Below are 57671 nucleotides of genomic sequence, written 5' to 3'. Positions count from 1 at the left end.
TGCCATCAAGTGGCTCATGGGCTTCGTTCGCCGTCACGACTTTAAGTGCTTTGGCGTCTACCGCATTATTCTGGGCATCGTGGTGCTCGCGTACTTCTTTGTTCTGGAGCCTATGCTCGGCCTGTAACTTGGTTGACGCTGCGCGGCGGCCAGAGCGCGGCGCACGGAGTCGTGGTGTGATTTGCGTCGGTGTCCGCGCGGCTCGGTATACTGGTACGGCTCAAACTATGGCGCCGCCCGCAGGCGCGCCGTCCGTCAGATGAGGAGTCGCCCATGACCCAGCCCTTGCCCTGGGAAAAGAACGCCGCGGTACCCGTGCCGCCCGCGCCGGAACCCGTGCCGCTCGATGCATACATCGCCCCCGCTGCGCCGGAGCCCGAGCTCGTTCCGCTCGACATCTACGACGCTCCCGCGCCGGCACCCAAGCCCGTCAAGCCGCTCGTCGACATTGACAGCCTTAATCCTGCCCAGCGCGAGGCCGTCCTGACCACCGAGGGCCCGTTGCTGGTCCTCGCCGGCGCAGGCTCGGGCAAGACCCGCGTCCTGACCTTCCGCATCGCGCATATGCTCGGCGACCTGGGTGTTAAGCCTTGGCAGGTTCTTGCCATCACGTTTACCAACAAAGCCGCGGCCGAGATGCGCGAGCGTCTGACGGCGCTCATTCCCAGTGGTACCCGCGGCATGTGGGTGTGCACCTTCCACGCCATGTGCGTGCGCATGCTGCGCGAGGACGCCGACCTGCTGGGTTACACCGGTCAGTTCACCATCTACGATGACGATGACTCAAAGCGCATGGTGCGTGACATTATGCAGGCGCTCGGCATCGAGCAAAAGCAGTTCCCCATCAACATGATTCGCAGCAAGATCAGTTCGGCCAAAAACGCCATGATCGGCCCCGAGGACATGCTCAAATCCGCCGATAGCCCCAACGACAAAAAGGCCGCGCAGGTCTACCTGGAGCTGGAGCGCCGCCTGCGCGCCGCCAACGCGATGGACTTCGACGATTTGCTCGTGCGCACACTCGAACTGCTGCGCACCCGCCCCGAGGTGCTCGACAAGTACCAGGAGCGCTTCCGCTACATTAGCGTCGACGAGTATCAGGACACCAACCACGTCCAGTACGAAATCGCCAACCTTCTGGCCGCCAAGTACCAAAACCTCATGGTTGTGGGCGACGATGACCAGTCCATTTACAGCTGGCGTGGCGCCGACATCACCAACATCTTGGACTTTGAGCAGGACTTTAAAAACTGCAAGACCGTTAAGCTCGAGCAGAACTACCGCTCTACGGGCCATATCCTAAACGCCGCCAACGCCGTGGTGCGCCACAACTCGCAGCGCAAGGACAAGCGCCTGTTTACGGCCGAGGGCGATGGCGAGAAGATTCAGGCCTTCCAGGCGAGCGACGAGCGCGACGAGGGCCGCTGGATTGCCGGTGAGATCGAGAAACTGCATGCCAAAGGCACGAGCTACGACGACATCGCCGTGTTTTATCGCACCAACGCCCAGTCGCGTATTCTCGAAGATATGTTTCTGCGCGCGGGCGTGCCCTACAAGATCGTGGGCGGCACTCGATTCTTCGACCGTGCCGAGATTCGCGACGTCATGGCCTACCTCAAGATGATCGTGAACCCGGCCGACGAGATGAGCGTCAAGCGCGTCATCAACACACCGCGCCGCGGCATTGGCTCCACCTCAATCCAAAAGATCGAGCAGCTGGCACGCGACAACCGTTGCTCGTTCTTCCAGGCTTGCGAGATCGCGTGCGCCGAAACCGGCATGTTTAGCGCCAGGGTGCGCAACGGCCTGTCGAGCTTTGTCTCACTGGTGCGCGAGGGCCGCCGCATGGACGGCGAGCTCAAGGACGTTGTCGAGATGATCGTCGATAAGACGGGCCTTCTGCAGGCGTTTCGCGTCGAGGGCACCATGGAATCTGAGAGCCGCGCCGAGAACATCCAGGAATTTCTGGGCGTTGCGGCGGAATTTGAGGAGACGCACGAGGATATCGAGGGTACGCTCGAGAGCCTAGAAGAGCTGCGCGCAGCCGGTGTTGCCGACGTGCCTGCCGGCGCCGAGCCCGAGCCCGTCGTGGTGAGCGTGTCTGCGCCCGAACCGGGGCCATCTGTCCCGGCATCCTCGTTTGAGGCGCTCGTCGGCGCCCGTGACGCCGCGGGCTCCAATCCGCTCGATGGCTTGGCCGCTCCGGCGCTGTCTCCGCAGGATGCCCTGGCAGCCGCCATCGCAGGCAACGCGTATGCCGCGCCGACGGAGCTGTCGGCGGGTGCCGTGCATGCCGGCGAGATCGAGCGTACCTACGGTCCGCTCACCTGTAAGGCGCTGCCGGCACTCATGGAGTGGCTGGCCTTGCGCTCCGACTTGGATTCCCTGGCCGGCGAGACGCATGCCATTACCATGATGACCATCCACTCCGCCAAGGGCCTGGAGTTTCCGGCGGTGTTCGTGGCCGGCATGGAGGAGGGTATCTTTCCGCACGTGCACGACTTTGGCGGCAGCGATGATCCGGGCAAGCTCGAGGAGGAGCGTCGCCTGGCCTACGTCGCCATCACGCGTGCCCGCAAGCGCCTGTTCTTGACCTATGCGGCCACGCGTCGCACCTACGGTTCGACCTCCGCCAACCCGCGTTCGCGCTTTCTCAACGAGATTCCGTTTGAGGATATCGAGTTTAGCGGTATCGGTTCTGCCGGTTTTGAGGGCACGGGCTGGGAGAAGCGCGGCGACCGTCGCGGCACCTTTGGCTCGGGCATGGGTTCGGATATGTATGGCGGCAAGGTGTTTGGTTCGCATACGCGCTCGACCGGCGGTTCCGGTTCGCGCGGCGGATCGAGCTTCGACGATTTCTTTGGCGGCAGCAGCTACGGGACCGAGCGCCATCGTGGGGTCTCGCCCGACGCCGGTCGCGTTGCCTCGACCTTTGGCTCGGGCGCACCGCGAGCCAAAAAGCCGTCGTCCAAGGTGTCCCCGACAGTGGAGCGCAAGGTCGATCGCGCCAGCGCGTCGCAGGACTTTGCCGCGGGCGATACCGTGAGTCATAAGACCTTTGGCACGGGTACCGTGATCTCGGTCGCTGGAGACATGATCGAGGTCCAATTCGAAAAGACCGGCCAGACCAAAAAGCTAATGAAAGGCTTCGCTCCGATTGTTAAGCTGAATGCCTAACTGCGAGGTTGGCCGGGCGCGCCGGGGGCTTTGGTCGCCTGCTCGGACAGTCCTGCTCGCACGGAGAGCACATTAAGTGCTCTCCGGCTCGTGCGGAACTCGCGATCGACCAAAGCCCTCGACGCGCCCTCTTCCTTGTGACGTTTTAGCCTGCAGCTTTCGAACCTCGCTCTGCTTGTTCGCTTTTTGATCTGGAGAGCCGGGTGGGCTGATAGATAGATACGAGTAGGGGCTCTTCCGTACATGGTCGGGAGAGCCCCTTATTACGTTTCGGATTGTTTCTTATGACTTTGGGGATTGAGCGTTTTATACGATTCAGTATAATTTTAGATAGATACTAAAATGTAACTGAAATGAAAATGGTGAGTGGACATGCTGCTAAATTGTCTCCCTAAAAGACTCTTCTCTTTAGAGCTCGCCATCGACCCGGAGCCAGTTGAGATACAGATTCCTCGCATGTATCTCGAGCGCTATTCGCTTCGCTTAGCACGGCTCGGCATGTCTGAGCAAGGCCGTTTTATTGTTGCGGAACCAAAAGAACCGCCCAGTGTCATTTCGGCGCGAAATCTCGCCAATGCAGTGCGCAAGATAGATGCTCGCCCGGTGGCAATTTGCTGGAACGCTATGGATTTAGGCTTTATGCGCGCGCTTTCTTCGGAGGGGATCGCATATATCCGAGATGAGCGAAATGCGTTTCTGCCGTTTATCGGAGCCGTTATTTCCGGTGAGGTGCTGGGTGCTTCTCCCGCTGCTCCGCTTTCGCCCCAATCTCAACGAATCGTCCTAAATCTCATCGCGGGACGATGGGTTGACTGCTCCGCCGGCGACCTAGCGCGTCTGTGTGGCAAAAGCGCGGCAAGCGTCAGCGGCTATCTTTCGGAAATCGCCGCTATAGCTCCTGGGTTGATTATGCGGGACGGCAAAAAGCGTATATTGTGCGATGCCGGGTTGTCGACCGAGACGCTGCTGGATGGGTTTGAGGACTATCTTCGCACACCAGTTTTAGAGCGAATCCGGCTCAAGAAGGTTATCGAGAGAACAGAGCTACGTGCCGTTGACGCGCTGCTTTCCGGTATGTCTGCCCTTAGCTATATGTCTGACCTTGCTCATAAAGAATCTGCTCCAACCATTGCTCTCGAAAAGAATCAGCTAGAGGACCTAAAAGAGCACATGGGTGACAGATGGCTGGAGGCCCAGTGGTACGAACCGGCTGCTATCGAGATTGAGGTCTGGTCGTATCCCGTGGACGAGCCGTCCGATGTTAGTTTTGACACGACAGGTTTGCAATGTGTCGACCCGTTCTCCTTATACGTTGCCTGCGCAAAAGAGGATTACAAAGATGACCGTCTGCTCGATGCGGTCGAACAGCTCAGGAGGACGATATGCCAAAAGTGAGGGGGATAGAGCGATTTGCCGACGCCATGAGCAGCTGCAAAGGTGGTTACGTCCTTATTGGTGGAGGGGCCTGCAGCGTTCTATTTGACAGCGAAGGTGATTCATTCAGGGCTACCGAAGACTTGGATGTCGTCGTAATTGCTGATGGGGAAGGCGTTGAATTTGCCACTGCATTGTGGGCATTTATCAAAGCAGCTGGATACGAGATTGGAAAGGTCGGCGATGGAAAGTGCACTTACTATCGGTTCTGCTTGCCCAAAGGATCGAAGCGGGCCCTAGACTATCCCGGTCAAATTGAGCTATTTGCCCGACATCCTGATTTTGTGCTCGAAGATGAAACGAGCGAAGTGGCACCTCTTTCCTTTGACGGGGCCGTATCAAGTCTCTCGGCAATTATCCTCGACGATGGCTACTACGAATATATTCGCGACAACGCAACGAACGTAGAAGGCATTACGTTGCTCGATGCACTCCATATCATTCCCCTCAAGATGCGTGCGCACATTGATATCAACAGAAGTTATGAAGAGGGACGTCGTTGCAACAACATTGATCGGCGGAAGCACCGTTCGGATGTTGCTCGACTTGCTGACTTATTGTCGCCTTCGGCGCGTTTGGAGCTAACGGGGCAAATGAGGGTTGATGCGGAGGATTTTCTTACGGACTTTGCTTCGTATGTAAATCGGCAGACCAACCGTAAGGAAAGGGCGCGGCTTCAGGACACGTTATCGTTTCTCGAAAAGGTCTACCTATAGGCACCTTGAGTCGTTATGTATAGCGGGGGCTCCTCCGTTGATGAACGGAAGAGCCCCTTGTTGCTTTTTGATTGTCGTTACTAGCCAGAGGCTCGCCGGGATGGGGCGCGGGGTTTGGTCGATCGCGAGTTCCGCACGAGCCGGAGAGCACTTAATGTGCTCTCCGTGCGAGCAGGACTGTCCGAGCAGGCGACCAAAGCCCGCGCCCCATCCCGGCGAGCGCTCGGGGACCGGTAACTTACAGGTGCGAGACGATCAGTTCCATCTGGCCTTCGAGGTCGATGGAGCTGACGGTGCTGGGTGCCAGCAGGTGGCTTCCCTTGTGGACGGGGTCGCCGCAGACGGTGCCTTTGCCGTTGATGACCGACAGGCACATGAAGGGCCAGCGCTGCTCCAAGGTCTTGCTGCCGTCGACGCGTACGCGATCGACGGTGTAACAGGAGTTAGACTCGAGCTCGGTCACGCCGTCCACCTCGGGCGCGGTTATCGTGCCGTCGGTCGGAGCCTGAGCGTCAAAATCGATGCAATCGAGGCTCTGCTCAATGTGCAGCGGACGCAGCTTGCCATCGGTGCCGGGACGGTCGTAGTCGTACAGGCGATACGTCACGTCGCTTGACTGCTGCGTCTCCAAAATGAGCGTGCCGGTCTTGATGGCGTGCACGGTACCGGAATCAATCTGGAAAAAGTCGCCCTTGTGGATCGGCAGCACGTTGAGCATGTCGTCCCAACGGCCCCCCTCGATCATCTGTGCGGCCTCGGCGCGGTCATGCGCGCGCTGGCCGACGATGATCGTGGCGCCGGGCTCGCAGTCCAGCACATACCAGCACTCGGTTTTGCCCAGGCTGCCGTTCTCGTGCTTGGCGGCGTACTCGTCGTTGGGATGAATCTGGATCGAAAGGTCGTCCTTGGCGTCCAGAATCTTAACGAGCAGCGGGAACTCCTTGCCCTCGCACCTGCCAAAGAGCTCGCGGTGCTCGGCCCACAGCCACGACAGCGTGTGGCCGGCATACGGGCCCTCCGCAATCTGGCAGTCGCCGTTGGGGTGGGCCGAGATGGCCCAACACTCACCGATGGGTCCATCGGGAATGTCGTAGCCAAATACGGTTTCGAGCTGGCGGCCGCCCCAGATCTTCTCGTGGAAGATCGGCGTCAGTTTAATCAAATCGGACATATTCATACCCCATTGTGTTGCGCGGGCGTTGCACAAACAGCTCAAAACGAGCGCCCGCATGACTACAAAAACCTATGCCAACGTTACGTTGTGCAACTCAAAGCGGTCGCCAACGTTGCGCGAGACCGAATACTCAAAGGCCGCGCCGCTGTCCAAAAAGCCAATCTGGTTGAGCTCGAGCAGGGGAGAGCCAGGTTTGGTGTCCAGGCGCTCGGCTTCTTCCTCGGTTGCTGCCACGGCGCGAATGGTACGGTGGAAGCTCGAGATCTTCAACCCACATTGCTCGCGGACAAAGCGGTAGACCGATCCGTACAGGTCCTTCTTTTTAAGGCCCGGAATCAGCTCGAGGGGCATGTAGGTGTACTCGATAACGATGGGCTTCTCATCGGCCTGACGCACGCGCACGATGTGATAGGCAAAGTCATCCTCGGCAATTCCCAGCTGGGCTGCGATGTCCGCTGGTGGATTAACAATCGAGAAGTCGTAGACTACCGAGGTCACCTTCTCCCCGCGGTGCTCATACGAAAAGCCCTGGGCACGGTCGTTTTTGCCCTGGAAAAACGCTTGGCCGGGAAGCCCCGCCGTGTCCTTAACGTAGGTACCCGATCCACGACGGCTGGTAACAAGACCTTCCTCGGTGATTTGCTCGATAGCTCGTTTGACAGTGATTTTGGAAACGCTATAGAGTTCGCAGAACTCAACGACGGTGGGAAGCTTGTCGCCTGGTTTAAGAGCGCCATCCTCAATACTTCGACGAATATCTGCAGCTATCGCCTCGTATTTGGGAATCATGGAACCTCCTTTCCAACTTGATCGAGTATAAAAGAAAGTATACTCAACACCTAAGTATCCCTATTGAGTCATTGAAAAGTTCGATAGATATATTACTAAAAGTCGCTTTGCGCTAAAAATAAAAGCGCTCTAAATAAATATACATTCGAATAATGTCGTGTTGAGAAATCTAATCGGTCCGAGGACGGGGCCGAACCGATTTAGCACCCAGCGAACCGAATCCTGTATTCTGCATTTCCTCAGATAAAACCTACCAAAACAAACCTGTCCCTTTTTGGTAGGTTTTTGCCTTGGGAGCGGTACCATACAGACAATGTTTAAACGAGAAAGGCGGGCCCCTATGGAACCTAAGCAGTACTACATCGGCATCGACGTCGGCGGCACTTCGGTTAAGGAGGGCCTGTTCGATGGGGATGGCAACCTGCTTGCGAAGGTCAGCGTGCCCACGCCTCCCATCGTTGACGCTGCGGGCTTTGCCGCGGTGACCGAGGCTATCGACCAGGTGGTCGCCAAGGCACAGATTCCGCGCGCCTTTGTGGCGGGCATTGGCCTTGCTGTTCCGTGCCCCATTCCGGCAGCGGGCGATGCCAAGGTCAAGGCCAACATTGCCATTAACCTGCCCGAGTTGAAGATCGCCATTCAGGAGCACTGCCCCGATGCGGTCGTTAAGTACGAGAACGATGCCAACGCCGCTGCCATGGGCGAGGCTTGGCTCGGTTCTGCCAAGGACGTGCAGAATGTGGTGATGGTCACCATCGGTACCGGCGTGGGCGGCGGCGTTATCGTCAACGGCGATGTGGTGTCGGGTGTTGTGGGCGCCGGCGGCGAGATTGGCCATATGTGCCTGAATCCGGCTGAGGAGCGCACTTGCGGCTGCGGCGGCCATGGCCACCTGGAGCAGTATTCCAGCGCCACCGGCGTGGTGAACAACTACCTTGCCGAGTGCAAGAAGGCGGGCGTCGAGCCCATCGAGCTCACCGGCCCCTCCGATTCCAAGGACGTGTTCCAAGCCTGCCGCGAGGGTGATAAGCTCGCGCTGGCCGCGGCCGATACCATGGCCGACTATCTCGGCCGCGCCCTGGCGCTTATTGCCAACGTGGTCGATCCCGAGATGTTCCTGATCGGCGGCGGCGCCTCCGCCTCGGCCGATGTCTACCTCGATAAGGTTCGCGAGTACTTCCAGCGCTACGCGCTTTCCGCCTCGCGCGAGACGCCCATTAAGGTTGCCTCGCTCGGAAACGACGCCGGCATCATCGGTTCTGCCTACGTAGCCCTGCGCGCTGCCGGTAAATAGCTGGTGCAAGGGGGCCAGGTTACTTTGCACCAACATGGTGCAAAAGGGACAGCCTTGGCCCCCATACCTGCCACAAAATATGCCGTGGCCCTTCTGTCCCCAAAGGCCAGCTGCCAGCGTGCTACCATAGCTACGTCTAAGTACACATACCAAGTGGAGGATACCCATGGCAAACGTTCTTGTCTTTGGTCACCAGAACCCCGATAACGACGCCATCATGAGCGCCGTCGTTCTGTCTCAGCTGCTCAACCAGGTTGAGTATGCCGGCAACACCTATGAGGTCTGCGCTCTTGGTCAGCTTCCGGCAGAGTCCGCCAAGCTGCTCGCAGACGCCGGCATTGCCGAGCCCCGCATGATTGAGTCCGTCGAGGCCGGCCAGCTTGTCGTTCTCACCGACCATAACGAGTCCGCCCAGTCCGTCGCCGGCCTTAAGGACGCCACGGTCTTTGGCGTCGTTGACCATCACCGCATCGGCGACTTTGAGACCGCCGGCCCGCTGCACTACATCTGCCTGCCCTGGGGTTCCAGCTGCACCATCGTCACTAAGCTCGCCGGCGTGCTCGGCGTTGAGCTTTCCGACGTTCAGGCCAAGCTGCTGCTCTCGGCCATGATGACCGACACGCTCATGCTCAAGAGCCCCACCACCACCGATGTCGACCGCGCCGTCGCCGCCAAGCTCGGCGAGCAGGTGGGTGTCGACCCGGTCAAGTTTGGCATGGAGGTCTTCCTCACCCGTCCGTCCGGCTCCTTCACCGCAGCCGAGATGGTCGGCAACGACATCAAGATGTTCGAGCCCGCCGGCAAGAAGCTGCTCATCGGCCAGTACGAGACCGTCGACAAGAGCCGTGCGCTCGGCATGATCGACGAGATCCGCGAGGCCATGCGCGCCTACGCCGCCGAGAAGGGTGCCGACGGCATCGTCCTGTGCATCACCGACATCATGGAGGAGGGCTCGCAGGTCCTGCTCGAGGGCGAGACCGAGGCCGCTCAGAAGGGCCTGGGCATTGCCGACGAGCACGACGGCGTCTGGATGCCGGGCGTCCTCTCCCGTAAGAAGCAGGTCGCTGCCCCCATCATGGCCGCCTGCTAGGTTTTGTAGCCTGCTACGACCGGACCGCGGACGCCCCGCGCTCCGGTCGTTTTTTGTTCGCGGGACCGCGTCCCCTATTGGACAGGGGCGCCCGTACCGTTGGGCAAATAATGTTCAACCTGTGGTTCCGCTTTTCGGCCACGCCTGCGTGCTTGTCGTGCAGGGTAGGCTAGATGCAAGCGTAATACGTTGGAGCGCGGTGCCGCCACTTGGGCGGGCCGTGCTTTTTTAAGACGGGAGCTTTCCCGTGAAAGGAGCCGCCCATGGCAGCAACTGAGCAGCTGTTCAACGTTCGTGAGCGCAAGCGCTTTGAACGTCATGACATCTGGGAGCGCATCGCCGAGAACGGCACGATTTCCGCCGCCGTCATGGTCATCGCCGCCATCGCCGCCGTTATCTGCGCCAACACCGATGTCTACGAGGCTATCCATCACTTTTTGGAGACCCCGCTGTATGTGGGTCTGGGCAACCTTACGGCTGGCCTTACCGTCGAGCTTTTCGTCAACGACTTTCTCATGGCGATCTTCTTTTTGTTGGTGGGCATTGAGCTTAAGTACGAGATGACGGTCGGCGAGCTCAAGAATCCGCGTCAGGCCATGCTTCCCATGCTGGCAGCCGTGGGCGGCGTCGTCGTTCCCGCCTGCATCTACCTGATCTTTAACCATGCCGGCGCCCGCAACGGTTGGGCCATCCCCATGGCAACCGATATTGCCTTTGCGCTGGGCGTGCTGTCGCTTTTGGGCAATCGCGTGCCCAACGGCGTGCGCGTGTTCTTCTCGACGCTTGCCATCGCCGACGACCTCATCTCCATCGCCGCCATCGCCATTTTCTACGGCCAGAGCCCCAGTCCGTTTTGGCTGGGTGCCGCTGCAGTTGTGACCTGCGCACTTGTGTGGCTCAACAAAACTCAGCATTATCGCCTTGCCCCGTACTCGGTGCTTGGTCTGCTGCTGTGGTTTTGCATGTTTAAGAGCGGCGTGCACGCCACGCTTGCCGGTGTCATCCTGGCCTTCACCATCCCGGCCAAGTGCGGTGTTAAGCTCGATAGCCTTACCGATTGGCTAGGCGAGTACCTGCCGTTGCTCGACGACCGTTACGACGACGAGGCGCACATCCTGGGCCAGCACGACTTTACCCTTTCGACTACCAAGGTCGAGCGTGTCATGCACCGTGTGACCCCGCCGCTCATCCGCATGGAGCGCCTGATCTCCACACCGGTCAACTTTGTGATCCTGCCGATCTTTGCGTTTGTCAACGCGCAGGTTCGCCTGGTGGGCGTGGACATGAGCGTGCTGCTTACCGACCCGGTGACCCTCGGCGTGTACTTTGGCATGCTGCTGGGTAAGCCGATCGGTATCTTTGGCGTAACGTTTGCCCTGGTCAAGCTTAAGGCTTGCGAGCTGCCTCATAACGTTAACTGGCATATGATCGCCGGCGTGGGCATTTTGGGTGGCATCGGCTTTACCATGTCGATCCTCATCAGCGGCCTCGCCTTCCCGACGGCCCAGTTCGAGGTTCTGGCCGCCAAGGCCGCCATTCTTGCCGGTTCTGTTACCGCGGCCGTGCTGGGCATGATCTACATGAGCATGGTCTGCAAGCACCCTTCGCCCAAGGACGAGTAGGAGCGCGAAAACCGGGGCCGGACATGCCCCGGATGCCCTCGTGTGAAAAAATGCCGTTTGTGAGCACTGTCACAAACGGCATTTCATTTATTTGCCATTTTTATTCCACGGTGCCGTAGACGGCGCCCCAGCCGTGGGCGGCAAGGGCCGAGTTAAGCTGGTCGCAAAGCGATTGGCGGTCGTAGTGGCCGGGCGGCAAAAGATTCACGATTTCCATGAGATCGGGCGCCAGGTCCAAGATCTCCGCCTGAACGATTAGATCCAGGCGGTCAATGGCCTTACGGTCATAAAACAAGCCGTCGACCAGACGCTGCAGGTCTCCGAACTCCTCGGCTTGAAAAGAGCCGTATTCCATACTGCCTCCTTGGATGTGCCATGCGGCTATACGGGTCATACGGTGGATATCGTAATTCATTGCGATGGACTTAATCTATCACGGCTTCATACCGTTGCGGCGGTAGCGGTCTATACTTAGACAAACTGCAACGTCCCGCTTTGCGAAAGGTCGCACCCATGCAGACGATCTACCAGAAGATGGAAACCACCGAACTCGATGCCGCCATCGAGGCTCTCAAAGCCGAGGTTGCCGAGGTCAAGGCCAAGGGCCTGGCGCTCGACATGGCGCGCGGCAAGCCGTCGCCCTCCCAGGTGGACATCTCGCGCCCCATGCTCGATATCCTCAATGCCGACGCCGATCTGCACGACGGTAACGTCGACTGCTCCAACTACGGCTGCTTTGAGGGCATTCCCTCGGCACGCAAGCTGGCGGGGGAGTTCCTGGGTTGCCCCGCCGATCAGACGCTCGTACTGGGTTCGTCGAGCCTTTTGATCGAGCACGATATCGCCGGTATGTTCTGGCGCTGCGGCTCGTGCGGCAGCGAGCCTTGGGAGGCGTATGAGGCCGCGCACGACGGTAAGAAGGTCAAGTTCCTGTGCCCGGTTCCCGGCTACGACCGTCATTTTGGCATCACCGCCGACCTGGGTATCGAGAACGTCCCCGTCGCGATGACCGGCAGCGGCCCCGACATGGACGAGGTAGAGCGCCTGGTTGCCGCCGACGACTCCATCAAGGGCATCTGGTGCGTGCCCAAGTATTCCAACCCCACGGGCATCACCTTTAGCGAGGACACCGTGCGCCGCTTGGTCGAGATGCCCACGGCCGCGCCCGATTTTCGCATCTTTTGGGACAACGCCTACTGCGTGCACGACCTGTACGACGAGACCGACGAGCTCGCCAACATCTTCGATCTTGCCCGCGCGGCGGGTACCGAGGACCGCGTGGTGGCATTTGCCTCGACGTCCAAGATCACCTTCCCGGGCGCGGGCATCGGCTTTATCGGTGCGAGTCCCGCGGTCATCGCGGAGTTCTCCAAGCGCCTGAAGGCCGGTCTTATCAGCGCCGACAAGCTCAACCAGCTACGCCACGTGCGCTTCCTTCCCACCATCGAGGCGGTCAAGGAGCACATGAAAAAGCATGCCGAGTTCTTGCGTCCGCGCTTTGAGGCCGTCGAGCGCAAGCTCACTGAGGGCCTGGGCGATACGGGTTGCGCTACTTGGACGCATCCCCGCGGCGGCTACTTTGTGAGCTTTGATGGCCCCGAGGGCTCGGCCCAAAAGGTCGCCGCGCTTTGCGCCGACCTGGGTGTCAAGCTCACGCCGGCAGGTGCCACCTGGCCTTATGGCAAGGATCCGCGCGACACCAACATCCGCATCGCGCCGAGTTATCCCACGGTCGAGGACCTGGAGGCCGCACTCGACGTGCTGGTGCTGGCCGTCAAGCTCGTCGCTGCCGAGCTTGCTCGTGCCGAGCGCGCCTAACGCGTAGGGCCCCGCAAATCCGCGTCCAGTACTATCCGCACTCTCGATACGCAAAGGAGCGTATACATGGATTTGGGTATTTCCACCAACCCCACGCCGGAGCTCTACACCATCAGGGTGACCGGTGAGATTGATATCTCTAACGCCGACAGCTTGCGTAACGCCATCGACTTGGCGCTCGAGCAGCCCACCGAGGCCGTTGAGCTCGACTTTGCCCAGGTGAGCTATATCGACTCGACAGGTATTGGCGTACTTGTGGGCGCCGCGCACCACGCAGCCGATCACGGCAAGCGGTTTGGCTGCGTCAACGTGCAGCCCCCGGTGATGCGCGTGGTTCAGTTGCTGGGTGTCGACCAGGAGATTTCAATTACGGCGGCATAAGCCCTGCCCCAAAAAGGGCGTGCCGTTTGGTATATGTTTGTGATGCGCTCGGATGTTTTGACGTCCGGGCGCTATACTTGACCGAATGAATAGACGAGTTCCGGCCGAATGGCGCGGTGCGGGCTCGACTCACATCGAGCCTTGGAGGTATGTGTGTTTGGTATTGGAGAGGGTGAGCTCGCGATCATCGTGGTCTTCGGCTTTTTGCTGTTTGGCCCGGATAAGCTCCCGCAGATGGGCCGCACGATCGGCCGTGCCATCCGTCAGTTCCGCGAGACGCAGGAAAAGATGACGGCTGTTGTTCAGTCCGAGATTATCGATCCGGTAAGCGAGGCCGCTTCGGCTCCGGTCAAGCCCAAGAAGGCTGCCGTCGATGACGATTCCGATGCGGACGAGGATGCCGTCGAGACGGCCGCGCCCGCAAAGAAGGAGACCTTTGCCGAGCGCCGTGCCCGCCTTGCCGCCGAGAAGGCCGCGAGTGAGGGTGCTGCCGAGGACGAAGGTGCTGCTGGTGAGGCTGAGGGCGCCGAGTCTGCCGCTGCCGCCGTCGAGCCCGAGCCTGCTGCAGAGCCGGAGCCCGAGCCCGAGCCGGCAGAGCCCACGACGGCTGACCTCTACGCCCGTCGTCCCCGCAAGCGCAAGGCCGTCGTCGACCAGCTCGCTCGCGAGCTCGAGGCCGAGGACGACGCCGCTGCCGCCCATGCCCCGAAGGGAGGCGATGAGTAATGCCTATCGGACCTGCGCGCATGCCGCTCTTCGATCATCTGGGTGAGCTCCGTCGTCGCCTGACCATCGTGGTCGTGTCAGTCTTTGCCGCCGCCATCGTGCTGTATTTCGCCACGCCCGTGGTGCTCGACATCCTGGAAGACCCCATCCGCTCCTTTGTGCCGGACGGTAAGTTCTACATCACCACCACGCTCGGCGGCTTTGGTCTGCGCTTTTCGCTGGCCCTCAAGATGGCCGTTGTCATGTGCACGCCTATGATCATTTGGCAGATTCTGGCGTTTTTCCTGCCGGCGCTTCGCCCCAACGAGCGCAAGTGGGTTGTGCCCACGGTGCTCGCCTCGACGGTGCTGTTCTTCCTGGGCGCAATCTTTTGCTACTTCATCATCATCCCTGCGGGCTTTGAGTGGCTCATCGGCGAAACCTCGGCCGTCGCTACGGCGCTGCCCGATCTGGAGAACTACGTCAACATGGAGCTGCTCTTTATGATCGGCTTTGGTGTGGCGTTTGAGCTGCCGCTCATCATCTTCTACCTTTCTGTCTTCCATATCGTGTCCTATGCGGCCTTTCGCGGTGCCTGGCGTTACGTATACGTTGGCCTGCTTGCGGGCTCGGCTGTGATTACGCCCGACGGCTCGCCCGTTACACTGGGTCTCATGTATGGCGCCCTGCTCTCGCTCTACGAGATTTCGCTCGCCATCGCCCGCGTGGTCATTACCGCGCGCGATGGCAAGGAAGGCTTGTTTGTGAGCCGTCTGGATCTGTTCTCGAACGACGACGAGGACGACGAGGAGTAAATCCGTATGCACGAGGTTGGCATTGTCAACGGCATACTCGATACAGTGATTCGCGCGGCGCGTGGGGCGGGGGCCTCGCGCGCTGTTTTGGTAACGCTGCGCATTGGGGATATGACCGAAGTTGTGCGTGAGGCGCTCGACTTTGCGTGGGAGACGTTTCGCGACGAGGACATGCTCACGCGCGGCTGCGAGCTTGCCGTGGAGGAAGTCCATCCACAAAGCGAGTGCCTGGACTGCGGCGAGGTCTTTGAGCACGACCGCTTCCATTGCCGCTGTCCTCAGTGTGGCGGCACCAACGTGCGCCTGCTGCACGGACGCGAGCTCGACATCGCCAGCATCGAGATCGAAACCCCCGACAATTAACCAGCCTGCCATTTGGGGACGGGGTATAAATGGTAGAAGTAAGGAGTGCCGAGTATGGCCGAGAAAACTATTGATATCGCATCGCCGATTCTGTCGCGCAATGAGCGCCTGGCAGATCAGCTGCGTCAGCGATTCAAAGAGACAGGCACCTATGTGATCAATGTGCTGTCGAGTCCCGGCTCTGGTAAGACCACCACGATTCTGGGCACCAACGAGCGCCTGCGCGACAAAGCCGGCTTGCGCTGTGCCGTCATCGAGGGCGATATCGCCTCGGATGTCGACGCCATCACCATGAAGGAAGCCGGCATGCCCGCCATTCAGATCAACACGGGCGGTCTGTGCCACCTCGAGGGCAACATGATCATGGAGGCCGTTGATGCGTTTGACCAGGCAGTGGGCCTTCAAAACATCGATGTTATCTTTATCGAAAACGTGGGCAATCTGGTCTGTCCGGTCGACTTTGACCTGGGCGAGAACCTGTCCATCATGATTCTCTCGGTGCCCGAGGGCGACGACAAGCCCATTAAGTACCCGGGCATCTTCCAGCACGCTAGCGCACAGCTGCTCAACAAGGTCGATGTGGCCCCGGCTTTCGATTTTGACATGGATAGGTATACTAAGACACTCGATGACCTCAATCCGCAGGCGCCGCGGTTTGCCGTGAGCGCACGCAAGGGCGAGGGCATGGATGCCTGGTGCGATTGGCTCATCGGGCAGATCGAACAAACAAGGGCGTAAGTCGGCCGTCGTACGTGCGGGCGCAGCCGCAGACACACGAGATAGGAGCCTCTTTTGAAGCTCATCATCGCCGAGAAAAACGACGCCGCGCGTCAGATTGCCGAGCGTCTTTCCACGGGCAAGCCCAAAAAGGACAAGGTGTACAACACCGCCATCTACCGTTTTGAGTGGAAGGGCGAGGAGTGCGTGACAATCGGCCTTGCCGGTCACATCCTTGCGCCCGATTTTTGCGACAGCGTGCTGTTCGATAAAAAGCTGGGTTGGTATTCGGTCACCGAGGACGGCGAGATGCTGCCGGCCGACATACCCGATGGCCTGGCGCGTCCGCCCTATGACACCAAGCGCAAACCGTTCCTTGCCGACGGTATCTCCATCAAAGGCTGGAAGCTCGAGAGCCTGCCCTACCTTACCTGGGCGCCCGTTATCAAGCTGCCGGCCGAGAAAGAACTCATTCGCTCGCTCAAGAACCTTGCCAAGAAGTCCGACAGCGTCATCATCGCCACGGACTTCGATCGCGAGGGCGAGCTGATTGGTTCGGACGCCCTCAACAAGGTGCGCGAGGTTGCGCCCGACTTGCCGGTTGCCCGCGCCCAGTACTCTTCGTTTACCAAGGCCGAGATCACGCAGGCCTTTGATAACCTCGTCTCGCTCGACCAGAACCTGGCCGATGCCGGCGAGAGCCGTCAGCACATCGACCTCATTTGGGGTGCGGTGCTCACGCGCTACCTGACGCTCGCCAAGTTTGGCGGCTTTGGCAACGTTCGTTCTGCCGGCCGCGTGCAGACCCCGACGCTCGCCTTGGTGGTCGAGCGCGAGCGCGAGCGCATGGCGTTTGTGCCCGAGGACTACTGGCAGATCCGCGGCATGGCTGCCGCGCAGGCTGCTGCCGAGGACGACCGCTTTAAGATCGCGCACAAGACGGCGCGTTTTACCGACAAGGATGCTGCCGAGATGGCGTACGGCCATGTCGACGGCGTTGCGACGGCAACCGTTGCCGCGGTGACCAAGCGCTCGCGCAAGCAGCAGCCGCCCACGCCGTTTGCGACCACCTCGCTGCAGGCTGCCGCTGCGGCCGAGGGCATCTCGCCCGCACGCACCATGCGCATCGCCGAGTCCCTCTACATGGCGGGTCTTATCAGCTATCCGCGTGTCGACAACACCGTGTACCCCGCGACGCTCGATCTGGGCGCCGTGGTGAGTGACCTGGCAAAGATCAACCCGGCGCTGGCGCCCGTATGCAAAAAGGTGCTCGCCGGTCCCATGAAGCCCACGCGCGGCAAGGTCGAGACCACCGACCACCCGCCTATCTACCCCACGGGCGAGGGCGATCCGTCCATGCTCGACGGTGGCCAGCGCAAGCTCTACGACCTCATCGCTCGTCGCTTCCTGGCGACGCTTATGGGCCCCGCCACCATCGAGAACACCAAGCTCGAGCTCGACGTGAACGGCGAGCCGTTCGTGGCTTCGGGCGATGTGCTCGTGACCCCGGGTTTCCGCGAGGCATACCCGTACGGACTCAAGCGCGACGAGCAGATGCCGCCGCTGGAGCAGGGCGACACGGTCGACGTATTCGACATTAAGCTCGAGGCCAAGCAGACCGAGCCGCCCGCACGCTACAGCCAGGGCAAGCTCGTGCAGGAGATGGAAAAGCGCGGCCTGGGCACCAAGTCCACGCGCGCGAGCATCATCGAGCGCCTGTACGCCGTGCGCTACCTCAAAAACGATCCCGTGGAGCCGAGTCAGCTGGGTATCGCCATCATCGATGCACTGTCGCAGTTTGCCCCGCGCATCACGAGCCCCGATATGACCAGCGAGCTCGACGGCGACATGACCCGCGTGGAGCGCGGCGAAGATACCGAAGAGCATGTCGTGACGCACTCGCGCGCGCTGCTGGCCGGCGTGCTCGATGAGCTGCTCAAGCATACGCAGGAGCTGGGCGACGCCATCAGCGATGCCGTCACGGCCGATGCGCGCGTGGGCGCCTGCCCCAAGTGCGGCAAGGATCTGGTTATGAAGACGAGCGCCAAGACCCGCGGTAGCTTTATCGGCTGCATGGGCTGGCCCGACTGCGACGTGACCTATCCGGTGCCGAGCGGCGTCAAGGTGAGCCCGCTCGAGGGCGAGGCTGCCGTGTGTCCCGAATGCGGCGCACCGCGCATTAAGTGCCAGCCGTTCCGCCAGAAGGCTTTCGAGATCTGCGTGAACCCCACGTGTCCCACCAATTACGAGCCCGACCTTAAGGTGGGCGAGTGCAAGGTGTGCGCCGAGGCCGGACGCCATGGCGATCTGATTGCGCACAAGAGCGAGAAGAGCGGCAAGCGCTTTATCCGCTGCACCAACTATGACGATTGCGGCGTGAGCTATCCGCTGCCGGCGCGCGGTAAGCTCGAGGCGACGGGTGAGACCTGCCCCGAGTGCGGCGCTCCCATCGTGGTGGTCAACACGGCGCGCGGTCCGTGGCGTATCTGCGTCAACATGGACTGCCCGACCAAGGAGAAGAAGCCCGCCCGCGGCCGCAAGACGACGACCAAGGCGAGTACGGCGAAGAAGACCACGGCGAAAAAGACGACTGCCAAGAAGGCTGCCGCGAAAAAGACGACCACAAAGAAGGCGGCCGCCAGCAAGTAGCGGCGCAGCCGAAACATTGCCCAAAACAAAAACGGGCGAGGGTCCCATGATCCTCGCCCGTTTTTTGTTCGGCAGTTAGGGACGTTCCTTTTCTACCGGCAGTTTAGGAACGTCCCTAACTGCCAGCTCGGGAACGACAAAACGCTAGTTCACCTCGACGGGTTTGGCGCTGGGATAGCGGTCCTCAAAGTCCAAGCGATACTTGTTGCTGCTGGTTCCCGGCTCGTTGTCGCGTGCCAGCGGCGCCACGATTTCGTCCTTATGGTCCGAGGGCTTTGCGTACTTTAGGCTGATCTCCCAGGCATCGCAGATCGCGTCGATGCGGTGATCAAGGTCGTCATACAGGGCAATGATGTCTTTCCAGGAGTTGTAGTTCTTGGAGCTCATGGGGACGTCCAGGTCCTCGACGATATCGTAATACTGCTCGATGGTCTCCTCCGTGCGCTCGGCGACGTCGGCGAGATTTTGACGGGTGGTGCGATCTTCTTCCAGATAGCTACCATTGAAGGCCTGCGCGCAGGCGCGGACCTGGCTATCGAGGTCCTCGAGCAGGTCGTAGTATTCGCTCAGGCGACGGTAGAGGTTCTGCTCGGAGAGGGTTGCTTCGCCGCCAGCCTCGTCCTCGTCGTCATCGTCATCGTCGTAAAGGCTATTGGGGTCGCCGAGAGGCTTGAGGTCATCATCGTCAACATCGTGGTGCAGCTTGGTAACCTCGGCAGTCGTCTGCGTGGCGGAGTTGTCGAACGGTTTGATCACAAAGAAGATGACCAGGGCGATGATGATTGCCACCAGCGCAACGATAACGGCGACAAGCGCCCCGGTGCCGCTCTTTTTGGGAGCGGGGGTCTGTGGCGAAGCAGGCGCGTATGCGGGAGCCGGCTGCTGTTGGGGCGAGCCGCTCGCGACGGGTATGCACTGCGTGGTCTCGCCGGCCGCGGGGCTTGCGGCGGGGTCGGGGCGATAAGCGAGGGGATCGTCCGCCTTGGCTTGCGGCGTATCAAGGGGCCCGGTCTGCCCAAAAGCGGGCTGGCTATCGCTCGCGGCTGTTTGCTCAACGGGTGCACCGCACGAGGTGCAGAACTTGGCATTATCTGCAAGAAGCTTGCCGCACGAGGCGCAATACCGAGACATTGCCACTCCTTTCGCCACATTTCAATGCCATACGACGATTATACCAAGCATCCAAAATTCCCCATCATAAGTTGCGGTGAAATAGGGGCTGATTGAAGCTCTGAGACCGCCAAACAGTCCCTATTTCACCGCAACTTTGGAAAGGCACCATTAGCCATTGGGGACGCGCCGAGCACTGGGGTATCATGATTTGGTTGATATATCTGCATTTACGCGCCTTGTAGGAAGGGACTGCGCCCATGGCTTTTGAGCCCGCTCAACATAGCTTTATCACGCTCGAGGGCGTCGATGGTGCCGGTAAGTCCACGCAGGCGCGCCTGCTGGCCCGTGCGCTCGAGCTCGCTGGCTACCAGGTCGTGACCCTGCGTGAGCCGGGTGGTACCGCCATTAGTGAAAAGATCCGTACCCTGTTGCTCGACCCCGCCAATACGGCGATGGGGGATACCTGCGAGCTGCTGCTCTACGAGGCCGCACGCGCCCAGCTGGTGCACGAGGTCATAGCTCCCGCCCTTGCGGCCGGCAAGGTGGTCCTGTGTGACCGCTTCTATGATTCCACGACCTGCTACCAGGCGTTTGCCGACGGTCTCGATCGCCAGATGGTACGCGACGCCAACAACCTTGCTGTCGCGGGGACGCACCCGGCGCTCACGCTCGTCTATCACATCACGCCCGAGCAGGCGGCGCTGCGCATGTCCGCCCGTGGTGCGGTCGACCGCATGGAGGCCAAGGGCATGGCGTTCCAGGAGCGCGTTTACCAGGGATTTAGTGCTATTGCCGCCGAGGAGCCAGATCGCGTGAAGCTCATCGACGCCACCGCTTCCATCGAGGACGTCTTCGCGCAGACGGTCGAGCAGGTTCGCGCGTACGGTCTCGACATTTCCCAGGACGCCGTCACCGCCACGCTTGCCCAGGAGGCCGAGTAACATGGCCCCCGCTCAGGCAAGCCTGCTGGCCAAGCTCGACACCCAAGAGCGCGTACGCGATTTTTTGACCAACGCCGTCGCCAGCGGCCGCGCATCGCACGCCTACCTGTTTTTGGGCGCTCCCGGTGCCGGCAAGCTCGATGCCGCCTGGGCGCTCGCCCAAGCCTTCCTGTGCGAGCAGGACGGCTGCGGCTCATGCGATAGCTGTGTGCGTGTCGCCCGCCATACGCACCCCGACGTGCACTATTACACGCCCGAGAGCGCCACGGGCTACCTCATCGCCCAGACCCGCGAGCTGCTCGACGACGTGCCGCTGGCGCCCATCCGTGCCAAGGCCAAGGTCTACATCATCGACCGTGCCGAGCAGCTGCGCGCCAACACCGCCAACGCACTGCTCAAGACGCTCGAGGAGCCGCCCGAGGGCGTTATGTTTATCTTGCTGGGCACCTCGGCAGACGTGATGTTGCCCACCATCGTGAGCCGCTGCCAGTGCGTGCCGTTTCGGCTGGTGTCGCCCGCCGTGGCCACGAAGGCCGTGAGCCGCGCGACGGGCCAGGATCTCGTACGCTGTCGCATGGCGGTCGCCGTGGCGGGGAGCCCCACGCGCGGCATCGAGTTCCTTAAGAGCGCCGAGCGCCAGGATGCTCGCCGCCAGATGATCCGCGCCATCGATTCGCTCATCGCCGCCGACGAGGCCGATGTACTCAGCCGCGCCAAGTCGCTCATCGTCGCCGTTAAGGCTCCGCTCGCCGAGGTCAAGTCCACGCAGGAAAAGGTGCTCGAGCAAAACGCCGATTATCTGTCGCGTGGAGCATTGAAGCAGCTTGAGGACCGCAACAAGCGCGAACTCAACGCGCGCGAGCGTTCGGGTATCATGGAAGCGCTGGCGAGCACGCGGACGCTCATGCGCGACGTGCTGCTGACGCTTCAGGATGAGGCGGCAGACATTGTGAACGAGGACGTGCGCGACACGATCGGGCGGCTTGCCGCCGCTACGAATGTTGCGGGTGCCACCCGGGCGCTCGAGGCGGTCGCGACCGCCGAGCGCAACATTGCCAGAAACGTTACTCCCCAGCTGGCCATCGAGGTCATGCTGTTCGATATCAGGAAGGCACTGAAATGCCGTTAGTCGTACCCGTTAAGTTTACCTACGCCTCGCGCGACCTGTGGTTTGACCCGCAGGATCTGGATATCCTCGAGGCCGATTATGCCATTTGCTCCACCGAGCGCGGAACCGAGATCGGCCTGGTCACGGCCGATCCCTTCGAGGTGCCGCAAGACGAGATCGGTCAGCCGCTCAAGCCCGTGCTGCGTGTGGCGAGCGATATCGACCTGCAGCTTGCCGACGACCTGGCCATCCAGGGCGATGAGGCCATGGTCGATTTCCGCCGTCTGGTCAAAGATCTCGACCTCGAGATGAAGCCGGTGGGTGTCGAATACCTGTTTGGCGGCGAGAAAGCCGTGTTCTACTTTGCGGCCGAGGAGCGCGTCGATTTTCGTCAGCTCGTCAAGGACCTGTCCTCGACGCTGCACATTCGCGTTGACATGCGCCAGATTGGCGTGCGTGACGAGACTCGCTTGGTGGGCGGCTATGCCCAATGCGGACAGGAGCTCTGCTGCACGCGCTTTGGCGGACAGTTTGAGCCCGTCTCGATTCGCATGGCAAAAGAGCAGGACCTGCCGCTCAATTCGTCTAAGATCAGCGGCGTGTGCGGCCGCCTGATGTGCTGCCTGCGCTATGAGTTCGAGGCGTACAAGGACTTTAAGAGCCGCGCGCCCAAAAAGAAGACGCTCATCGATACGCCGCTCGGCAAGGCGCGTATCCAGGAATATGACACGCCGCGTGAGCAGCTGGTGCTGCGCCTGGAGAACGGTAAAGTCTTTAAGGTCAACCTGGCCGATATGACGTGCTCGGAGGGCTGCAAAAAGAAGGCCGCCGAGCAGGGCTGCAGCTGCCGCCCCGACTGCGTGACGCGCGATGTGCTCGAGCGCATCGAGTCGCCCGAGATGCGCCTGGCGCTCATGGAGCTCGATCGCGAGAACGGCGTCGACGTGGGCGATGGCCTGTCGAGTGCCGACCGTCTGGCCGGCACGTCGATGCCCAAGCGCCGTCGTCGCGATGCCGAATCCGATGCTTGTGCCGGTCAGGCCCAGGGCGAGGGTCGTGGCCGCGGAAAGGGCCGCGGCAAGGCCGAGGCTTCCGAGGCCGAGGAGGCGGCCGGCGGCCGTCGTCGCCGCAAGCGCACGGCGTCCGTCGACAACGGCGAGACCGCGGGCAAGAACGCCTCTCGCGAGCGCGAGGCTCAGCAGCCCCAGCAGCAAAACCGCGGCGGCGGCATGAACCCCACGCGCCGTCGTCGCCGCCACCTGTCGAGCGAGGAGCGCGAGGACGCCTTCCGCGCCGCAGCCGCTCGCGAGGCCGGTGCCGCTCCCAAGGGTGCCTCGGCCTCCGACGCGCCTGCCGACAAGGCTGGCAGGCCACGTGGCGAGGAGGAGCGCGCGCCGCGTCCGCGCCGTCGCCATTCCTCGGGCACGCAGCAGAAACCCTCGGTTCCTTCTGTGGCCGATCAGGTTTCGGATGGTGAAGTCAAGGTCACGCGCCGTCGCCCCGGCGATGGCGGAGGAGCTGCCGCCAAGGCTTCGCGCGGCGGTGCTCGCGACGAGCGCGAGCCGCGTGAGGATCGCAGTGGCGAGGGTTCGGCCGACCAGAGTCAGAAGCGCCGCCGCCGTCGCCGTTCCCGCAAGCCGCGCCAGGATGGTGGCGAAGGCTCGACCCACACCTCGTCCGCACCGCAACCGCCTGCCGGCGAATAGCGCCCTCAAGCGGATTCGACTTGTCTGACCCCAAGTGCAACGGGGTATCATGGCACTGAATCGACAACCCTCCCTTCGCCCAAGCGTAGGGAGGGTTTTGTCATAAATAACTATCTGAATGGTTTGAGCCGCTTACGGAGTGCCGACATCTTGCCGTTTGCGGATGAATTGCTACCGTTTGCCGAGCGCGCGGCGCATGAGGCACTCGAGGTTCTTTCGCCCACGCGATGCGCCGGTTGCGAGCGTGCCGGTGCGCTTATTTGTCGGGAGTGCCTGGCGTCGCTCACGCTTGTCGATCCGCGCCACAGCTGCACGAGGTGCGGCGCTCCGTTTGGAGACCTGCTGTGTACCGAGTGCTCGGTCGAGGGCGCGTCTTCGACGGTGGCTAAGGCCCTCGATCGCTGCCTGGTGTGCGCTGTCTATGCACATCCGTTGCCGCGCATCATCAAGGCATACAAGGATGCGGGCGAGCGCCGTCTGGCACCGTATCTGGCAGAGCTGCTCTACGACACCGCCTTGCATGCCCAGGCAGCAGCCCCCGACCGTTACGGCGGCGTGCTGTCCGGTGTCGACGCGGTGGTATTTGTGCCCGCGACTGCGGCGGCGTTTCGGCGGCGTGGTTTTGATCACATGGAAGCAATCGCGCGCTCGTTTTGCGATCTTTCGGGTGTGCCATTGCTGGACGCCTTGGTCAAATACGGTCATGGCGACCAGCGCGAACTCGGTCGCGCCGAGCGCCGGGAACATGCCCGGGACATGTACGAGACGGTCGAGGATGTACGTGGCTGTCGTCTGCTGCTCATCGACGATGTCATTACCACGGGCGCGACAATGGCAGCGGCCTCGGCGGAGCTTAAGCGCGCCGGCGCCAAAGCCGTCGATGGCCTCGCTATCGCACGCGTTTGGTAGGGGTGGTTTTGTGGCAGTGAAGATTGCGCGGCGCGTCGAGCCGGCAGGCGAGCAACTGGCAGCCTCTGTGATCCTTACCGGCGCCTCGGCGCTACGCATGATGCGCGCCGAGCGCCGGCATATGGGTCACATCAGTTGGAGGGACTTCCATCCCGATGAAGAGCGCCGTGTGCTGCCCGCCTCGACCTGCGAAATCTGTACTCGCGGTGCGAATGACGACCTAACCTTAAACTTTAGCTTGAACTTAGCTATAATGCGCTACGTTCCCGCCAGGCTGTGGTTGCGGACGGGCAATGCGCCCATCCAAGTCCAAGACAGACGCGGTCAAAGGGATCCACGTAAGCGACCGCGTGCGCGCGGCGCGATCATGGCGCGTCCTAGATGTAAGCCGCACCGTCCGTTCTACTTTCTTTGGGGCAATACCGCCTCGCGGGCGAGCGGGCCAGTCGTGAAGGTGGCTGCGGCCTCCCGAGCAAACGCCCCGGTGCGCAAGTGTGGGGTCAAATACCAGGTCAGCTGGTGGGAACAACCCGATATTCCGTGCAGGGCACGGATCGTATACGACACAGAAGGTAGGGTAGCGGACATGGTGAGGGGCAGCTTGATGCATGCGACTCGGTTGGGTGCTGGGACCGCGGCGGTCATTGCCGTTTTGGGCCTGAGTGGATGCGCGTTCAATCCACTGTCCACGTTCACGACGCCCACGATCGACCAGATCGAGCGCGAGACCGTTACCCCCACGGTATCGGACGATGCCCTGGTCACGCCGGGAACCCTGACGGTCGCCCTCGATACTTCCGATGCCCCGCAAGCCATGCAGGATGCCGACGGAAACCTCACGGGCTATGCGGTCGATGCCGCTCGTGCCCTCGCATGCCGCATGGGTCTCAAGGTCGCCTTTGTCGATGCGTCCTCGGCCGATTCCGCGCTCAGCGATAAAAAGGCCGATATCTTCATTGGCGACGTCAGCTCTACGGACGGCGATATCAGCTCGCTTGGCACCTGTCTGTACGACGCCCCCGCCGTATTCGGCAAGAGCAGTGACGGCGAGTCGTTGAGCGTTTCCACCGAAATGCTTAACACCGCTACCCTGGGCGTTCAGACCTTCTCGGCCTCGCAGGAAGCGCTCGCCAAGCAGGGCATCACGGCCAACCAAAAGACCTTCTCCAACATCAACGAGTGCTTCGAGGCACTCGAGTCGGGCGAGGTTGATTACGTGATCTGTGATTCCACGGCCGGTGGTTACCTCGCGCGCCTGATGAGCCAGATCTCCTGTGTCGGCACGCTCGAGACACCCTCCACGCTTGGCGTCGCAGGCCTTAGCTCTAACGATGAGCTGTGCCGTGCTGTGAGCGATGCCCTCGACGACATCACGGTCGACGGCACGCTCGAGGCGGTCCACTGCGTCTGGTACGGCCAAATGCCCTATGACCTTACCGCCAAGACTGTTTCGGGGGCCAATGTGCAGGCATCCGAATCCACGTCCAACGAGACCGAGTCCTCCGATGGCGACACCTCCGATAACAACGGCGACAGCCCCTCGTCTAGCCAGGAGGGCGCCATCACCGACGATGACATCAACAAGCTCAATAGCTAGTTATTGGTAGGGGTGGCGCCTGCCATACATTGAACAAGGCGCTTCTTCACGGTTTCAACACGCATGGCCGGGTCTCCCCCATAGGGGAGCCCGGCTTTTCAATTTTGATAAAACCAGCAGCTCAAGGGCAATTTCCAGGAGAAAAACCAACTCCGCCGACGCCCTCATATAGCGCACTTTGCCGCGGAAAAGTGCGAGACTTCGGTATGCGGTATCAAGCAGTCGTTATTCGGGCCTTTGGGAATTCGGGTGATTAAATGCACGGCAATGGGTACATAGCCAGTACAGTAAGTCCCCGAGGCAGATTGGAGCCACGTATGGATATCAAGGTTTCTGGACGCAAGACGACGGTAACCGATGCTCTGCGTGCGCATGTGGACGAGAAGATCGGCGAGGCGCTCAAGGTTTTCGATATCGAGCCCATGACAGTCGACGTCGTGCTTCGTTATGAGAAGAACCCCTCGAACCCCAACCCGGCAATCGTCGAGGTCACGGTTCGTGCCCGCGGCTCTGTGATTCGCGTCGCCGAGCACGGCGCGGATATGTATGCCGCCATCGATCTCTCCGCCGATAAGGTCACCCGCCAGCTGCGCAAGTTCAAGACCAAGGTTGTGGACAACCGCCAGGGCGGTGCCAGCGCCGCGGATGTCGCACCGGTCGAGCGCGTCGAGGATCTGGCCGACCTGCTGCTGCCCGAGGAGGACGACGACCTGCTCGTCCGCGAGAAGGTCATCGATGTCACCCCGATGACTGAGGAGCAGGCGCTGGTGCAGACCGATCTGCTCGGCCACGACTTCTACGTGTTCGAGAACGCGACGACTGGCCTCATCAATGTGGTGTATCACCGTAAGAATGGTGGATATGGCATCATCAAGCCCCGCATCGAAACACTTGACGAGTAAAATACGTTAACTTGCATGAGTTAACGGTTGGCGGCCATCCCATGCGGGTGGCCGCCTTTTTTACGTAAGGAGTCGCTTTGATGGACAAGGCCGCATCCGCCGGTCATTCGGACCGTTGCCGTATCGTCGTCGATACCTGCTGCGACTTTAACCCCGAGGTCGCCGCGAACCTCGATGTCGATATCTTGGGCTTCCCTTTCATTATCGATGGCGAGGAGCGCACGGACGACATCTGGTCGAGCATGAGCCCTAAGGAGTTCTACGACCGCATGCGCGCCGGTGCCCGCGTGTCCACCTCGGCTGTGTCGCTCGGTCGCTATATCGAGTTCTTTACCGAGTGCGCCAAAGAGGGCACACCCACGGTTTACCTGTGCTTTACCTCGGCGCTGTCGTCGAGCTACAACTCCGCGTGCCAGGCGGCAGATGCCGTGCGCGCCGAGTATCCCAACTTTGAGCTCTACGTGGTCGACAACGCTCTGCCCTGCGCGACCGGCGAGCTCCTGGCGCTTGAGGCCGTGCGCCAGCGTTCGGCGGGACTGACTGCCAAGCAGCTGGTCGATTGGGCAAACGAGGCCAAGACCTACGTGCACGGCTACTTTACGCTCGAGAGCTTCGATGCGCTGGCTGCCGGCGGCCGCATTCCGCCCGCGGCGGCGCAGCTCACGGCAAAGCTCGACGTCAAGCCCGAGCTCTCCTACGACCTTGCCGGCTCGCTGTCGCTGATCGGCGTCAACCGCGGCCGCAAGAAGGCGCTCAAGTCCATTCTCAAGTCGTTCCGCGAGAACTACGTGCCCGATCGCACCATGCCCATCGCCATCATGACGGCCGATGCCGAAAAGGACGGTGACTGGCTCGAAGCCGCCATCCGCAAGGAGGAGGGCTGCGCCGACGTTACGATCATTCGCAGCTCCGTGGGCCCCACCATCGGCTCGCACGTGGGCCCCGGCATGGTGGCCTGCGCGTTTTGGGGCAAGAACCGCACCGACAAGGCGTCGCTTTCCGACCGCATCGCCCGCCGCGTGCGCGGCCAGTAGGCAAGCGCTGCGTCCGTAATCGCCCTCGACTCACAGCCCAAACGCTGGCAACGAGTATTCAACCTGGTAATAACACCCAACCCAAAAGGAAAGGTTTCATGGCAAACAAGCTCTCTGTCGCATTTATCGGCACCGGAATCATGGGTGCCCCTATCGCCGGCCACATTCTGGACGCTGGCTATCCCGTCACGGTCAACAACCGCACCAAGTCCAAGGCTGCAGCGCTTGTTGAGCGCGGTGCCGTCTGGGCCGATACGCCGGCAGATGCCGCGGCGAACGCCGACGTCGTCTTTACCATGGTGGGCTATCCCTCCGAGGTCGAGGAGCTCTACCTGGCGGGCGACGGTCTGCTCGCGTGCACTAAGCCCGGTGCGGTCCTAATCGACCTCACCACGAGCTCGCCCGAGCTGGCGCGCGACATTGCCGAGGCCGCCCAGGTTTCCGGCCGCATGGCGTTTGACTGCCCCGTCACCGGCGGCGAGTCGGGTGCTATCGCCGGCACGCTTACGGCTATCGTGGGCGCTACCGAGAACGACATTGCCCCGGTCCGCGATATCCTTTCCACCTTTGCGGCAACCATCTGCTGCTTCGATGGCGCCGGCAAGGGCCAGGCTGCCAAGCTCGCCAACCAGGTGTCGCTGGGCGCCTGCATGGTCGGCATGGCCGATGCGCTGGCGTTTGCCGAGCTGAGCGGCCTTGATATGGAGAAGACCCGTCAGATGATCCTGGGCGGCACCGGCAAGTCCGGTGCCATGGAGAGCTTGGCGCCCAAGGCGCTCGACGGCGACTACAAGCCCGGTTTTATGGTGGAGCACTTCATCAAGGACCTGCGCTTGGCGCTCGCCTATGCCGACGACCGCGAGCTTGCGCTGCCCGGCGCCGACGTGGCCTTTACGCTCTATGACATGCTCGACGCCATCGGTGGTGCCAAGCTGGGTACCCAGGCCATCAATGTCCTCTATAAGGAGGAGGCCGACGCCATTGCCGCCGGTCTGGACTGGTCGCAGTATCGTCCCGAGGAGCATGGTGCTCATGAGGAAGGCTGTGGTTGCGGCGAGCATGGCGACGACCACGAGTGCGGTTGTGGCCACCACCATGGCGAGGACCACGAGTGCTGCGGCGGCCACGGCCATGACGACGGCCACGAGTGCTGCTGCGGCCACCATCACGAGGAGTAGCGCCCATGAGCTGGACGTTCGTGGTGCTCGCACTAGTGCTCTTTCTCTTTGCGATCTACATTGGCTTTTTGTGCGGCCAGTGGGCGTGCGAAAAGCGCGTCGTCACCAAGCGCGACTACTGGATTGCCAACTTTGCAGGAGCGGCGGCAGTCGTCCTGCTGACCTGGGTGTTCTCGCTGTTCCCGCTGGTGCAGTTTGCGCCGATCGGCTGGCTTGGCGGCTTTATCGCCGGCCTTAAGATGAGCTTTGGCGAGTCCGTTGGTCCGTGGCGCAAGCACGATGAGGTCTTTAACGTCAACCAGGCTCATCGCGCCGCCGCCGACGCAGGAGACGCCGAGGAGCGCCGCCGCGCGCGTCGCAATGGCGCGGCTGACCGACAGCTCATCTCGGTCACCGATGACAGCAAGGGTGCTGGCAGGCACACTAAGAAATAGTAAGAAGAGGTAACTATGGCAGAAAACAAAGACGAACAGCTCACCGACGAGGAGCTGGCACAGCTTCAGCTGGCAGAGGAGAACGAGAACACCGTCGACCGCTTGGTCCAGGAGCTCGGCTGCCCCACGCGCCGTATCCGCCAGTTTGCCGCCCGCGTGCTGCACCTGCTTGCCGAGCGCGATCCGCAGCGCGTCGTGCCCTGCGTGCCCGCGCTGATCGAGGCGCTCGACCGGCCCGAGGCTCAGACTCGCTGGGAGGCCCTCGATGCCCTGGCGGCGCTCGCCACCACCTGCCCCGACCAGCTGGGCGATGCCTTTGAGGGCGCCGAGACCGCACTGTTTGACGAGATTTCCTCCACGCTGCGCTATGCCGCCTTCCGCCTGCTGTGCGTGTGGGGTGCCACGAGCGTCGAGCGTTCGCGCGAGGCTTGGCCCATCCTGGACGAGGCCATCCAGTGCTACCACGGTGACCTCGAGTATCGCGATATGCTCGGCTGCCTGTACGAGTTTGGCAAAGGCGAGATCGATGCCGAGATCGCCGAGAAGCTTGCGCTGCGCCTTAAGTTCGATGCCGAGAACGGCAAGGGCAGCTATCTCAAGGCCCGTTCGAGCGAGATTTGCGAAATGCTTGTTAAACGTTTTGGCCTGGATCTCTCCAAAAAGAAGAAGCGTGCTAGCGTTAAAAAATCTGACGACGCCGAAGACGAGGAGTAACAGATTATGGCGCACGATGTAGTCCTGATTCCCGGTGACGGGATCGGTCCCGAGATTACGCAGGCCATGCGCCGCGTGGTCGAGGCCGCCGGTGTCCAGATCAATTGGAACGTCCAGGAGGCCGGTGCCGGCGTCATGGACGAGTTTGGCACGCCGCTGCCCCAGCATGTGCTCGATGCCGTCGCCCAGACCAAAGTTGCCATCAAGGGCCCCATCACCACGCCGGTCGGTACGGGGTTCCGCAGCGTCAACGTTGCCCTGCGTAAGTACTTCGATCTGTACGCCTGCGTGCGCCCCTGCCTGTCGCAACCGGGCGATGGCTCGCGCTTCCGCGATGTCGACCTGGTTATCGTGCGCGAGAACACCGAGGACCTCTACGCTGGTATTGAGTTCGACGAAGGCGCTGCCGAGGTCGAGGAGCTTTCACAGCTTGTCGAGCGCTCGGGTCAGAAAACCTTCGCCGCGGATTCCGCCATCTCGATCAAGCCCATCTCCATCGCCAAAAGCCGCCGTATTGTGGAGTACGCCTTTGAGTATGCTCGCCGCTGCGGTCGCAAAAAGGTGACGGCCGTGCACAAGGCCAACATCATGAAGGCGACTGACGGCCTGTTCCTGCGCGTGGCTCGCGAGGTGGCTGCCAACTATCCCGATATCGAGTTCAACGACAAGATCGTCGACGCCACCTGCATGGGTCTGGTTCAGAACCCCAACGACTTCGATGTTCTAGTCCTGCCCAATTTGTATGGCGATATCGTCAGCGACTTGTGCGCCGGTCTTGTGGGCGGCCTTGGCATGGCCCCCGGCTCCAATATCGGAGCCGACTGCGCCATCTTTGAGGCCACGCATGGCTCCGCGCCCGATATCGCTGGCCAGGATATCGCTAACCCCACGGCCGAGATTCTGTCTGCCGCCATGATGCTCGATCATCTGGGCGAGAACGATGCTGCCAATCGTATTCGCGCCGCCGTATCTGCCACGCTCGACGAGGGCGAGCAGGTTACCGGTGACGTGCGTCGTGCCCAGACCGGCTCTATTGAGGGCGCCGTGGGCACGCAGGCCTTTGCCGATGCCGTTATCGCGCATCTTGCCTAAGGGGATACGGCTTCAAACGCCTAAGCGGTACTTATACGTTTGCGGATAACCTGAGAATGAATACGCCCGGCGCTCTGTCGGGCGTATTCTATTGAGGACTATGTTTCTTAACAAGGAGTAACTGATATGGGTCTGATTCAAAAGAAGGACGAAAAGGACGAGATCGACGGCATCCAGATCATCGAGCGCGGCGAAGGCCCCGACGGTGACGAGGACGAGAAGATCGATCTGGTCGCAGGTACGTCTGCCGAGCACATTGCTGCCGGCACGACCGCCGAGGAGGAGGACGCCCGCCTGGAGGCTCAGATTGCCGCGGATGCCGCCGACGAGAACCTCATGCCTGAGGAGCAGGACGAGGACGATGACTCCGACGTGGACGACAGCGCATCCAAGCACAAGAAGACGATGATTGCCGCCTTTGTGGTCGCCATCGTGATCGCTGCTGTGGTCGGCTTCTTTATCGGCAACGGTGGTTTTGGCGGCAAGGGCGTCGGCTCGGCGACCCTCACCGAGGACCAGCTCGATTCGACCGTGGCAAGCTACAGCTACAACGGCAAGAAGAGCGACATCACCGCGCGCGAGGCCATCGAGAGCCAGTACAGCCTTGATACCGTCAAGGATAGCGATGGCAACTACACCGCTCCCTCTGCCGACGTTATCCTGTCCTACGTGCGCAACAAGATCCTGCTCGACGCCGCCGAGGACGAGGGCATCACCGTCTCTTCTAAGGAGATGAAGAAGTACGCCGAGGATTCTATCGGCACTTCGGACTACAAGACCATGGCCACGCAGTATGGCGTGTCCAAGGACCAGGCCAAGCAGATCGTCCGCCAGTCCGCGACGCTGCAGAAGCTCTACAAGAAGAAGGTGGGCGATAGCTCCGCTAGTATGCCGATCGCTCCGACCGAGCCTTCTGACGGCAACGAGGACACCGCGAGCAAGGACTACGCCGATTACATCATCAACCTTGCCGGTGACGAGTGGGATAGCGAGAAGGGTACCTGGAAGGACAAGGACAGCACCTACGCTAAGGCCTTTGCCGACGATGCCTTTACGGCCGATAGCGCTACCTATAAGCAGGCCATGACCGCCTATTACACCGCCTACCAGCAGTACTCTTCGCAGGCTTCGAGCGCCAGCTCCAAGTGGACCGAGTACGCCAACGGCCTCTACGCCAAGGCCAATATCAGCATCTACGGCCTGTTTGCGTAAAGATTGCCTGAGCCTTCGAGTACGAAGCCGAAATATCTGATGAAGCCCCCTAGAACGGACATCGTTCTAGGGGGCTTTTTGCGTTGGAGGGCTATCTATTGAGACGGAAAGGGCAGATTGAATGATCACGCACGTGCTTCATCGGGTCTCCCTAATTCATCTGGGAAAACAACTGCAAACGATTGCAAGTTACCGGTGAACGGTCGAAAACGACCGTTCGCCGATAATCTCAAAACTGGTTCAGGCTGGTATTAAGTCAAAAAGACCAATTCACATATCTTCACAATGACCTGCAATTTTTCTACACGCTATTTTTAGCCGCCCTGCGTTGTTTAGACACGGGAAAAGATCCGATCTTTTGCCAAAGCATTTCGAAACGGTTTCAAAACCGCAGGTAAATGTGTTAACGACCGGTAAACGGTCGAAATATCACCGTGAGCGGTGCAAAAACGTTTTACTGTATGAATCAACGAAAGCGACCTCTTCTGGGGTGATATAGTGACAACAACACGTCACGTGGTTACTACCAGTTGAGAAACCACTGGTCTTCAAAGAACGCTTTCCAAGAAGCTTTAAGGGCGAGCGCCCGCTGGCTTCCGAAAATCATCGGACTCAGATCGTACACACCTTCGGAAGGGAAATTTGAATGGTTGGCTTTATTCTTACCGGTCATGGACAGTTCGCACCCGGTCTCGCAAGCGCTATCGCTATGGTTGCCGGTGACCAGCCCGCTTTTACCGTCGTTCCTTTTGAGGGCGATCAGGCTGCTTCCTACGGCGAGGATCTCCGCGCCGCTATTACCGCCATGCGCGAGGAGTGCGATGGCGTGCTCGTCTTTACCGACCTGCTTGGCGGCACCCCGTTTAACCAGTCGATGATGATTGCCCAGGATGTCGACAACGTCGAGGTTCTGACCGGCACTAACCTCCCCATGGTTATTGAGCTTCTGTTCCTCCGCGGCAATGCCACGCTCGCCGAGCTTGGCGAGCAGGCAGTGACCGTTGGCCAGACGGGCATCACCGCCCAGACGGTCGCATCCGTTGCCGGCTCCGACGAAGAGGATATCTTCGGCGACGAGGACGGCATCTAATGGCCGATTTCGGAGCCAACGTCCTGAGCTCCTCGGTCGCTCTTTTAGGCCTGCTTGTCATCATGGGCTTGATTTACACCATCTGGTCGCAAATCAACATGAAGAAGAAGCAGAAGTACTTCAAGGAGCTGCACACCGAGCTCAAGCCGGGTCAGGAGGTTCTTTTCGCCGGCGGTATCTACGGAACCGTCAAGGGCATCGAAGGCGAGAAGGTCCAGATCAAGGTCCGATCCGGAGCCGTCGTAGATGTTTCGCGTTACGCGATTCAGGAGATCAAGTAACTGTCGTCAGCAAATAGCGAAAGGAAGCTGATCAACATGGCAGAACCCAACATTCTTCTTACCCGCATCGATAACCGACTGATTCATGGTCAGGTTGCCACCCAGTGGAACTCCACTCTGGGCTCCAACCTCATCCTCGTCGCCAACGACGACGTTTCGACCAATACCATGCGCCAGAACCTCATGAAGATGGCCGCTCCCGCCGGCGTCGCTACGCGTTTCTTCTCTCTGCAGAAGACCATCGACGTCATCGGCAAGGCGAGCCCGCGCCAGAAGATCTTCATCGTGGCCGAAACACCGGAAGACGTGCTTACGCTCGTCAAGGGCGGTGTGCCTATAAAGAAGGTAAACATCGGCAACATGCACATGTCGGAAGGAAAGCGCCAAGTCGCCACCTCCGTCGCAGTTAACGACGAGGATGTCGCTGCGTTTAAAGAGCTGCAGGAATTGGGGGTGGAGCTGGAGATCAGGCGCGTTCCGAGCACGCCTGTTGAGGACACGAGCAAGCTCTTCTCGTAATCCTCGTGATCCACATTGTCAGGAGTGAAACCCTGACGTTCTGTACGTGATATCAAAAGTGCGTACATGCATTTTGAAAGGAGGAGCAAGATGGAATACTCGATCATCCAGGTCGCTCTGGTCTTCATCGTCACGTTCGTCGCGGCAATCGACCAGTTCAACTTCCTCGAGTCTCTCTATCAGCCCATCGTCACCGGCGCCGTCATCGGTCTTATCCTTGGCGACCTCAACACCGGTCTTCTCGTGGGTGGTACCTATCAGCTCATGACGATCGGCAACATGCCGATCGGAGGCGCTCAGCCGCCTAACGCCGTCATCGGCGGCATCATGGCAGCCATTCTCGCAATCGCCACGGGCCTCGAGCCCAACGCGGCAGTCGGCCTTGCCATTCCGTTCGCTCTGCTTGGTCAGCTCGGCGTTACCCTGGTCTTCACGCTTATGTCGCCGCTCATGTCCTCCGCGGACAACATGGCTCACAACGCTGACACCAAGGGTATCGAGCGTCTGAACTACTTCGCCATGGCTCTGCTCGGCCTGATCTTCGCTATCGTCGTCACCCTGTTCTTCATCGCTGGCGCTACCATCGGTCAGACCATCGCTTCCGCCATCCCGGCTTGGCTGCAGACCGGTCTCTCCGCTGCAGGCGGCATGATGCGCTTCGTCGGCTTCGCCGTCCTGCTCAAGGTTATGATGAACCGCGACATGTGGGGCTTCTTCCTCATGGGCTTTGGCCTCGCGATCATCACCGTTGCCAACGATTCTCTGGCAACTCCTGCCCTGCTCATCCTCGCTCTCATCGGCTTCGGCATCGCTTTCTGGGACTTCCAGCAGCAGACCGAGCTGAAGGGTGCAGCTGTTTCTGACGGAGGTGACTTCGAAGATGGCATCTAATGAGTATGTGATCCCGGAGCACTACGAGGATCTCACTCCTGCTCCGCAGCTCGACCAGAAGACCCTCAACAAGATGGCTTGGCGCTCCTGCTTCCTGCAGGCCTCGTTCAACTACGAGCGTATGCAGGCCGCTGGCTGGCTCTACTCCATCATCCCCGGTCTGGAGAAGATCCACACCAACAAGAACGACCTCGCGGCTTCCATGAGCCACAACCTGGAGTTCTTCAACACTCACCCGTTCCTCGTCACCTTTGTTATGGGCATCGTGCTTTCGCTCGAGCAGAACAAGGTTGACATCCCCACGATTCGCGCCGTCCGCGTCGCCGCAATGGGCCCGCTCGGTGGTATCGGTGACGCCCTGTTCTGGCTGACGCTCGTGCCTATCACGGCTGGCATCACCTCCAACATGGCCATCAACGGCAACGCCGCTGCGCCGATCATCTTCCTGGTGATCTTCAACGCCGTCCAGTTCGCACTGCGCTTCTGGCTCATGAACTGGTCCTACAAGCTTGGCACCAGCGCTATTGACGCTCTGACCGCCAACATGCAGGCCTTCACGCGCGCCGCTTCCATCATGGGCGTCTTCGTCGTCGGTTGCCTGGTCGTCACCATGGGTGGCACCCAGATCAACCTCCAGATTCCCAACGGCACCACCCGTGGCCTCTCCGCTACTACCGTGATCGTCTCCGAGAAGGAGGCCGAGAACTTCACCGGTATGGAGGGCATCGATACCGAGACCGCTGAGGCCGGTACCATCGCCATGACCGATAAGGACGGCAACGCCCTCACCGCTTCCGATGCCGACGGCAACGCTGTCGAGTGCGGCGTCACCGATCTGGGCAACGGCATGGAGTCCGTGACCTACGGCACCGTTACCGAGGATCCGGTCAACTTCTCTGTTGCCGACACCCTCAACACCATCGTCCCGAAGCTCATCCCGCTTATGCTTACGCTGCTGCTTTACTACATGTTCGCTAAGCACAGCTGGACCCCGACCAAGGGCATTCTGCTGCTCTTCGTCCTGGGCATCCTGGGCGCTGGCCCGCTTGGTCTCTGGCCGAGCATCTGGTAAGGCTCTAGCTTGAGGGGTGTGTCCCTACGCGGCTCACACCCCGACCCCTTAAGCCATGTGTATGTTAAAAGCCGCGTGCTCGAAAGAGCGCGCGGCTTTTGTTTTCTTGATGATTCGGATGTGGCAGACAGATAATGTTAACCACCCAAGGTAGTAGCCGAGTTTGAGAAAATGGGAGGATAGGATGGCGATCGGGGCGCGTAAGCAACCGCTGTACGATCAGCTGGTCGATATTCTGACCGAAAAGATTGACCATGAATATCGCGCCGGTGACATGATTCCTTCCGAGCGCGAACTTTCGGAGCGCTATGGTCTCTCGCGCACCACGGTACGCCTGGCTCTGCAGGAACTGGAGCGTTTAGGACTGGTGGTTCGGCAGCACGGTCGCGGTACCTTTGTGACCGATCGTTCGGCAAAGGCAACCAATCTTATGCAGTCCTACAGCTTTACCGAACAGATGCGCGCGATGGGTCGCGACCCCGAGACCACGATTCTCGAGTTTTGCGAGATGGAGGCCGATAAGAATCTGGCCGAGCATATGGGATTGCATATCGGTGATCGCGTTTTTAAGCTCAAGCGCCTTCGTTCTGCCGACAACATGCCCATGATGGTCGAACGCAGCTATCTGCCGGTTCGTCAATTTCTGTCCCTAAAGCGACCACTGCTGGAGAGTAAGCCGCTTTACGATGTGATTGAGCAGGACTTTCAGCAAAAGATTCGCGTGGCCGAAGAGGAATTCTATGCGAGCATAGCCCGTCCCACCGATGCCCACCTTTTGGCAATTGTCGAGGGGTCGCCTGTGCTCGATTTGGTCAGGACTACGTATAACGAGTCAAACGAGGTTGTGGAGTATACGCTCTCGGTTGCTCGTGCCGATCAGTTTAAATACAAGGTTTACCACCAGCGTAGTAACTAGTGTTCGTATCGTTTCCATATGGTGATTCCTTGCATTTAACTGGTTACTACCAGATAACCAACCGAAGTGTATAATTGCACGTCAGAGGATTACTTCTAGAGAGAGGTATTAGAAATGTTCGAGAAGAGTGTCGAGGAGCTCACCGAGCTCGGCGCCCAGATCACCACGGCCGAGATTGCTCAGCAGCCCGAGCTTTGGCGTGATACGCTCAACATCTATCGTGAGAACAAGGAGACCATCGAGGCCTTTCTGGCCGAGGCTCGCGCTATGGGCGAGGGCCGTCTGTCCGTTGTCTTCACCGGTGCCGGTACGTCTGACTACGTTGGCGATACCTGCGCCCCGTACCTGCGTCACGCTGGCAACACTGATCTCTACGACTTTAAGCCCATTGCCACGACCGACATCGTGAGCGCCCCGCGCGACTTCCTGCGCGCCGAGGATCCCACGCTCGTGGTTTCCTTTGCCCGCTCTGGCAACAGCCCCGAGAGCCTTGCCGCCGTTGCCGTTGCCAAGGAGCTTGTCCACAACGTCAAATTCCTCAACATCACCTGCGCTCCCGAGGGCAAGCTCGCCGTCGAGTCTGCCGATGATCCCAACGCGCTGACGCTGCTCATTCCGCGCGCCAACGACAAGGGCTTCGCCATGACCGGTTCTTATTCCTGCATGACCCTTCTCGCCACCCTTATTTTCGACACTGCCTCTGACGAGCAGAAGGCCGAGTGGGTCGAGACCATCGCCAAGATGGGCGAGGAGGTCATCTCCCGTGAGCCCGAGGTCGCCGATTATCTCGCTGGAGACTTCAATCGCGTGACCTACTTGGGTTCTGGCTCCTTCGGTGGCCTTGCCCAGGAGAGCCAGCTCAAGATCCTCGAGCTCGCTCACGGCCTGGTTGCCACTTCTTACGACACTTCCATGGGCTATCGTCACGGACCCAAGTCCTTCGTCGACGACAAGACCCTCGTGTTCGTGTTCGTCAACAACGACGCCTACACCCGTCAGTACGACATCGACATCCTCAATGAGATCGGTGGCGACGATATTGCTCAGCACACCGTTGCCGTTCAGCAGGATGGCGCTACTGTCTACGAGGGTGAGTCCTTCACCTTTAAGGGCTACGAGGCACTTCCCGAGGGCTACCTTGCTCTGCCGTTCGTGATGTTTGCTCAGGCTATCAGCCTGCTTAACTCCGTGCGCGTGGGCAACACGCCCGACACGCCGAGCCCCACCGGCACGGTCAACCGCGTGGTCAAGGGCGTGACGATTCACCCCTTCACCGCTTAATCGCGTCCCCCTGTAAGGGCGCCCGTCCGCTCGTAACGGCGGGCGGGCGCTTTTTGTTTTACGTGAGCTGGGTATAAACATCACCACAGTCAACTGCTTTAGAAGTGAGGAGTACATATGAGCACGTACGCAATTAAGGCTGACAAGTTCTTCTTGCCGGCAGGCCCGCAACTGGGCGGCTATCTTATGGTCGAGGACGGCGTCTTTGGCGCTTGGCAGGCCGACGAGCCCTCCTGCGAGATCAAGGACTACACGGGATCGTGGATCGCGCCGGGCATGGTCGACACCCACATCCATGGTTTCTATAACCATTCGACTACCGATAACGATCCCGAGGGCATCGATATCAGCTCGACCGAGCTCGCCCGTCGCGGTACCACCAGCTGGCTGCCCACGACGTTCACCGATGGCGTCGAGCAGATCAAGGACGCCTGCGCCGCCATCGCTCAGGCGGACGAGGGCCGTGGCCCCGACTTCTGCGGTGCTCGCATTCAGGGCATCTACCTGGAGGGTCCTTTCTTTACCATGAAGCACGTGGGCGCGCAGAACCCCGCTTATCTTATCGATCCCTCCGAGGAGGTCTTCGATCAGTGGCAGGAGGCTGCGGGTGGTCGCATCGTTAAGAGCGCCATGGCGGCCGAGCACGACGGTGCCGCTGCTTATGCGGCTGCTCTGAACGCCAAGGGTGTGGTGACCAGCATCGGTCACTCCGACGCCACCTACGATGAGTGCATCGCCGCCATCAACGCCGGTGCCAGCTGCTTTACGCATACCTATAACGGCCAGCGCGGACTGCATCACCGTGAGCCCGGTGTTGTGGGTGCTGCCATGTCCACGCCCGAGACCTACGCCGAGATCATCTGTGACGGCAAGCACGTAAACCCTGGCGCTATCAAGGCGCTGCTGCAGGCAAAGGGCTGGCAGCATACGGTGCTCATCACCGACTGCCTGGGTTGTGGCGGCATGCCCGAGGGCAGCTACACCAGTGGCGGCATGGACGTCATCATGAAGGACAACCTGTGCTGGCTCGCCGACGGCAAGAGCATTGCCGGCTCGGTGCTCACTCTTGCCCAGGGCGTCAAGAACATCGTCGACTGGGGCATCGCCAGTGCCGATATCGCCATTCGCATGGCAACCGAGGTGCCGGCACGCTCCGTACACATCGAGGATAAGTGCGGCAGCATCATGCCGGGTCGCGACGCCGACTTTGTCGTGTTCGACCATGAGCTCACCCTCGTCGAGACGTATGTTGGCGGTCAGAGCGTCGGTAACGCCTTTACCGAGTAACGATAGAAAAAGACGGCGGGCCCGAATCTGCTCGGACCCGCCGCATGGGTTAAACGCTCAAAAGTACCTTCACAGTTACAGCTTGTTAGCGATCTTCTTTACCGTGCGCTTAACGCCGGCCACCAGGCCTCCTGCAGGATGCTCCTTCTCGTATGCTAGGCGCTTCTCGCGCTTGGCGTACTCTTCGACGATGATGTCGCCATACTCGTCTTCGATTTTGTCGAAGAAGTCGACGGCGCCCTTAATTTCCTCAGCGGTCGGGTGTCCCTTTTGGACACCGCCGGCGAGTTTGAACGGCCCCCACGTATCAAAGCCGGGGCAGCCGTAGACACCCATAAAGATGGCCTGCCTCATGCGGCAGATGCCATCGATATCCTTGCCGTACCACTTGTTTTTGCCGCCGTAGGTCATAAGGCCAAACACCTTGTCCTGCGGCTGCAGCACGTTGGTGAGCACGCGTGCCATGTCCTTGTCGATCTCGGAGTAATAGATGCCCGTGGCGACACCGATCAGATGATATTCGTGCAGGTTGGGATACTCGTTTTTGCCGAGCGCCTTGACGTCGAGGGTATCGATCTCGGGGTGTGCCTCGACGATGGCGTCCACGAGCTTTTTCGTATTGCCGTGATGGCGCGAGGCGTAGAGGATGATGGTTCGCATAAGAAGGCCTTCCAGCTGTAATTGCATCAATGTCTGTATGGTACCCCGTTGCATGGCTGGGATACCGGACACATCGATGAGCGTGCGGGTTTGTCCTTTAGTCAGGGCCGAGACGGATACTTGCGAGCAAAAGCAGTTGTTCGAAAGGATGGGCAATGGAATACGCTCTCTCCAACGATTCGATTTCTGTTAAGGTGTCCACGGCTGGTGGTTCGTTTACCTCGATTGAGGCTGGAGGTCGCGAGTATCTGTGGCAGGGCGATCCCGCCGTGTGGTCTGGCCAGGCACCGATTTGCTTCCCGATTTGCGGAGGCCTGCGCGATGGCAGTGCCATGACGTTTTCCGGGTATCATGTGAAGCTCGCCCGCCACGGCTTTGCGCGCAAGCAGGAGTGGAAGCTGCTGAGCCAAAGCGCAAACGAGCTGGCTATGTGCCTGGCTTCGGAGGATAACGCCGCGCTGCTGAGAGATTATCCCTACCCGTTTAAGCTTGTCGCTCGTTATACGCTCGAGGACGCTGCCGTGCGCGTTTCCTATGAGGTGACCAACGAGGGCACCGAGGACATGCCGTTCTTTATCGGTGGACACCCCGGCTTTAGGTGCCCGCTCGACGAGGGCGAGGCCTATACGGACTACGAGTTGCGCTTCGAGAAAGACGAGGCTGCGGAGCTTTGCACCGCCGTACCCTCGACTGGCTTGATTGATGTTGCTAACCGTTCAAAGAACCCCATGGTGGGAAAGACGCTGCCCCTGTCGCATGAGCTCTTCGATTTTGCGGAGACCATCTTTGACGTGCTCGAGAGTCGTCAGGTCACGCTTTCCAAGAAGGGCGAGGACAAGGGCGTTCGCTTGAGTTTTGAGGGCTTCCCGTACCTCATCGTGTGGAGTAAGCCCGAGGGCGATTTTGTGGCAGTTGAGCCCTGGGGCGGCCTCTCGACCTGCTCCGATGAGGACGACATACTTGAGCATAAGCGCGGCTGCCTTGTCGCCAAGCCCAAGGAGACCGTCGTTCGCTCGTTCACGATTGAGATTCTGTAATTCCGTTTTGTCGACTCGTATCGCGAGGCACAAGGAGCCCGCGAGATAAGGAGCTAAAATGATCCTCACCGTTACGATGAACCCGTCTGTCGATACGCGCTATCAGCTCGATGAGCTCATTATCGACGACGTCAACCGTGTGACGCCCGAAAAGACCGCCGGCGGCAAGGGTCTCAACGTGGCCCGTGTGCTGGGCCAGCTGGGCGACGACGTTGTGGCAACCGGTCTGCTCGGTGGCCATATGGGCGCCTATATGGCAGAGCTCATGGATGCCAACGGTATTAACAACGACTTTGTGCCCATCAAGGGCGAGACTCGCATTTGCCTCAACATCCTCCACGCCGGCAACCAGACCGAGCTGCTCGAGAGCGGCCCGACGATTGCCCCCGAGGAGCTGGATGCCTTTACCGCCAAGTTTACCGAGCTTGCGAGCAAGGCCGACGTCGTCACTATTTCGGGTTCGCTGCCCCGCGGCGTCGAGGCAGACTACTATGCCAGGATTACGGGCATTGCCGAGAACGCCGGCGCCAAGGTGCTGCTCGATACCTCGGGCGCTTCGCTTGAGGCTGCCCTCAAGTCCGAGGTCAAGCCCGAGCTGGTCAAGCCTAACCTAACCGAGATCAACGGCTTGTTGGGCACGAGCTTTACCACCGACGATGTGGACGAGCTCCGTGCTGCGCTCGCCTCTGACGCCCGCTTCTCCGATATCCCCTGGGTCGTCGTGTCCATGGGCGCTGCCGGCTCCGTGGGCTTCCACAACGGACGTGCGTTCCGTGCCAAGACCCCCGATATTCCTGCCGTTAACGCTACGGGTTCCGGCGACTCCACTATCGCCGGTTTCGCGCATGCCATCGCTGCCGGCGCGGACGACGAGACGGTGCTGCGTACCGCCAACACCTGCGGCAAGCTCAATGCCATGGATCCCATGACCGGTCATCTGGTCATGGACCGTTGGGACGAGGTTTACAACGGCGTTATCGTGGCCGAGCTGTAAGAACTTGGGCGTCGGCTCTGGCATCGGTTGTTTGCTTGTGGTTAGAGCCAACGACAAGTGCGGTAGCATTATGCTGGGGCGCGACGCCGATGCTGTCGTGTTCATTCCCGACCTTACCCTGGTCGAGACGTATGCGGGCGGCAACAGCTTTGGTAACGCGTTTGCCGAGTAGCCGCCAAAGAAACGATCCGAGAGGGGATTTAGATGATTTACGGTGCATTGGGCGATATCGAGGAGTATCGCGGAATGCTTAAGGGCCTCGACGTGCTGATCGACTGGCTCGAGGAGAACGACCCGGCGGAGCTCGAGGTCGGCAGCCATCCGATTCTGGGCGACAAGGTCTTTGCAAACGTCATGGCTCCCACGACGCGTCCCGAGGCCGAGGCTCACTATGAGACGCATCAGCGCTATCACGACCTGCAGATCGACGTCGAGGGTCGCGAGGCCTTTAAGGTCGCCACGGGCAGCCTGACGCTGGTCCAGGAGTTTGACGAGAAGGACGACTACGACCTGGTCGATTCCGACGCCTCGATCGCCGGCGATCTTGCCGACGACAATTTTGCGCTGTTTGTTGCCGGCGAGCCGCACATGCCCACGCTCGAGTTCCCGGGCGATGGCGCGCAGCCGGTCAAGAAGATCTGCTTTAAGCTGCTTGCAGACGCCTACTGGGAGGAGTAGCGAACTGCCCGACTGAGCCGTTCGTCTGATGGCGTGTTTTCCCTAAGGGAAGCACGCTACGACCCCGTTAATCGTGTTTTCCCTAGGGGAATCACGATTAACGGGGTTTCTGTTTTTGAATAGGGGAGCTGACGCTGTTGCGATGCGTGGATTGGCACGCGCACTCAAAATCGGCAACAAAAAAGCCGCCCGAAGGCGGCTGTCTTGTGCAATGGAGCCAGCGACCGGGCTCGAACCGGTGACCCCCGCTTTACGAGTACGTGAATTAGATGTTTTACGAGATGAGGCCAATTTCACTGAACTAAAAAGAAGTACAGGTAAATATGGGTGATTAGCAAATATTGAGCTAGCTATTAGAATCATATTTCCCACTCTTTTCACCTCTGACTGGACTTGAAAGAGTGAAAAACTTCAGTTAGGCTGTCGGGCGAAGCCTTTAAAGCTTCGACCGACAGCCTAACTGAAAATCAGCGAGGGATATGATTGCAGGGCACGATAAAAAAGACCGCTCGAGGGACATCGGAATGCATCGATAAGACCAAGGGAGTCTATCGGATTTACTTTTCTTTAGGAAAAGATCCGGAGACAGGACGGTACCGCCGTAGTCCATCTCGTAGGGTTCATTGTAGAAGCAAAAACCCGAAAAACTGGCCGAGCGAAGTTGCCAAGGCGCTGGAGGCCTATAGAGCTGAGCTCGAGGGTGCCTCCAACCAGGACAATGGCCCCCTGGGTTTATCGGATTACGCAGACAGGTTTCACGCAAATAGAGAGTCGACAATGGGGTCACCGCTTGCCTATGAGCGCGAAGGTCTGGATATCCGTCACATACGCGAGCTGTTTGGCAATCCTGATCTCGATCGGCTTAAATCGGATGACGTTCGCGCTGCGTATGCCAAGGCTAGAAAAGAAAGCCGATTCAGCGAAAGTGAAATTCGCCGCATCCACATTAAGCTCAAACAGATAATGGAGGATGCTGTCGATAACGACCTTGTGGGCAAGAACCCTTGTAGGGGAGTGAAACTGCCCAAGCAGAATGTCGAGGCTCGTAAGGCGCTGAGCGCCGATGAGGCGGCAAGGCTTCTTGCGGTCCTTTTGGAGGAGAAGCCATCTTCCTTTATCACCTGCACAATGCTTCTGCTTCTCTGCGGTTTGAGGAAGGGGGAGGCCCTGGGTCTTTCATGGGAAGATTATGACCCTGACGCCAGGACGCTAAGGGTAGTAAAGCAGTATACGAATGACAGGACGTTGAGGCCGCCTAAATCAAAGATGAGCAGGCGAAAGATCTCGGTAGGAAATGAGCTTGCCGATTATCTGGACAGATGGAAAGCCATCCAGCGGAGTGAGTTCGATTCCTTTGCAGTGGGGCAGACTGGAGAAACGCCCATTGTCCATTCCATTGGGGTCGTTGATGCTGCTGATGGCAAGCGGGCTTTTGTGACCCGGATGGATGGGCACAACTACTCGAGGGCGTTTAGGCTGTTTGCGGCGAAAAACGGATTTGGTTCCTTTGAGAAGAGTAGGGAAGTCATTGGGAGTGACGGCGTCAAGCGCACCCGTTATACGGGCTATAACGGACTGAAGCCTCATGAGCTGAGACATACGCAGGCGACTTTGCTCGTCGGAGCCAATGCTGATATCAAGACGATACAAGCGCGTCTGGGCCACGCCAGCCCATCGACAACACTGTCTATCTATAGCCATTTCATCGAGGCAAACGACCAGAAGGCAGCATCAGTGCTGGACAATCTGCTGAAAGGCTAAAAAGGAGGCCCTTGTGGGCCTCTTATTCTAATCGACATTGTTTCGGTAAATCATTGCGCCATATGGCGGCTCTGTTTCTGCTGACTGATAGTAGGAGGTATCGATGAGATTGAAGTAGCAGATAATTGGAGCAGCGAGATGTTCGTTCATGTTTAGGTAATTGCCATCATCATCCGCAACGAGCTTCACTTCGTCACGCATGACTTCCTTCATTCGAGGCCATACTTTGACGGCCTGCTCTAGCAGGTACTTTTTGTCGAATTCCCCGTTATGGAAAAACACGAAATGTGGAGCGTCATATTTCACGCCCCCGCGAATCTCGATGATGCCGACCTGGGTACAGTAGCCGGCGTTTTCTTCAGATTCTAGAAGAAGCCATGATGAGGGGAACACGGCGTAGCTGCCGTCAATAAGGTCGACTCGTTTCATACCCATGAGTACTTCCTCATCTTCTTTGTATTGCATAGATAGATATTCATGAAGCGTGACAAATTGATCTCGTTTCAGGCGATTGGAGTTGACGGACAGCTCTTCGGAACCGTCGGGTCGTAAACGATCCATTTCGTCGGAAAGCGAAGAGATGCGCCGGATGCAGGTTCTGTCCAAATCGCGCGCAACTTCTGGGTCAAGTCCCGCAATGAGATTAAAAACGAAGTCGACAGCTTCGCCGGGAGTTCTTATTGAGTCGGGCTTCGATTCCCTAAGCTTCTCAATTTCACGGGCAGTTTGCTCCTGAACAGTTGTTCCGAGCTTGATCTTCTTCATTTTGATGCCAGATACTGGGAGACGCGGCATGGTTCCTCCAATCGTTTAAGACAATATTAGCGCTGGTGAACGGCTATGTTTATAAAAATCTGAAAAAAGATTGAAAGGTTCGTTATGTAGAAATACATAATAGAAATAAAGATTGAAACTGTTGTACGAATGGCATAAGCTACAGGTTAGGTAAATGCCTGACCAGCCCGTTTGATAGGAGTATTGAGTTATCGGTCACATTTTAAAAAGCCGCCCGCCCTTCCCTAACTGAGTTTGGCGACAAAGGGGGAGGGGCGAGCCAGCATGAAAGGATTCTACCATGAAGGTCGAACCTGATGAACCGTACGCTGCCGTACAGGCTTCACCTGCGGTTTCTTGTGGTCCCAATTTGGGGCACGAACGCCTCCTGGGCATTTCAGAAGTGTGTCAGCTGACCGGCTTGAGTCCGGTAACCGCTTCGAGGCTGATGAAAGAGAGCGGACGAGCAATTGCGCTCCATCGTCGCATCTTTATTCTTGAATCAAGTTTTTTCTCGTACCTCCGCGAGCTGGAGGCGAACGACCCATGCCAGCTGTAGATCCGATGAGTGTCGGGCTCCATGAGATTGCTCTCGACATTTTAAAAAACAAACCGCTTGGGCATATCGAGCATCGAACACTGGATACAATTCTCGGCGGGGTTCGTCAGTACCTGTGCATCGTGCCCGGAGGCCCCGGCACCGGGAAGACGACATTTATGCACCAGATCGCCGACAGCTGGGCCATTGGCGGGCACCCGGTCGTGATTTTCGAAGGTGAACTTAGCCGAGCGAGCATGTTGGCGAAAAGCTTGACGCGCTTATCCGGCAGCGAGCTCACTTATGGCGATATGTATGGCGACGATATGTCTCCCGAGAAGCGCGAGACATTCTCGAGGATTGTTGATATCTATGCGGGCAGTATTGCCGAACGTATGTTTATCGTTTCCGGGGAAATTAAAAATGCAGGCATGCGCAAAGATATCGAGGAAGTTGCCGATAAATTTGGTGAACCTCCGCTGGTCATTGTTGACTACGCGCAAATCGTCTCGCTGCCGCAAGAACTGCGCATTGTCGATGAGCGTATCGGGCTTAAGCTCGTTGCGTCAGAACTTCGTCGCATTGTGGACGAGGTCCACTGCCCGTTATTTGCAATTTCGTCCATCAATCGAGTCAACTACGACAAGCAGACCACCGGTTTGCAAGCAATCGGGGGCTGTAATATGTTCGAATACTCCGCCGATATAGTGATGTCGCTGTCTGTAAAAGGCGACAAGCCCGATGAGCGAAATGCGAATATGAAGCTCAAGAAGCGTCCGATTGTAGCCTCGATTACGAAGAACCGATACGGTTCCTGCGATTCTGTCGAGTTCGAGTTTGATGCTCCGGCTGCAACATTCATCGAGGTCGGCTAATCATGACGCCTGGACACTGCATCGGCGGGTACCGGGCGCCAAATCCATGCCTATCATCCGATGAGCTTGCGCGTGCCGAGAACAGGGATCTTCCTTCGCTCTCGGCTGCGGAGCTCATCTGGGAACGGAAACGACTGCTCGATGCTCTCGATATCTATAAAGAGCAATGGCAGCCTTGCCATATATATCTCGGGACCTTGCCGGGAGTTCCCTTTGATGCATGGGCGCGGGCGAGAATTGGGCGCATCGGTCAGATGCTTCAAGCAATGTCAACTAAATGAAGGGGGCGGGGCCGCTGTGTCGGCCCCGCCCAGATTGGATGGCTATGACTTCCATGAACGCGCACATCAACGTGCGGATGACTGAGGTGCAGCGTAGGGCTATCGAGAAGAAGGCGGCGACCATGAACATGCCGGCGTCGACCTTCATGCGTGACGCCGCCCTGCTCTGCGGCGAGAAGCCCGTTAGGGTCGCCGATACGGGGGAACTTGCCGGCATCAGGACCGAGCTGAAGAAGATCGGGACGAACCTCAACCAGGCGGTCCGTGCCCTCAATACCTACGGCCCCGACCCGGTAGTCCTCAACAACCTCAATCGGGCGACTTCGATCGTTTCGACCGCGGTGGGCTGGGTCAACGACCTGCTAGCCCGTGCGAGAGAGTAGGTGGTTCATGTGAAGGAGAAGCTGGTCATGGCGCTGGTTTTCGCAGGGCTGCTTACCGCGGGGTTTGCGCCTCTTGTCGCCATTCCTCTCGATTGCGTGATCCTCGGACTTCCAATCGATCTCAGTTCGATTGGATTCACTCTGAGCGTGGATGGCATCATTTGGTGGTGGATCAACGTGGCACCCCGCTGCATCCCGGGCTGCCTCGCCTCATTCGCCCTGTTCCTGTCGGTATTCATGCTCATGCAGCTATCGGCTTCCTCGAAGGAGCGGGCCGCCGATGGAGGCGTGCTCGGGGAGGCGCGGGTGAAAACGGGGACGGAGACCATCCGGGGCTCGGAGACTTGGGATGGGCAAGGACGGCCGAAAAACAGGGGATTCGTGTACGGTTTTGAGAAGACTCTGTTCGGGTCCAGGTATCTGTTCGAGCCGAGGCGGCACATGTTCCTCGACGGCTCAACGGGTGCCGGAAAATCAAGATCGCTGCTGATTCCGACAATCGACCTGCTAACGTATGGGGCGGATGACGGGAAATCGAGGCCGCAGACCATCATTGTGTCCGACGTGAAGAGCGAGCTCATCGAGTTGACGGGTGACGAGCTGGAGCGCCGCGGGTACCGGGTGCTTCTGCTGGATGCCCAGCACCCCGAGAGGAGCGACACGTTCAATCCCCTGGAGCTGGTCGATAAACTCGCGAGCGGGGGAGATCTGTCGGGGGCGGAGCAGGCCGCGGATGCCGTCGCCCGTACGCTCATCGCCGGGGAGAGCGATGCAAAGGCGAGCCACTGGACGGAATCCGCGCGGTCGCTGCTCGCCGCGACGATCCTTCTGACCGTGCTGGACGAGAGCTGCCCGCGGGGCTGCAAGCACATTGCGACGGTCTACCACATCATATGCCTGGGGACGGAGGGAGCCGGCGAGGATCCGTGTGGGCCGCTGAAGGGTCTGTTCCGCTCCCTGCCGCAGAGGCATCCGGCCCGCTCGCGTGCCTCGCAGTTCATATCGAGTGGTGGTAACGAGTTGAGGAGCATCGTCTCCACGCTCAAGGTCAACCTGAGGATCTATGCGTCGGCACCGATTGCGCGCATGATCTCGGGCGATGATATCGATCCGAGCAGAATCCTGAGCGAGAAGACCGCGCTGTTCCTCCATGTGATGGACGAGGGCTCCCCCTATAACGCGATCGCGGCGGTCCTGTTCGAGCAGCTTTATGCCGCCGTATATTCCATCGCGGACGCAGCTGGCGGAAAGCTGCCGCGACCGGTGTCCATTCTCGGTGACGAATGGGGGAACCTGCCTAAGGTCGAGTGCCTGCCGAGCCTTCTCAGCCTTGGACGCTCGTACGACCTGTTCTGGATGGGCGCGGTCCAGAACATCTCTCAGCTGAACAAGTACGGCGAGCGTGACGGGCGGAAGAAGATCCTGGCGAACTGCGGTGTCAAGGTTGCCATGAAGCTGGGCGAGGCCGAGGACCGCCAGTATTTCACCGAGCTAGTCGGGAAGACGACGCGGCACACCATGGGAACCAGCTCGAGCAGGGGGCCTTCGGGCGGTACGGGGTCGACATCCTACAGCGAGCACGCCGACGACCTGATCCATCCTTGGGAGTGGACGGAGATGTCCCCCGACAAGGACGGTGTCATCGTGGTGAAGGCCGCGGAGAACGGCGTGGGCAGGGAACATGCGGGGTGCTTCCGGGCCCCTGTCTGCGATTGCACGCGGACGCCGACGAAAGAGCATTTCGATCTGGGGACGCGCGAGCACGAGACGGCCAAGAGGATGGAATACCAGGCCAGGCTGATGTCAAGGCGAGCGGGCCGGGAGCACGGCGTCGATCTCTGGACTCCCGAATTTGAGGAAGACGCCGCGGAGCCGCCTGTTGCCGATGGATGGTCCGGCCTTTTCGTCGACTGACAGCGGCTTTTGAAGGGAGTTGGAAAATGACCGCAATCAAGCAGACGAGCGTCATGAGCAGGGAGCACCTCCAAAACCTCAAGCGGTATTTCGATTGGGAAAGGGAGAAAGTCCTGGACCACGATACCCAGCACATCATCGATGAGGACCGATGGTTCGAGGAAATGGACGCTACCCGGGAGGCGGCCGGGCACAACCGGCCCGGGAAGCAGGGCGCAAGGTGCACGTACATGCAGCATCAGGTAATCGGCTTCAACCCGGATGAGTGCTCCTGCAACGGCGGGCCGATGACGCCCTCGCGTTGCATGGAGTATGCACGGGACTATATCGCTAGACGCTATCCCAACCAGGAAATCGTGATTGTGCTGCATGAGGAAAGGTGCAAGTCGGATGGATCGGCCCGATTCGCCGTTCATCTCGCCATCAATAGGACGGACCTCGAGACGGGGCGGCGCCTGAACGATGGGCCGGCGAGGGCGGCGGCGAAATCCCGCGTGAGGACAGTAAGGGACCTCGATGCGGAGTATGGCCTGAAGCAACTCGAAAGGGGCCTTTCGAACTCGAAGGTGCACGCGCGCCAGCCTGGTCACGAGGAGCGCGAGATGGCAAAGAGGGGGCGATCCGACAAGTCCGAGAACGCAAGGGTCCGAGCGATTGTCGCCCAGAGGGCGGAGGAGGTCGGGAGGCTCAAGAGCTGCCCCGACCGTTTCGGAGAGTTTGCAAGGCGGTTGGAATCGGATGGGATTGAGATCGCCCGCTCCAAGCGGGGGGCGCTGCAATACCGCTATCACTCGGAGTCCCTCGGCAAGACGAGGAAGATCAACGGCGCGAGGCTCGGCTACGCCGTCAACCGCTCGACCGGACGGATCATGAGGTTCACGGCAAGGGGGATCGACCTTGCCATGCGGGCCGCCTGGGAGCTCGCCCGCGAGGGTGCGGATGACGGAAGAAGCCGGGATTGACTTTCATATCTGGGGTCCGTGCAACAGCCGGCAAGGCTGTTGCACGGTTCTGCGGGAGCGACTTTGGAGCGGTTCGCACATCCCTGCTTCGGCTGGGCAAGATATTCCGTTGCACGGAATACATATCTTGCATGTCCCGAGAAGCGTAGGCCGAACCGGCTGGAGTGCGACGGGGCAGGTGAGCGGAGGCGCAGTGATGGCGACCCATGGGAGCCATCGAACGGAGCCGGAGCGAGAGCCGGCGGGGCGTGACACGGCGGGGCGATTGTGAGTTGAAGCCGAGTGATTGGCCCGCCGTTCACGGCTCGCCGGCGGCAGCCCGGGGTTCCAAGGGGATTCATCCCTTTGGCGCGCAGGGGTCCGGGGATGGCGCGAGACATCCCCGTGAAACGCCGCACGGGCGCGCCGTCGCCGGCATGCCCGTGTGGGTGGCGGCCCGGTGCTATTCCATCCCGGCCATATAGACCGTCCGGCCCGTCTCGCAGTCGATGGTCTCGGCATCCCCGAAACCGATTCGGACGGCAGCCCATCCGCCGGCGTTTGCCAGCGCGTCGGCCTCGGACCTCGCGGCGGCGATGAGGCGCTCGAGCTCGACCGAGTCCGCCGGCGCGGTCCCCACCTCGAACGCCCCGCCGTCGCCTCCCGACTCGTACTCGACGACGACCGTCGAGCCGAGGGCCTCCTCCAAGGTCTCGGTTAGGCCGCCCATGCCGTCGAGGGCGTGCCCGGCGACCGTGGCAAGCGGGTAGCGGGCCATCCCGGACGCCGCCGAGCGGGCGGCCATGCGGAGCAAGCCGGCGGCCTCGAGCGCCTCGAGGAGCGCCGCGGGGACCGCGGCGTCGACAGCGATATTGCTGCGCCCGCGGCACCACTCTGCCGCCGCCGGCACGCTCGCCGTGAGCACGCCCCACTCGGCCATGTAGCCCTCGGAGCGCGGGTCCGTGGCGTCGAGGAGGAGGACGGCCAGGCCGCCGCCCGCGTACTCCCCGGCCACGAGGGCGAGGCGGACCGCCTCGCCCATGGAGTCGAACTCGACCGTGACCATGCGGCTACCTCCTCCTGACGGCGCTGAGCGGCTTCGGGGAGAAGTGCTCGTCGCGCTCGACGGCGGCGAACCCCATCTGGCGGTTCAGCTCGGCCATCTCCTTGATGCTGAAGTAGCCGAGCTCGTCGTCGTAGCCCTCGACGAGGCCGAACGCCTCGTCCGTGCCGTCGAACTCGAGCAGCCACCAGTCCCATCCGCTCACGCACGAGAAGTAGTGGGCGTAGACCGTGGGGTCCTCCGCCCCGTCCTGCTCGTAGAGCCTCGGTACCGCCTTGGCGATTTCCTCGGTCATAAGCTGCTGCATGTCTTCCTCCGTTCCGGGCACGTGGCCCCTAGACTCTCGCCCCTGCGCGCAGAAGCGAAGCGCTGCGTCGGCGGCGCTTGCTTCTGCTCCTGCAGAAGCCGCACCGGAGCGGAGCGGGGTCAAGGGAGGTCCACGGCAATCCCCGCCATTCGTATCGAAGAGGAGAATTGTGGGCGATTCCGTGGGCCCCCTTGATGCCGTGCAGCGGAGGTGCCACTGGGTCGCGGAACTGTGGCCATAACCCGGCGGATGCCGAACTGTAGCTGTTTCTACGTTTTATTTCCTGCTATCGAGTTAATACGCTCTAGACATGCCGCTATGTGGCATTTATCTATGTTCGTGAATCTAGTGAAAGGGAAACGGCGCCCTTATCCAGGAGTGCCGTTGATGTCCATGGGCTATTCAGGTTAGCTGAGCTATCGGTTCGTAAAGGTGGCGGTCTCGCCGATCAATAGTTCGACGGGAATGTCGAGGCTGCCCGTATCGATTACGACGGCGAGTCGGGCTGAGTCTTCAGGATTGGACCATTTGACAAATATTGGACGCCAGGCGAATCGGTAGCCGGCGATGGATGGGTACTTTCCATCGCCGGCGGGCGCCGAATCGAGCGTTAACCATGCTTGCTGGCCGCCGATTTTGTCAATTAAATCTGGCAAGCAGGGGATTGGTTCTGCGTCGATTACGGTTGCCATTGGCTGCTCCGATTCTGTCCTACACAAAAGATCAGGTTATCGGCATCTAGTGATAGTTGTTTGCAAAGGGGCCATAGAACAAGGCTTTGCAGTCGACTTTATTGTAGTTCTCTATGGCATTCTGGACGTCTTCGCGCAACAGGTTGAGAACACGATACTCGCCGTTGCCCATATCGCCCACAAATTGAACCCGCTTGAACACGTCGGGATATTCGCGCAGGTAGGCAACGTAACCTCTGAGCTTGGCAAGCGTATCACCGAGGAAATCGCCGTGCGGGTCGATAATCGACGGCCTGATCGTTCCGTCACTGTCCTTCACGAAAAAGAGGAAGTCTGGGTGCAGGGCCATGCGCCCCACCGATGACGAGTACGGAATCGAAAACGCCTTAGCCGACATGCTACCCGACGGGTTGCGATAAAAGGCGACAGTACGGCTCTTCGCCAACTCATTCTTAACGATAAAGTCTTCGACCGGATTCAGGTCGAGTGGGCAGAGACCGTCCTCCTTCTGCATGATATGGTGCGGATACTTGGCGAAGTTATCCGACGTGCTGGTAGATGTGGGCCACTCTATCTTTGTGAGGCGCTTGCCTTCGGTTTCACGAGCCAGTTCGTCATAACGCAGCTTTGCGGCGTCGTTGAGGTAGTCATAATCACCGGATCCGTCGACCTTGTCAAAGTAGGCCTTTCGGCAGTTTGCCGCCCAGTCCTCGAGCGCATTAACGATGGGCTGCGTGCGCACCGCAGCGGCAAGCCTCAGGTCGCACTCAGGGCGTCCAAGCTCCTTGAAGTTGGCGCGGCGATATGCCTGCGTGAACTCCTTCGTGAAGCGTATGTCGGCGTCGCGAGCGGCCTTCCTGAGGCCTTCTGCGTCCGTACGAGCCTCCTCCTGCTCCTGGTCCTCGGTCTCATTGAGCTTATCGAGCGTAATCTTGACGGTCTCAGCAACCTCGACTTCATGGCGTGCCTCGCGGTATTCGTCTTCGTTGGCAACGATATAGCCCTTGAGCTTCTGGGTGAACTGCCTATTCACGTCCGCTGCAGCGTTGACATCGAGACCGGTCTCGACGAGCAGGGTTGCCGTCTTAACCAAGCTCTGGAATTCGTTTCTGGCCTTCTTCGGAATTCGCTGCACGGGAATGGAGTCGAAGGCGGTGCGAATTCCCTCCCATTCGTCATGCGTGAAGGATTGCTCTCGCTTGTTTGGCGGCTCAGGCTTTGACATCGGGATAGGCTTCGCGACAGGCGCTGGCTGGACCGAATTGAAGTGCGCAATCTCTGACTCGGCGGGGCTATCGCCGCCAGCCGTGTCAGCTTGGGAAACTGGCTTCTCATTAAGGGGCAGATTGCCACAGCCTTGAACGGCGGAAACGAGCGATGGCTGGGCGCCCTGCATGTCCAGGGGCTCTTGGGTCGCAAAGCCCTCCAGCGATGACTGGTAGCCGGGTTGCGCTTGACGAGCAGCCTCGACAGCCTTCCGGTTCTCCTCGTATGCCCTCAGCTCCTGCTGATACTCCTCATTGGTTTTTGGTTCGGCAGCAGTAATGGTCACGGGGTTGAGAACGATGTTCTGTTTGCCGATGGAGCTCTCGCCCATGTCGTCCTTGCGGCCCATGAGGTAGTCAACCACGTCCTGAGTGCTCTCGGGATTGAACTGGGGCAGGTAGCAGGCGACGGAGTTCAAAAGGTCATCGGATTCGATGCGCCGCGCAAGTGGGGTGCGTACCATACGCCCCACGAGCTGTGCGATATAGGTCGAGTCCGAACGCCTGCGCTGCGAGAAGATGACCTCCGCTCGCGGACAGTCCCATCCGTTGGAGACGGCCTCCTTGGCGAAAAGCACGCGGATGCTCGAGGTGTCCTGAACGAACTCGGGCTCTACATAGCGGATAAGGTATTTTCCCGCCGCGATGTCCTTGTGCTCGCCGAAGACATTGGCAAACGACATCGCCTCAGAAAGGCCGGGGACTAAGCCCATGATCTGGTCGCACATCTCGACCAAGGCCGAGCCACTCACATTGTCAGCGGCCTGGATGAGCAGCAGGGGGTTGATGTAGCTCTCGCCCTCGCGGGCGCAGTACTCACCCCACTCGTTGCAAGCCAGGGCATAGCGCTCGCACGCCATAGTAAGGTATTGGTGCTCGACTGGATCGTCCTTCTCGGGCACGCGCAGCTCGATAATATCTTTAAGCAGGCCCGATTCCTGGACCTCGCGAGGGGTCACAGCAACCTTCGGCATACGCACGCGATCAGCGCGCTGGTCCATAGCCGCCTCGAACCTCTGCGGCGTGGCAGAGACCCCAACGACGATGGGCATTGCCGCACGGCCGTCTAGACCATCAATGAGGTTGGCGTAGATCGTCGCCGTGCCGCGCTCGCTCGAGACATTGGCCCCCAGGCCGCGGTGGGCCTCGTCTATGAACAGATAGAGGTTACGCTCCGGGTCCCTGATAGTGCGGTCAAGGATGTCCCAGAACACGCGGCCGGAGTTGGCCTCACCACCTTTGGTGAGCAGGCCGTTCTTACTGAGTAGGTCCTTGCTGAGGAAATAGACGTGGCGCGGCTCGAGAATGTCGTGCGCGGCTCCGAAGTCGTTGGTAATTGTGACCAGGTGGCGCCTGTCAAGGATGCTGTCTGCCAGCTTGTCCGCCACGTTTGAGAAACGCACGCTTGTCTGCTCGTTCAGGCTCGGGGAATCCGAGAGCCAAAGAACGACGGCATTCTCGTCGGGCATGAGGCTCAGATCGTCGTCTCCGAAGAAGAGCGCTTCGATCGTCGCTGCGCACATGACCGTTTTGCCCGACCCCGTGGGAGATGCGAGGCATATCGAGGACAGCTCGCCGTCCTGCTCGTAGCGTCGGCGCATCGACTGCAACTTGTTCGCCAGGGTCGCGACCGCACCGGCTTGGAAATCCTTAAGTTCGACTCTCATGTTTACCTCACCGCATCCTCGGCGGCAATCTTGAACGATTGCAGGTAGTTCTCGTACAGGCGGACGACGTCGAGCCCAGGCAGTTGTGCCTTGACGGAGGCGTATCGAGCCGTGTCGTCCGTGATCACATAGGCGCACCCTATGCTGGCATTCTGCTTGACGGCGTCTATGAAAGCGCCGACCGAAGCAAAGTCGAAGAGGACGGCGTAGGCGTCGGCCATGGCAAAGCCCGGCTGCTCGTGCTTGATGATGCTGCCACGCGAACCAGCGCGCAGCCAGAGCAGGGGCGCGATCTCCTCGAAGGCCACGCCCAGCTCGACGGCGTCCGGGTCTTCGTAGGTGAGATCGAAGAAAACTGCGTTTTCTTCGAAACCGTCGGCCATGGGAAACTCGTCGGTGAACTTGTAGTCGCCCTTGATGGGGTCACCCTCGGGCGTCTTTCCCGTGATGGCCGCCGTGACGCGTGGCTTGGTAATGTACTGGCAGATGCCCAGGGCCTCCCAATCGGGATCGCCTTGACGCGAACCATGTTTGATGAGCTTTTTTGCCTCGTCCTCGGAGACCTCGTTGTTCGTGATGCTGATGGAGCGCCTGCACCCGCCGTCTTGGTGGTTCAGGCGCATGACGGCATGTGCCGTGGTACCCGACCCAGAAAAGAAGTCGACCACGAGCGCATTGGGCTTGCTGGCGATAAAGAAACGAATAGCGTCCTCGACGGCATAGAGGGACTTTGGGAAAGGGAAGCTGCGGTTTGGAATCATTTTTCTCAGCATACCGGAGCCATTTCTGGATGCATCGTGCGATGCGATGCGCCACTGCGTACTGGGAATGTAATTCGCTTCATAGTTGCTGTCGTCAACAATAACCGAACCGTCAGCACGGCGGCCAATTATTGGAAATAGCCCGCTTTCTACCTTTTTCTGTTCTCCGCTCTTCAGGTATGAAATCGCCATACCCCGTTCGGTAAATCGACCCAACTTAACAAAACCCTTTTCTAAGGCAACTCGAAGAGCTGCCTGGGAAATTTGCCAGTTTCCTTCAGCCCCGTTCGTCCTTATTGGCCATACTGTCTTACATCCTGGGCAAGATGGAACATCCTCCCTCGATTCGTCACGAGAAAGTGATGCCCCTATATGGTCGATTTTGCCCCCATCTTCTTTTACATATATGGGATAGAACAGATTGGGCCTATCGGACCTTAGACTATTGGTTCCTGTCCTCATCAAAGAGTTCCAGTGCAATTTACCTTTGCAAGAATTATTGACCCCACCTAACCAGTCGTCGCCGAGGGGGACCTTCTTGGGACCGGCCTCTCCGAAATAGACGAAATAGATATACTCATCTGATCTCGCAAATTCCCCCTGGCGAGCAACGCCAGCGGGGTTAATTACCGAAGAGACCATTTGTATGCGGCTGCCTGGATATATCCTCTCAAGCAACAGCCCCAAACGCGCATACTCTTTCTCGTCAATTGTCACGATGAGCACCGAATCATTGGGGTTGAGCAGCTGTTTGGCGAGCTTGAGGCGGCGTTCCATGAAGGCAAGCCACTTGGAGTGGCGATAGGCGTCGGAGCCGTCGACGTAATCGTTGTTGTATTTCCAATCGCGGGCGCCAGTGTTATAGGGCGGGTCAATATATATGCAGTCCACTTTGCCTGCATAGGCAAAGGCCAAGGTTTCAAGAGCGTGGTAGTTCTCGCCATTGATAACTACTTGATAAGGTCTGTCGCCGCCGCGCTCGATACGCCCGGTCTCCTTGAGGCCAGTATAGATGGGCTGATCGTATTCCGCTACCGCAACGATGTCCTCAACAGCTAC

At 59.6% G+C, this 57671-nt stretch carries 55 protein-coding genes (2 of these 55 cut by a window edge); 44 read left to right on the top strand and 11 right to left on the bottom strand.

The genetic code is table 11. From position 1 onward, the window contains the following. The 4 genes from ACTQ05_RS02095 to ACTQ05_RS02080 all read left to right on the top strand — a co-directional run. Nucleotides 1-127: the 3' end of an undecaprenyl-diphosphate phosphatase gene (locus ACTQ05_RS02095; RefSeq protein ID WP_441537832.1), read on the top strand. The gene continues 854 nt to the left of window position 1, outside the view; 127 of the gene's 981 nt are visible here — the last part of the coding sequence; its start codon lies beyond the left edge, outside the window; it ends in the stop codon at nt 125-127. A 146-nt stretch (nt 128-273) separates the two neighbouring features. Next, entirely contained in the window at nt 274-3177 is a 2904-nt protein-coding gene (locus ACTQ05_RS02090; protein ID WP_441062972.1) for an ATP-dependent helicase, read from the top strand. Nucleotides 3178-3543: 366 nt separating this feature from the next. Further along, complete coding sequence (locus ACTQ05_RS02085) at nt 3544-4572, top strand: hypothetical protein (RefSeq protein WP_441062973.1); 1029 nt, start codon at nt 3544-3546, stop codon at nt 4570-4572. Further along, entirely contained in the window at nt 4560-5327 is a 768-nt protein-coding gene (locus tag ACTQ05_RS02080) for a hypothetical protein (RefSeq protein ID WP_441062974.1), read from the top strand. The genes ACTQ05_RS02085 and ACTQ05_RS02080 overlap by 13 nt, the downstream gene beginning before the upstream one ends. A gap of 238 nt (nt 5328-5565) precedes the next feature. On the opposite strand, the gene ACTQ05_RS02075 is transcribed toward ACTQ05_RS02080, so the two are convergent. Both ACTQ05_RS02075 and ACTQ05_RS02070 read right to left on the bottom strand, forming a co-directional pair. Next, nucleotides 5566-6498: a type I phosphomannose isomerase catalytic subunit gene (locus ACTQ05_RS02075; protein WP_441062975.1), complete on the bottom strand. Its 933-nt coding sequence runs from the start codon at nt 6496-6498 to the stop codon at nt 5566-5568. Nucleotides 6499-6570: 72 nt separating this feature from the next. Beyond that, the gene (locus tag ACTQ05_RS02070) at nt 6571-7290 is read right to left on the bottom strand and encodes a GntR family transcriptional regulator (protein ID WP_154515044.1); all 720 of its coding nucleotides are present in this window, start codon (nt 7288-7290) and stop codon (nt 6571-6573) included. Nucleotides 7291-7630: 340 nt separating this feature from the next. On the opposite strand from ACTQ05_RS02070, the gene ACTQ05_RS02065 reads away from it, so the two are divergent. The 3 genes from ACTQ05_RS02065 to nhaA all read left to right on the top strand — a co-directional run bounded on the left by ACTQ05_RS02065 (nt 7631) and on the right by nhaA (nt 11296). Next, a complete protein-coding gene (locus tag ACTQ05_RS02065) occupies nt 7631-8584 on the top strand; it encodes an ROK family protein (RefSeq protein ID WP_441062976.1) in 954 nt (317 codons plus the stop codon). A gap of 166 nt (nt 8585-8750) precedes the next feature. Beyond that, on the top strand, nt 8751-9674 hold the full coding sequence (locus ACTQ05_RS02060; protein ID WP_154515040.1) for a manganese-dependent inorganic pyrophosphatase: 924 nt from the start codon (nt 8751-8753) through the stop codon (nt 9672-9674). Between the two features lie 263 nt (nt 9675-9937). Further along, complete coding sequence (nhaA, locus tag ACTQ05_RS02055; RefSeq protein ID WP_441537831.1) at nt 9938-11296, top strand: Na+/H+ antiporter NhaA; 1359 nt, start codon at nt 9938-9940, stop codon at nt 11294-11296. Between the two features lie 100 nt (nt 11297-11396). Here nhaA and ACTQ05_RS02050 read toward each other — a convergent pair whose 3' ends face one another. Then, nucleotides 11397-11651 (bottom strand): hypothetical protein, encoded by a 255-nt coding sequence (locus tag ACTQ05_RS02050; RefSeq protein WP_154515036.1) that lies wholly within the window; start codon nt 11649-11651, stop codon nt 11397-11399. A gap of 158 nt (nt 11652-11809) precedes the next feature. Here ACTQ05_RS02050 and ACTQ05_RS02045 point away from each other — a divergent pair, with 158 nt between their 5' ends. From ACTQ05_RS02045 to ACTQ05_RS02015, 7 genes are all read left to right on the top strand, one after another. Further along, the gene (locus ACTQ05_RS02045) at nt 11810-13114 is read left to right on the top strand and encodes an aminotransferase class I/II-fold pyridoxal phosphate-dependent enzyme (RefSeq protein WP_427718927.1); all 1305 of its coding nucleotides are present in this window, start codon (nt 11810-11812) and stop codon (nt 13112-13114) included. 66 nt (nt 13115-13180) lie between these two features. After that, a complete protein-coding gene (locus ACTQ05_RS02040) occupies nt 13181-13495 on the top strand; it encodes an STAS domain-containing protein (RefSeq protein ID WP_152068467.1) in 315 nt (104 codons plus the stop codon). Nucleotides 13496-13648: 153 nt separating this feature from the next. Beyond that, nucleotides 13649-14221: a twin-arginine translocase TatA/TatE family subunit gene (locus ACTQ05_RS02035; protein ID WP_193221503.1), complete on the top strand. Its 573-nt coding sequence runs from the start codon at nt 13649-13651 to the stop codon at nt 14219-14221. Further along, entirely contained in the window at nt 14221-15015 is a 795-nt protein-coding gene (tatC, locus tag ACTQ05_RS02030; protein WP_193221504.1) for a twin-arginine translocase subunit TatC, read from the top strand. The genes ACTQ05_RS02035 and tatC overlap by 1 nt, the downstream gene beginning before the upstream one ends. A gap of 6 nt (nt 15016-15021) precedes the next feature. Beyond that, nucleotides 15022-15378, top strand: coding sequence for a hydrogenase maturation nickel metallochaperone HypA (gene hypA, locus ACTQ05_RS02025; protein ID WP_441537830.1), 357 nt, complete (start codon nt 15022-15024; stop codon nt 15376-15378). A gap of 54 nt (nt 15379-15432) precedes the next feature. Then, nucleotides 15433-16116 carry a hydrogenase nickel incorporation protein HypB gene (gene hypB, locus ACTQ05_RS02020; protein ID WP_441537829.1) on the top strand — a complete coding sequence of 228 codons (684 nt, stop codon included), beginning with the start codon at nt 15433-15435 and terminating at the stop codon, nt 16114-16116. A 54-nt stretch (nt 16117-16170) separates the two neighbouring features. Further along, the gene (locus ACTQ05_RS02015; RefSeq protein ID WP_441537828.1) at nt 16171-18744 is read left to right on the top strand and encodes a DNA topoisomerase I; all 2574 of its coding nucleotides are present in this window, start codon (nt 16171-16173) and stop codon (nt 18742-18744) included. Between the two features lie 144 nt (nt 18745-18888). Here the strand turns inward: ACTQ05_RS02015 and ACTQ05_RS02010 are convergent, their stop codons facing one another. Next, nucleotides 18889-19875: a zinc-ribbon domain-containing protein gene (locus tag ACTQ05_RS02010; RefSeq protein WP_441062978.1), complete on the bottom strand. Its 987-nt coding sequence runs from the start codon at nt 19873-19875 to the stop codon at nt 18889-18891. A gap of 239 nt (nt 19876-20114) precedes the next feature. Between ACTQ05_RS02010 and tmk the strand changes: the two genes are divergently transcribed. From tmk to nagA, 20 genes are all read left to right on the top strand, one after another. Then, a complete protein-coding gene (gene tmk, locus ACTQ05_RS02005) occupies nt 20115-20798 on the top strand; it encodes a dTMP kinase (RefSeq protein ID WP_441537827.1) in 684 nt (227 codons plus the stop codon). A gap of 1 nt (nt 20799) precedes the next feature. After that, nucleotides 20800-21927, top strand: a complete 1128-nt coding sequence (locus ACTQ05_RS02000) for a DNA polymerase III subunit (protein ID WP_441062979.1) — start codon at nt 20800-20802, stop codon at nt 21925-21927. After that, nucleotides 21918-23612: a PSP1 domain-containing protein gene (locus tag ACTQ05_RS01995; protein ID WP_441062980.1), complete on the top strand. Its 1695-nt coding sequence runs from the start codon at nt 21918-21920 to the stop codon at nt 23610-23612. Before ACTQ05_RS02000 ends, ACTQ05_RS01995 begins: the two co-directional genes overlap by 10 nt. A 150-nt stretch (nt 23613-23762) precedes the next feature. Beyond that, nucleotides 23763-24521 carry a ComF family protein gene (locus ACTQ05_RS01990; protein ID WP_441062981.1) on the top strand — a complete coding sequence of 253 codons (759 nt, stop codon included), beginning with the start codon at nt 23763-23765 and terminating at the stop codon, nt 24519-24521. A gap of 604 nt (nt 24522-25125) precedes the next feature. Continuing rightward, complete coding sequence (locus tag ACTQ05_RS01985) at nt 25126-26118, top strand: substrate-binding periplasmic protein (protein ID WP_441063022.1); 993 nt, start codon at nt 25126-25128, stop codon at nt 26116-26118. A gap of 317 nt (nt 26119-26435) precedes the next feature. Then, on the top strand, nt 26436-27020 hold the full coding sequence (gene hpf / locus ACTQ05_RS01980) for a ribosome hibernation-promoting factor, HPF/YfiA family (protein ID WP_055285508.1): 585 nt from the start codon (nt 26436-26438) through the stop codon (nt 27018-27020). 80 nt (nt 27021-27100) lie between these two features. After that, entirely contained in the window at nt 27101-28054 is a 954-nt protein-coding gene (locus ACTQ05_RS01975) for a DegV family protein (protein ID WP_427718953.1), read from the top strand. 98 nt (nt 28055-28152) lie between these two features. After that, on the top strand, nt 28153-29232 hold the full coding sequence (locus ACTQ05_RS01970) for an NAD(P)-binding domain-containing protein (protein WP_427718955.1): 1080 nt from the start codon (nt 28153-28155) through the stop codon (nt 29230-29232). A 5-nt stretch (nt 29233-29237) separates the two neighbouring features. Next, nucleotides 29238-29666, top strand: a complete 429-nt coding sequence (locus tag ACTQ05_RS01965) for a hypothetical protein (protein WP_427728604.1) — start codon at nt 29238-29240, stop codon at nt 29664-29666. A gap of 15 nt (nt 29667-29681) precedes the next feature. Beyond that, complete coding sequence (locus ACTQ05_RS01960; RefSeq protein ID WP_427718960.1) at nt 29682-30380, top strand: hypothetical protein; 699 nt, start codon at nt 29682-29684, stop codon at nt 30378-30380. Nucleotides 30381-30386: 6 nt separating this feature from the next. After that, the gene (locus ACTQ05_RS01955) at nt 30387-31472 is read left to right on the top strand and encodes an isocitrate/isopropylmalate dehydrogenase family protein (protein ID WP_427728602.1); all 1086 of its coding nucleotides are present in this window, start codon (nt 30387-30389) and stop codon (nt 31470-31472) included. Between the two features lie 126 nt (nt 31473-31598). Beyond that, entirely contained in the window at nt 31599-32684 is a 1086-nt protein-coding gene (locus tag ACTQ05_RS01950; RefSeq protein ID WP_441537826.1) for a hypothetical protein, read from the top strand. Nucleotides 32685-33330: 646 nt separating this feature from the next. Beyond that, nucleotides 33331-33774, top strand: coding sequence for a PTS fructose transporter subunit IIA (locus ACTQ05_RS01945; protein ID WP_117743271.1), 444 nt, complete (start codon nt 33331-33333; stop codon nt 33772-33774). Further along, nucleotides 33774-34055: a preprotein translocase subunit YajC gene (gene yajC / locus ACTQ05_RS01940; protein ID WP_022094612.1), complete on the top strand. Its 282-nt coding sequence runs from the start codon at nt 33774-33776 to the stop codon at nt 34053-34055. The genes ACTQ05_RS01945 and yajC overlap by 1 nt, the downstream gene beginning before the upstream one ends. A gap of 36 nt (nt 34056-34091) precedes the next feature. Next, nucleotides 34092-34574 (top strand): PTS N-acetylgalactosamine transporter subunit IIB, encoded by a 483-nt coding sequence (agaV, locus tag ACTQ05_RS01935; RefSeq protein WP_154514998.1) that lies wholly within the window; start codon nt 34092-34094, stop codon nt 34572-34574. Between the two features lie 90 nt (nt 34575-34664). Beyond that, nucleotides 34665-35465, top strand: coding sequence for a PTS mannose/fructose/sorbose/N-acetylgalactosamine transporter subunit IIC (locus ACTQ05_RS01930; protein WP_154514996.1), 801 nt, complete (start codon nt 34665-34667; stop codon nt 35463-35465). Continuing rightward, nucleotides 35455-36537 carry a PTS system mannose/fructose/sorbose family transporter subunit IID gene (locus ACTQ05_RS01925; protein WP_441062982.1) on the top strand — a complete coding sequence of 361 codons (1083 nt, stop codon included), beginning with the start codon at nt 35455-35457 and terminating at the stop codon, nt 36535-36537. The genes ACTQ05_RS01930 and ACTQ05_RS01925 overlap by 11 nt, the downstream gene beginning before the upstream one ends. Nucleotides 36538-36721: 184 nt before the next feature. Further along, complete coding sequence (locus tag ACTQ05_RS01920) at nt 36722-37453, top strand: GntR family transcriptional regulator (RefSeq protein ID WP_154514994.1); 732 nt, start codon at nt 36722-36724, stop codon at nt 37451-37453. A 114-nt stretch (nt 37454-37567) separates the two neighbouring features. Next, nucleotides 37568-38734, top strand: coding sequence for an SIS domain-containing protein (agaS, locus tag ACTQ05_RS01915; RefSeq protein WP_441062983.1), 1167 nt, complete (start codon nt 37568-37570; stop codon nt 38732-38734). A gap of 117 nt (nt 38735-38851) precedes the next feature. Beyond that, nucleotides 38852-40021 carry an N-acetylglucosamine-6-phosphate deacetylase gene (gene nagA, locus ACTQ05_RS01910; RefSeq protein ID WP_154514990.1) on the top strand — a complete coding sequence of 390 codons (1170 nt, stop codon included), beginning with the start codon at nt 38852-38854 and terminating at the stop codon, nt 40019-40021. A gap of 75 nt (nt 40022-40096) precedes the next feature. On the opposite strand, the gene ACTQ05_RS01905 is transcribed toward nagA, so the two are convergent. Further along, nucleotides 40097-40681, bottom strand: coding sequence for a hypothetical protein (locus ACTQ05_RS01905; protein ID WP_427794002.1), 585 nt, complete (start codon nt 40679-40681; stop codon nt 40097-40099). A 155-nt stretch (nt 40682-40836) separates the two neighbouring features. On the opposite strand from ACTQ05_RS01905, the gene ACTQ05_RS01900 reads away from it, so the two are divergent. The 5 genes from ACTQ05_RS01900 (at nt 40837) to ACTQ05_RS01880 (ending at nt 45151) form a co-directional block, all read left to right on the top strand. Then, complete coding sequence (locus tag ACTQ05_RS01900) at nt 40837-41718, top strand: aldose 1-epimerase family protein (RefSeq protein WP_441537825.1); 882 nt, start codon at nt 40837-40839, stop codon at nt 41716-41718. 58 nt (nt 41719-41776) lie between these two features. Further along, nucleotides 41777-42712 carry a hexose kinase gene (locus tag ACTQ05_RS01895; protein WP_441537824.1) on the top strand — a complete coding sequence of 312 codons (936 nt, stop codon included), beginning with the start codon at nt 41777-41779 and terminating at the stop codon, nt 42710-42712. A gap of 4 nt (nt 42713-42716) precedes the next feature. After that, nucleotides 42717-42884 carry a hypothetical protein gene (locus tag ACTQ05_RS01890; protein WP_441537823.1) on the top strand — a complete coding sequence of 56 codons (168 nt, stop codon included), beginning with the start codon at nt 42717-42719 and terminating at the stop codon, nt 42882-42884. Between the two features lie 32 nt (nt 42885-42916). Beyond that, nucleotides 42917-43390 (top strand): YhcH/YjgK/YiaL family protein, encoded by a 474-nt coding sequence (locus ACTQ05_RS01885; protein WP_441537822.1) that lies wholly within the window; start codon nt 42917-42919, stop codon nt 43388-43390. 777 nt (nt 43391-44167) lie between these two features. Further along, nucleotides 44168-45151 (top strand): site-specific integrase, encoded by a 984-nt coding sequence (locus tag ACTQ05_RS01880; protein ID WP_441537821.1) that lies wholly within the window; start codon nt 44168-44170, stop codon nt 45149-45151. 27 nt (nt 45152-45178) lie between these two features. Here the strand turns inward: ACTQ05_RS01880 and ACTQ05_RS01875 are convergent, their stop codons facing one another. Beyond that, complete coding sequence (locus tag ACTQ05_RS01875; protein ID WP_441537820.1) at nt 45179-45916, bottom strand: hypothetical protein; 738 nt, start codon at nt 45914-45916, stop codon at nt 45179-45181. Between the two features lie 310 nt (nt 45917-46226). Here ACTQ05_RS01875 and ACTQ05_RS01870 point away from each other — a divergent pair, with 310 nt between their 5' ends. From ACTQ05_RS01870 to ACTQ05_RS01850, 5 genes are all read left to right on the top strand, one after another. Then, nucleotides 46227-46484, top strand: coding sequence for a hypothetical protein (locus ACTQ05_RS01870; RefSeq protein WP_441537819.1), 258 nt, complete (start codon nt 46227-46229; stop codon nt 46482-46484). After that, nucleotides 46472-47338 carry a DnaB-like helicase C-terminal domain-containing protein gene (locus ACTQ05_RS01865; RefSeq protein WP_441537818.1) on the top strand — a complete coding sequence of 289 codons (867 nt, stop codon included), beginning with the start codon at nt 46472-46474 and terminating at the stop codon, nt 47336-47338. The genes ACTQ05_RS01870 and ACTQ05_RS01865 overlap by 13 nt, the downstream gene beginning before the upstream one ends. Nucleotides 47339-47663: 325 nt before the next feature. Then, nucleotides 47664-48002, top strand: coding sequence for a plasmid mobilization protein (locus tag ACTQ05_RS01860; protein WP_441537817.1), 339 nt, complete (start codon nt 47664-47666; stop codon nt 48000-48002). A 9-nt stretch (nt 48003-48011) separates the two neighbouring features. Then, entirely contained in the window at nt 48012-49916 is a 1905-nt protein-coding gene (locus ACTQ05_RS01855) for a type IV secretory system conjugative DNA transfer family protein (RefSeq protein ID WP_441537816.1), read from the top strand. A gap of 26 nt (nt 49917-49942) precedes the next feature. Next, the gene (locus tag ACTQ05_RS01850) at nt 49943-50878 is read left to right on the top strand and encodes a relaxase/mobilization nuclease domain-containing protein (RefSeq protein ID WP_441537815.1); all 936 of its coding nucleotides are present in this window, start codon (nt 49943-49945) and stop codon (nt 50876-50878) included. A gap of 442 nt (nt 50879-51320) precedes the next feature. On the opposite strand, the gene ACTQ05_RS01845 is transcribed toward ACTQ05_RS01850, so the two are convergent. From ACTQ05_RS01845 to ACTQ05_RS01825, 5 genes are all read right to left on the bottom strand, one after another. Then, nucleotides 51321-51923: a hypothetical protein gene (locus tag ACTQ05_RS01845; RefSeq protein ID WP_441062991.1), complete on the bottom strand. Its 603-nt coding sequence runs from the start codon at nt 51921-51923 to the stop codon at nt 51321-51323. 4 nt (nt 51924-51927) lie between these two features. Further along, a complete protein-coding gene (locus tag ACTQ05_RS01840) occupies nt 51928-52227 on the bottom strand; it encodes a DUF2958 domain-containing protein (protein ID WP_441062992.1) in 300 nt (99 codons plus the stop codon). 416 nt (nt 52228-52643) lie between these two features. Continuing rightward, complete coding sequence (locus ACTQ05_RS01835) at nt 52644-52919, bottom strand: hypothetical protein (protein ID WP_441062993.1); 276 nt, start codon at nt 52917-52919, stop codon at nt 52644-52646. Between the two features lie 46 nt (nt 52920-52965). Beyond that, nucleotides 52966-55851, bottom strand: a complete 2886-nt coding sequence (locus ACTQ05_RS01830; RefSeq protein WP_441062994.1) for a DEAD/DEAH box helicase — start codon at nt 55849-55851, stop codon at nt 52966-52968. Nucleotides 55852-55853: 2 nt separating this feature from the next. Then, nucleotides 55854-57671, bottom strand: the 3' portion of a protein-coding gene (locus ACTQ05_RS01825) for a site-specific DNA-methyltransferase (protein ID WP_441062995.1). 327 nt of this gene lie beyond the right edge of the window; the window shows 1818 of its 2145 coding nt (coding positions 328-2145); its start codon lies beyond the right edge, outside the window; the stop codon is at nt 55854-55856.

The organism is Collinsella sp. LCP21S3_A9, assembly GCF_052118785.1.
Classification (GTDB): domain Bacteria; phylum Actinomycetota; class Coriobacteriia; order Coriobacteriales; family Coriobacteriaceae; genus Collinsella.
Note: the sequence above shows the minus strand (reverse complement) of the source record. Positions and strands in the feature narration are given on the sequence as shown.

Coding starts and splice junctions, on each gene's coding strand:
- ACTQ05_RS02090 (WP_441062972.1), top strand. CDS start 274: ATGACCCAGCCCTTGCCCTGGGAAAAGAACGCCGCGGTACCCGTGCCG.
- ACTQ05_RS02080 (WP_441062974.1), top strand. CDS start 4,560: ATGCCAAAAGTGAGGGGGATAGAGCGATTTGCCGACGCCATGAGCAGC.
- ACTQ05_RS02075 (WP_441062975.1), bottom strand. CDS start 6,498: ATGTCCGATTTGATTAAACTGACGCCGATCTTCCACGAGAAGATCTGG.
- ACTQ05_RS02070 (WP_154515044.1), bottom strand. CDS start 7,290: ATGATTCCCAAATACGAGGCGATAGCTGCAGATATTCGTCGAAGTATT.
- ACTQ05_RS02065 (WP_441062976.1), top strand. CDS start 7,631: ATGGAACCTAAGCAGTACTACATCGGCATCGACGTCGGCGGCACTTCG.
- ACTQ05_RS02060 (WP_154515040.1), top strand. CDS start 8,751: ATGGCAAACGTTCTTGTCTTTGGTCACCAGAACCCCGATAACGACGCC.
- nhaA (WP_441537831.1), top strand. CDS start 9,938: ATGGCAGCAACTGAGCAGCTGTTCAACGTTCGTGAGCGCAAGCGCTTT.
- ACTQ05_RS02050 (WP_154515036.1), bottom strand. CDS start 11,651: ATGGAATACGGCTCTTTTCAAGCCGAGGAGTTCGGAGACCTGCAGCGT.
- ACTQ05_RS02045 (WP_427718927.1), top strand. CDS start 11,810: ATGCAGACGATCTACCAGAAGATGGAAACCACCGAACTCGATGCCGCC.
- ACTQ05_RS02040 (WP_152068467.1), top strand. CDS start 13,181: ATGGATTTGGGTATTTCCACCAACCCCACGCCGGAGCTCTACACCATC.
- tatC (WP_193221504.1), top strand. CDS start 14,221: ATGCCTATCGGACCTGCGCGCATGCCGCTCTTCGATCATCTGGGTGAG.
- hypA (WP_441537830.1), top strand. CDS start 15,022: ATGCACGAGGTTGGCATTGTCAACGGCATACTCGATACAGTGATTCGC.
- hypB (WP_441537829.1), top strand. CDS start 15,433: ATGGCCGAGAAAACTATTGATATCGCATCGCCGATTCTGTCGCGCAAT.
- ACTQ05_RS02010 (WP_441062978.1), bottom strand. CDS start 19,875: ATGTCTCGGTATTGCGCCTCGTGCGGCAAGCTTCTTGCAGATAATGCC.
- tmk (WP_441537827.1), top strand. CDS start 20,115: ATGGCTTTTGAGCCCGCTCAACATAGCTTTATCACGCTCGAGGGCGTC.
- ACTQ05_RS02000 (WP_441062979.1), top strand. CDS start 20,800: ATGGCCCCCGCTCAGGCAAGCCTGCTGGCCAAGCTCGACACCCAAGAG.
- ACTQ05_RS01995 (WP_441062980.1), top strand. CDS start 21,918: ATGCCGTTAGTCGTACCCGTTAAGTTTACCTACGCCTCGCGCGACCTG.
- ACTQ05_RS01985 (WP_441063022.1), top strand. CDS start 25,126: ATGCATGCGACTCGGTTGGGTGCTGGGACCGCGGCGGTCATTGCCGTT.
- hpf (WP_055285508.1), top strand. CDS start 26,436: ATGGATATCAAGGTTTCTGGACGCAAGACGACGGTAACCGATGCTCTG.
- ACTQ05_RS01975 (WP_427718953.1), top strand. CDS start 27,101: ATGGACAAGGCCGCATCCGCCGGTCATTCGGACCGTTGCCGTATCGTC.
- ACTQ05_RS01970 (WP_427718955.1), top strand. CDS start 28,153: ATGGCAAACAAGCTCTCTGTCGCATTTATCGGCACCGGAATCATGGGT.
- ACTQ05_RS01965 (WP_427728604.1), top strand. CDS start 29,238: ATGAGCTGGACGTTCGTGGTGCTCGCACTAGTGCTCTTTCTCTTTGCG.
- ACTQ05_RS01960 (WP_427718960.1), top strand. CDS start 29,682: ATGGCAGAAAACAAAGACGAACAGCTCACCGACGAGGAGCTGGCACAG.
- ACTQ05_RS01955 (WP_427728602.1), top strand. CDS start 30,387: ATGGCGCACGATGTAGTCCTGATTCCCGGTGACGGGATCGGTCCCGAG.
- ACTQ05_RS01950 (WP_441537826.1), top strand. CDS start 31,599: ATGGGTCTGATTCAAAAGAAGGACGAAAAGGACGAGATCGACGGCATC.
- ACTQ05_RS01945 (WP_117743271.1), top strand. CDS start 33,331: ATGGTTGGCTTTATTCTTACCGGTCATGGACAGTTCGCACCCGGTCTC.
- yajC (WP_022094612.1), top strand. CDS start 33,774: ATGGCCGATTTCGGAGCCAACGTCCTGAGCTCCTCGGTCGCTCTTTTA.
- agaV (WP_154514998.1), top strand. CDS start 34,092: ATGGCAGAACCCAACATTCTTCTTACCCGCATCGATAACCGACTGATT.
- ACTQ05_RS01930 (WP_154514996.1), top strand. CDS start 34,665: ATGGAATACTCGATCATCCAGGTCGCTCTGGTCTTCATCGTCACGTTC.
- ACTQ05_RS01925 (WP_441062982.1), top strand. CDS start 35,455: ATGGCATCTAATGAGTATGTGATCCCGGAGCACTACGAGGATCTCACT.
- ACTQ05_RS01920 (WP_154514994.1), top strand. CDS start 36,722: ATGGCGATCGGGGCGCGTAAGCAACCGCTGTACGATCAGCTGGTCGAT.
- agaS (WP_441062983.1), top strand. CDS start 37,568: ATGTTCGAGAAGAGTGTCGAGGAGCTCACCGAGCTCGGCGCCCAGATC.
- nagA (WP_154514990.1), top strand. CDS start 38,852: ATGAGCACGTACGCAATTAAGGCTGACAAGTTCTTCTTGCCGGCAGGC.
- ACTQ05_RS01905 (WP_427794002.1), bottom strand. CDS start 40,681: ATGCGAACCATCATCCTCTACGCCTCGCGCCATCACGGCAATACGAAA.
- ACTQ05_RS01900 (WP_441537825.1), top strand. CDS start 40,837: ATGGAATACGCTCTCTCCAACGATTCGATTTCTGTTAAGGTGTCCACG.
- ACTQ05_RS01895 (WP_441537824.1), top strand. CDS start 41,777: ATGATCCTCACCGTTACGATGAACCCGTCTGTCGATACGCGCTATCAG.
- ACTQ05_RS01885 (WP_441537822.1), top strand. CDS start 42,917: ATGATTTACGGTGCATTGGGCGATATCGAGGAGTATCGCGGAATGCTT.
- ACTQ05_RS01880 (WP_441537821.1), top strand. CDS start 44,168: ATGGGGTCACCGCTTGCCTATGAGCGCGAAGGTCTGGATATCCGTCAC.
- ACTQ05_RS01875 (WP_441537820.1), bottom strand. CDS start 45,916: ATGAAGAAGATCAAGCTCGGAACAACTGTTCAGGAGCAAACTGCCCGT.
- ACTQ05_RS01870 (WP_441537819.1), top strand. CDS start 46,227: ATGAAGGTCGAACCTGATGAACCGTACGCTGCCGTACAGGCTTCACCT.
- ACTQ05_RS01865 (WP_441537818.1), top strand. CDS start 46,472: ATGCCAGCTGTAGATCCGATGAGTGTCGGGCTCCATGAGATTGCTCTC.
- ACTQ05_RS01860 (WP_441537817.1), top strand. CDS start 47,664: ATGACTTCCATGAACGCGCACATCAACGTGCGGATGACTGAGGTGCAG.
- ACTQ05_RS01850 (WP_441537815.1), top strand. CDS start 49,943: ATGACCGCAATCAAGCAGACGAGCGTCATGAGCAGGGAGCACCTCCAA.
- ACTQ05_RS01845 (WP_441062991.1), bottom strand. CDS start 51,923: ATGGTCACGGTCGAGTTCGACTCCATGGGCGAGGCGGTCCGCCTCGCC.
- ACTQ05_RS01840 (WP_441062992.1), bottom strand. CDS start 52,227: ATGCAGCAGCTTATGACCGAGGAAATCGCCAAGGCGGTACCGAGGCTC.
- ACTQ05_RS01835 (WP_441062993.1), bottom strand. CDS start 52,919: ATGGCAACCGTAATCGACGCAGAACCAATCCCCTGCTTGCCAGATTTA.
- ACTQ05_RS01830 (WP_441062994.1), bottom strand. CDS start 55,851: ATGAGAGTCGAACTTAAGGATTTCCAAGCCGGTGCGGTCGCGACCCTG.